Genomic DNA, 57,068 nt, shown 5'->3' on the forward strand with positions numbered 1-57,068 from the left:
GGCCGTGTCCTTGGCCGTGTCCTTGGCCGTGTCCTTGGCCGTGTCCTTGGCCGTGTCACGGCCGCCGGACCGGTCCCGGCGGTTGCCGCCGCCCCCGTTGCCGCCGCGGCGCCGCTCGTCGACGGGTTCGGTGTGCACGACCAGGCCGCGCCCGCGGCAGTGCTCGCACGGCTCGGAGAAGACCTCGAGCAGGCCCTGGCCGACCCGCTTGCGGGTCATCTGCACCAGGCCGAGCGAGGTCACCTCGGCGACCTGGTGCTTGGTGCGGTCGCGGCCCAGGCACTCGGTGAGCCGGCGCAGGACCAGGTCGCGGTTGCTCTCCAGCACCATGTCGATGAAGTCGATGACGATGATGCCGCCGATGTCGCGCAGCCGGAGCTGGCGGACGATCTCCTCGGCCGCCTCCATGTTGTTGCGGGTCACCGTCTGCTCGAGGTTGCCGCCGGCGCCGACGAACTTGCCGGTGTTGACGTCGACGACCGTCATGGCCTCGGTGCGGTCGATGACCAGCGAGCCGCCGGAGGGCAGCCACACCTTGCGGTCGAGGGCCTTGGCCAGCTGCTCGTCGATCCGCTTGGCGGAGAAGACGTCGCCCTCGCCGGTGTAGCGGGTCAGCCGGCCCGACAGCTCCGGGGAGACGTGCGCGACGTAGGCCTCGACGGTGTCCCAGGCCTCGTCGCCCTGGACGACGAGCTCCTTGAAGTCCTCGTTGAAGACGTCGCGGATGACCCGGATGGCCAGGTCGGGCTCGCCGTAGAGGAGCGTCGGACCGCCGCCGGAGGAGTTCTGGGCGGCCTCGACCTTCTTCTGGATGACCTCCCACTGCGCGGTCAGCCGGTTGACGTCGCGGGTCAGCTCCTCCTCCGAGGCGCCCTCCGCGGCGGTCCGGATGATCACGCCGGCGTCCTCGGGGACGATCCGCTTGAGGAGGTCCTTGAGCCGGTTGCGCTCGGTGTCGGGCAGCTTGCGGCTGATGCCGGTCATCGACCCGCCGGGCACGAAGACCAGGAAGCGGCCGGGCAGGTTGATCTGCTGGGTGAGCCGGGCGCCCTTGTGGCCGATCGGGTCCTTGGTCACCTGGACGACGACCTTGTCGCCGGTCTTGAGGGCCTGCTCGATCGAGCGCTGCTTGCCGCTCAACCCGGCGGCGTCCCAGTTCACCTCGCCGGCGTAGAGGACGGCGTTGCGGCCCTTGCCGATGTCGATGAACGCCGCCTCCATGCTGGGCAGCACGTTCTGGACCCGGCCGAGGTAGACGTTGCCGGCGAAGGACGTCGCCTGCGCCTGGGTGACGTAGTGCTCGACGAGCACGTCGTCCTCCAGGACGGCGATCTGCGTGCGCTCGCCGCGCTGCCGGATCACCATCGCCCGGTCGACCGACTCGCGCCGGGCGAGGAACTCCGACTCGGTGAGGATCGGCGTCCGCCGGCGGCCGCTGTCGCGCCCGTCGCGCCGGCGCTGCCGCTTGGCCTCGAGCCGGGTCGACCCGGTCACCCCGCGGACGTCGTCGTCGCTGGTCAACCGGCCGCCGCGACCGGCCCGCTCCGGGCGCTCCTCGTCCTCGGCCTCCTCGGCTCGGTCGGCGCGGTCCTCGGCGCCGCCCCGACGCCGGCGCCGCCGACGACGCCGGGTGCCCGAGGGCGCGCCCTCGTCCTCGTCGGTGTCGGCGCCCTCCTCGGCGTCGGCGCCGGACTCGTCCTCGCCGGTGTCGAGGTCGGTCTCGTTCTCGCCGGTGTCGGTCTCCTCGTCGCCGGTGTCGGCGTCGGTGTCGGCGTCGGTGTCCGCCCGGCCGCGGCCCCGGCCCCTGCGCCCGCGCCGTCGGCGCCGGCTGCCCGAGGGCTCCTCGTCGCGGTCCTCGGTGTCGGCGTCGCTGTCCTCGGTGTCGGCGTCGCGGTCTTCGGTGTCGGTCGCCTCCGCGGTGCCGGCGTCCACCTCGTCCGCGACGCCGGTGTCCGCCTCGTCCGCGGTGCTGTCCTCGCCGGCACCGGTGTCCTCGCCGCCGGCCCGGCCGCCGGCCCGGCGACGGCGGCCGCGCCGCGGTCGGGGCTCCTCGTCCTCCGGCCGTTCGGCGGCGCCTTCGGTGGCCCCGGTGTCGGGGGTCTCCGCGTCGGGTGACTCGGCGGCGGCGCGGCGGCCGCGCCGACGCGGTGCCGGCGGGGCCTCGGTGGCGGTGGGAGCCATGAAACTGACGAAGGCAGCCGCCGGGGGCGGGGCCACCACCGGCTCGGCGGCGTCCGGCTCGGCGGCGTCCGGCTCGGCGGCGGCTGCGGGCCGGGTGGCCCGCCGGCGGGGACGGGCGACGACGGCGGTCGGCTCCGGGGAGCTGAACTGCGCGCCGAAGCGCGGCAGCGCGGGTTCCGGTTCCGGCTCGGCCGGCGCGACGGCGGCCGCCGTCCCTGCGTCGGCCCCGGCGCCTTCGGCCTCCTCCGTCTCGACCTCGTCGTCCTCGGCCTCGTCGTCCTCGGCCCCGTCGTCCTCGGCCTCGTCGTCCTCGGCCCCGTCGTCCTCGGTCTGCGCGGCGGCGGGCAGCCGATCCGCGGCGCCTGGCTCGCCGGGCTGCTGACCCGCGGCGTCCGCCCCGGCGGCCGGTTGCGACGGGTCGCCCTCGGTGGGCGGCTGCGGCAGGTCGCCACCGGCGCCCTGCCCGCGGTCGGCCGGTTCCCCGGGGCCGTCGGTCGGCCCGGGCCCGACGGGCGCGGTGTCCTGCTGGGTGGCGTCCGCCTCGGCGGCGGCGGTTCCGGTATCGGCGTCGGTGCTGTCGTTGTCAGCCACGAGGGCTCCTCCTCGGGCGCTCCCGGGCGCCGATCACGAGGACTGGCGGCCGCGCAGGAACGCGGGTCTGGCCGGACGGGCCGCCGCACGGGTGCGGCGGTCGGCCCGTCCTGCGAAGTCTGTGGTCGGCCACCGGGCGACGGGGGCCGCGTCCGGTGGCCGGTGGTGCGGTGCACCCGGTCGAGCTGGGTGCGGTGCTGCTGTGCGTGTGGTGCTGGTGGTCTGGGTCGCCCCGGCGGACCCGGGACGGTGCGGCGCGTCTGGCAGCCGTGCCGCGCGACGGCGTCAGGCCACCGGCTCCGCCGGTCGGGCCGCCGCGTGCTCCCCCTGGCAGCGGGTGCGCGCCGCACGGTCGGGACCGAGCGGATCGGCCACGGCTCCGGTGTCGTCGAGCCGGCCCTGCGCCGCACGCACGGCCCGGGGGGGCAACGGCGGGCGCAGGTCGGCGACGGCAGCCAGCGCGGCCAACACGTCGTCGGGTCGAACGGCGGGCGTCACCTGCCGGACGACCATGTGCAGTATGGCACAACCTGCCTCATCGACCGCCGAGGCGCTGGTCACGGGCGCCCGCGCGTCGACGTCGCGCAGCCCGTTCTTCGTGCGCTTGGCGACGGTCACCACGCCGCTGGCGAGGAACTTCTCGACAGCCGGCTGCAGCTCGGCCAGGGCCACCCCGGGCAGCTCGACCCGCCAGACGGCGGCGTCGATCCGGTCGGCCAGCGCGCCGGTGCCCTCGGCCGCCTCGACGCACTCGAGGACGGCGACGTCCGGCGGCAGCGCGGCGTCCAGCCTCGCGCGCACCTCCTCGGGGTCGCGGCGCTCGGCGAGGCCGAGCTCCACGTACTCGGCCTCGCTGGCCGCGCCGGTGGGGGCGGCGCCGAGGTAGGAGATCTTCGGGTGCGGCGTGAAGCCGGCGGAGAAGGCCATCGGCACCTGCGCGCGGCGCAGCGCCCGCTCCAGCGCCCGGGCCAGGTCGCGGTGCGAGGCGAAGCGCAGCCGGCCGCGCTTGGCGTAGCGGAGGCGCAGCTTCTGCACCGTCGGCGGCGGGGGTGGTCCCTCGGGTTGACGGGCCATCAGACCGGGGTGAGCGGGAGGAGGCTGCGGCCGGTGGGACCGATCTGGATCTCGGTGCCCATGGTCGGGCAGACGCCGCAGTCGTAGCAGGGCGTCCACCGGCAGTCGGCGACCTCCTCCTCCGCGAGCGCCTCCTGCCAGTCCTCCCAGAGCCACTCCTTGTCCAGGCCGGAGTCCAGGTGGTCCCAGGGCAGGATCTCGTGCTCGGTGCGCTCGCGGGTGGTGAACCAGTCGAGGTCGACGCCGAAGCGGGCGAGCTCCTCGGTGGCGGCCGTCGTCCACCGCTGGTAGGAGAAGTGCTCGCTCCAGCCGTCGAACCGCCCGCCGTCGCGCCACACCCGCTCGATCACCCGGCCGACCCGGCGGTCGCCGCGGGAGAGCAGGCCCTCGACGATGCCGGGCTGGCCGTCGTGGTACCGCAGCCCGATCGAGCGGCCGACCCGCCTGTCGCTGTTGATGGCCTGCCGGAGGAGCTTGAGCCGGGCGTCGATGGTCTCGGCGCTGGCCTGCCCGGCCCACTGGAAGGGAGTGTGCGGCTTGGGCACGAACCCGCCGATCGAGACGGTGCAGCGGATGTCGCGGCGGCCGCTGGCCTCCCGCCCGGCGCGGATGACCTCGACCGCGAGGTCGGCGATCTCCAGCACGTCCTCGTCGGTCTCGGTGGGCAGGCCGCACATGAAGTAGAGCTTCACCTGCTGCCAGCCGTTGGCGTAGGCCGTGGTGACGGTGCGGACCAGGTCCTCCTTGGAGACCGTCTTGTTGATCACCCGCCGGATCCGTTCGCTGCCGCCCTCGGGAGCGAAGGTCAGCCCGGAGCGCCGGCCGTTGCGGGACAGCTCGTCGGCCAGCGTGACGTTGAACGCGTCGACCCGGGTGCTCGGCAGCGACAGGCCCGTGTTGGTGCCCTCGTACCGGTCGGCCAGCTCCTTGGCGATCTGCCCGATCTCGGAGTGGTCGGCGCTGGACAGCGACAGCAGGCCGACCTCCTCGTACCCGGTGGCCTTGAGCCCCCGGTCGACCATCGAGCCGATGCCCTGGAGGGTGCGCTCGCGCACCGGCCGGGTGATCATGCCGGCCTGGCAGAACCGGCAGCCCCGGGTGCAGCCGCGGAAGATCTCCACGCTCATCCGCTCGTGCACGCTCTCGGCCATGGGCACCAGCGGCTGCTTCGGGTAGGGCCACTCGTCCAGGTCCATCACGGTGCGCTTCGCCACCCGCGCCGGGACGTCGTCCCGGTTGGGGGTGACGGCGGCGATGGCGCCGTCCGGACCGTAGGCGACGTCGAAGAAGCGCGGCACGTAGACGCCCTCGACCCGGGCCAGCCGGGCGAGCAGCTCCACCCGGCCGCCGGGCCGGTCCTGCTCCTTCCAGGCCTTCACGACGTCGGTGACGTCGCCGACCACCTGCTCGCCGTCGCCGAGGACGGCGCAGTCGACGAAGTCGGCGACGGGTTCGGGGTTGAAGGCGGCGTGCCCGCCCGCGACCACGACGGGGTGCGTCTCGTCGCGGTCGACCGCGTGCAGGGGCACCCCGGCCAGGTCGAGCGCCTCGAGCAGGTTGGTGTAGCCGAGCTCGGTGGCGAAGCTGACGCCGAGCACGTCGAAGTCGCCGACGGCGCGGTGCGCGTCGACGGTGAACTGCGGCACGCCGTGCTCGCGCATCAGCGCGGCGAGGTCCGGCCAGACGGCGTAGGTGCGTTCGGCCAGGGCATCGGGGCGCTCGTTGAGCACCTCGTAGAGGATCATCAGGCCCTGGTTGGGCAAGCCCACCTCGTAGGCGTCGGGGTACATCAGCGCCCAGCGGACGGCGACGTCGTCCCAGCCCTTGACCTGGGAGTTCAGCTCCCCGCCGACGTACTGGACCGGCTTCTGCACCTGCGCCAGCAGCGGCTCCAGCCGGGGGTAGAGGGACTCGCCCGTGGACGTGCGCGGCTTCCTCGTCATGACCCGTCCAGGGTAGCCGCCGCCGTCCCCCCGCCCCGCCCCTCCAAGGCATTGGAAGCTTTGCCCCCGATGTTCGCCCCCTCGACAGGGGGCAAAGCTTCCAATGCCCGGGTCAGCCCAGGTCGGGGAAGAACAGTGCGATCTCGCGCTTGGCGGACTCGGGCGAGTCGGAGCCGTGCACGATGTTGTTCTGCACCTCGAGGGCGAAGTCGCCGCGGATGGTGCCGGGCGTGGCCTTGACCGGGTCGGTGGCGCCGGCCAGCGCGCGGAACGCCTCGATCGCGCGCGGCCCCTCCGCCACCAGCGCGAGCAGCGGGCCGCCGGTGATGAACTCGACCAGCGGGGCGAAGAACGGCTTCTCGCGGTGCTCGGCGTAGTGCTGCTCGGCCGTCTCGCGGCTCAGGGTGCGCAGCTCGGCGGCGACCAGCCGCAGGCCCTTGGCCTCCAGCCGGGAGACGACCTCCCCGACCAGGCCGCGGGTGACGCCGTCGGGCTTGACGAGGACCAGGGTGCGCTCGGGCGCGGGTGCGGACACGAGCCGGAAGCCTACGGGGCGCCGCGGGTCAACTTGAGTTGACACGACAACGCCTGTCAACTTATGTTGACGTTGTGACCGCCACGCCACCCCGGGACGCCGTCGCGGCGGCCGCCGCCGACGACCCGGCCACGGGCCTGCGGGCGATCCGCGCGCTCCGCGAGCTGGCCGACCGGCTCGAGGCCCTGCAGGTCGACCGCGCCCGGCGACAGGGCTGGTCGTGGCAGCAGATCGCCGACTCGCTGGGGGTCACCCGGCAGGCGGTGCACAAGAAGCACGCCGGCACCCGGCTGGGCCGGCCGCGAAGGGAGCGCTGAGGTGTTCGAACGGTTCACCCGGGACGCCCGGGACGTCGTCGTCCGGGCGCAGGAGGAGGCGCGCGACCTGCGCGCCGACCGGATCGAGCCGCTGCACCTGCTGGTCGCCGTCGCCGCGGTCGACGGGCCGGGGCGGGCGGCGCTGGCCGCGGCGGGCGTGGACGCCGAGCGGCTCCGCCCGGCCGCCGCCGGTGCCGCCGGTGATCCGCTGGACGCCCAGGCCCTCGCGGCGCTCGGCGTGGACCTCGACTCGGTGCGCACCGTGGCGGAGGAGGTGTTCGGCCCCGGCGCGCTGGACCCCGCCCCGAGCGGTGGGCACCTGCCGTTCGCCGACGGCAGCAAGCGGGCGCTGGAGGAGTCGCTGCGCTACGTGCTGGACCGGCGGCCGCGCCGCCGCCGGCGCGCGATCGACAGCGCGTGCGTGCTGGTCGGCGTCCTCGCGGTGGACGACCCGGTGGTCGAGCGAGTGCTGCGCTCGCTGGGTGCCGACGCCGCGGACGTCCGCGACCGCGCCCGGGAGCAGCCCGGGGCGGCCTGAAGCTCCGGCCCGGATGCTCCCCGGAGCGCCGGCGTCGGTCGGGCGGCGTCAGTCGCCCGGCTCGGCCGGGGGCGGCGCCGCGGCGGGGTCGCCGAAGCTGCTGCCGAGCAGCTCCTTGCGCACCTGCAAGAGGTAGAGCCAGATCAGCACGAACACGCCGCCGACGATCCACATGACGCCGGACAGCAGGCCGGTGAGCAGCAGCGGCACCTGGAGCGCCGTCCCGACCAGGAGCCCCCGCGGACGGCGCTGCACCCCGCCTGCCAGCACCAGCACCACGGCCAGCAGGAGCAGGAAGGTCAGCCGCGTGCCGGTCAGGCCCGGGCCGCTCTGCGCGATGCCCCGCGGCACGAACAGCACGGCGATCCCCTCGAGCAGCAGCACCGCCGCCGCGACGCCGCGCAGCGCCCGCGTGGCCCGCTCCGGATCGGGCGCCGTCATGCCCGCGGCCCGGCGAGCAGGGTGCGGGCCTCCCCCGCCGTGATCACGCTGCCGATCACCAGCACACCGGAGCCACCCAGGGCGTCGTCCGGGCCGGCCTCGGCCAGCTCGACCGCCGACTCCAGCGCCTCGGGCAGCAGCGGCGACACGCTCACGCGGTCGGCACCGAAGACGTCGACGGCGAGCGCGCCCAGCTCGTCGGCCGGCATCGCCCGGGCCGAGCTGTTCTGCGTGACGACGAGCTCGGCGCAGACGTCCTCGAGCGCGGTGAGCATGCCGGTCACGTCCTTGCCGCGCACGCAGCCGACCACGCCGACCAGCCGGGTGAAGTCGAACGACTCGCGGATCGCGTCGACGGTCGCCGCGACGCCGGCCGGGTTGTGCGCGGCGTCGACCAGCACGGTCGGGCTGGTCCGCACCCGCTCCAGCCGGCCCGGCGAGCGGACGCCGGCGAACGCCTGGCGCACCGTCTCCTGGTCGATGGGCCCGGTGGCCGCGCCGGCGCCGAGGAAGGCCTCCACCGCGGCCAGCGCCACCGCGGCGTTCTGCGCCTGGTGCGCGCCGAACAGCGGCAGGTAGACCTCCTCGTACTCGCCGCCCAGGCCCTGCAGGCGCACCTGCTGCCCGCCGACGGCGACCGTGCGCTCCAGCACGCCGAACTCGTTGCCCTCGCGGGCGACGACGGCCTCCACCTCGACCGCCCGGCGGACCAGCGTGTCGAGGGCGGCCGGCTGCTGGTGGGCGAGCACGGCGATGGCGCCGTCCTTGATGATCCCGGCCTTCTCGCCGGCGATCGTGCCGACGTCCGGGCCGAGGTACTCGGCGTGGTCGAGGTCGACCGGGGTGACGACGGCGACGCGCGCGTCGGCCACGTTGGTGGCGTCCCAGGTGCCGCCCATGCCGACCTCGACGACGGCGACGTCGACCGGCGCGTCGGCGAACAGCGCGTAGGCCATGCCGACCACGACCTCGAAGAACGACATGGGGACGTCGGACGCCGCGTCGACCATCTGCACGTACGGCGCGACGTCGTCGTAGGTCTCGACGAAGCGCACGGCGTCGACCGGCTCGCCGTCGAGCACGATCCGCTCGCGCATGCTCTGCAGGTGCGGGCTGGTGAACCGGCCGACCCGCAGGCCGAAGCCGCGCAGCAGCTCGTCGACCATCCGGGCGGTCGTGGTCTTGCCGTTGGTGCCGGCGACCTGGATCACCGGCATCGCGCGGTGCGGCGAGCCGAGCAGGTCGACCAGGGCGGAGATCCGGGTCAGCGACGGCTCCAGCCGGTTCTCCGGCCAGCGGGCGAGCAGCGCCTTCTCGACGCGGGCGAGTTCGGCGTCCTCGGGGCCGTGCGGGCTGCTGCTCACCCCTCCCAGGATGCCAGCCGTCGGCGTCCGCTCGGTGTCCGCGCGGTGACCGCCGACCGCGGACGCACCCCCGCCCCGTGCTCGCGGCGGGCGGGCCCACGGGGGTCCGGCGAGGTCGTCGAGCGCCCTGTGCTGTGGGTGCGAGGGGCACGCAGAGCACGGGGACGCGGGAGGAGGACCGCTCCGGCCGACCCGCGCCGGCCCGGCCGGACCGACACGGTCAGCCGTGCACCGGGCCGGCGCGGGCGCGGCCGGAGCCGCGTTGCCCGGCCTTCCTAGGATGCGGGGCATGGTTGCCGACACCTCCCGCCCGGACAGCACCACCCCGGGAGCCGTGCTCGGCGTACCCGAGAAGCCCTCGCTGGACGGGCTGGAGGAGCGGTGGATCGCGGCGTGGGCGTCATCCGACGTCTACGCCTTCGACCGCGCCGCGGCGCTGTCGGTACCGCGCGAGCAGATCTGGGCGATCGACACCCCGCCGCCGACGGCCAGCGGGTCACTCCACGTCGGGCACGTGTTCAGCTACACGCACACCGACATCGTCGCCCGCTACCAGCGGATGCGCGGCCGCCACGTCTACTACCCGATGGGCTGGGACGACAACGGCCTGCCCACCGAGCGGCGGGTGCAGAACTACTACGGCGTGCGGTGCGACCCGTCGCTGCACCACGACCCGTCCTTCGCGCCGCCGGAGAAGCCCGGCAAGGAGCAGGTGCCGGTCTCGCGGCGCAACTTCGTCGAGCTGTGCATGCAGCTGACCGAGGAGGACGAGAAGGCCTTCGAGCAGCTGTGGCGCCGCGTCGGCCTGTCGGTGGACTGGACCAACGTCTACCGCACGATCTCCGAGTCGTCCCGGGCCACGGCGCAGCGCGCCTTCCTGCGCAACCTCGCCCGCGGCGAGGCGTACGCGCAGGAGGCGCCGACGCTGTGGGACGTCACCTTCCGGACGGCGGTGGCGCAGGCCGAGCTCGAGGACCGCGAGCGGCCCGGCGCCTACCACCGGGTCGCCTTCCACGCGCCGCACGGCCCGGTCTTCATCGAGACCACCCGGCCCGAGCTGGTCCCCGCCTGCGTCGCGCTGGTCGCGCACCCCGACGACGAGCGGTACCAGGGGCTGTTCGGCACGACGGTGCGGACGCCGGTGTTCGGCGTCGAGGTGCCGGTGGTCGCGCACCGCCTCGCCGAGCCGGACAAGGGCTCGGGCATCGCGATGATCTGCACCTTCGGCGACCTCAACGACGTCACCTGGTGGCGCGAGCTGCAGCTGCCGACCCGGGCGGTCGTCGGCTGGGACGGCCGGCTGCTCGCCGACCCGCCACCGGGCGTGCCCGCCGGGCCGTACGCCGAGCTGGCCGGGAAGACCGTGTTCAGCGCCCAGCAGCGGATGGTCGAGCTGCTGCGGGAGTCCGGCGACCTGGACGGCGAGCCGAAGCCGATCACCCACCCGGTGAAGTTCTTCGAGAAGGGCGACCGGCCGCTGGAGATCGTCACCACGCGGCAGTGGTACATCCGCAACGGCGGCCGGGACGCCTCGCTGAACGCCGAGCTGATCGCGCGCGGGCGGGAGATCCAGTGGGTGCCCGAGCACATGCGGTACCGCTACGAGAACTGGGTCGAGGGGCTGAACGGCGACTGGCTGATCAGCCGTCAGCGGTTCTTCGGCGTGCCGTTCCCGGTCTGGTACCGGCTCGACGAGGCCGGTGAGCCGGTCCACGACGACCCGATCCTGGCGGCCGAGGACGCGCTGCCGGTCGACCCGTCGTCCGACGCGCCACCCGGGTACGACGAGTCGCAGCGCGGCGAGCCGGGCGGCTTCATCGGCGACCCCGACGTGATGGACACCTGGGCGACGTCGTCGCTGTCGCCCCAGGTCGCCTCGGGCTGGGACACCGATCCGGAGCTGTTCGCGCACGTCTTCCCGATGGACCAGCGTCCGCAGGCGCACGACATCATCCGGACCTGGCTGTTCTCCACCGTCGTCCGCTCGCACTTCGAGCACGGCACGGTGCCCTGGACGCACGCGACCATCTCCGGCTTCGTGGTCGACCCCGACCGCAAGAAGATGTCGAAGTCCAAGGGCAACGTGGTCACGCCGATCGACGTGCTGGAGCGGTACGGCACCGACGCGGTGCGCTGGCGCGCGGCCGGGGCGCGGCCGGGTGCGGACTCGCCGTTCGACGAGGCGCAGATGAAGGTCGGCCGGCGGCTGGCCATCAAGATCCTCAACGTCGGCAAGTTCGTGCTGGGGCTCGGGGCGACGGCGGGGCTGTCGGGCGACCAGGTGACCGAGCCGATGGACCGCGGCCTGCTCGCCGCGCTGGCCGCCGTCGTCGACGAGGCGACCGCGGCGATGGAGGCGTTCAACTACACCCGCGCGCTGGAGGTCACCGAGGCCTTCTTCTGGTCCTTCTGCGACGACTACGTGGAGCTGGTGAAGTCGCGGGCCTACGGCTCCGGGCCGGCCGCGGAGTCGGCGCGGGCGGCGCTGGCGCTGGCGCTGTCGGTGCAGCTGCGGCTGTTCGCGCCGGTGCTGCCGTTCGTCACCGAGGAGGTCTGGTCGTGGTGGCAGACCGGCTCGGTGCACCGCGCGCCGTGGCCCACCGCGACCGAGCTGCCGACCGGCGGCGACCCCGCGGTGGTCGGCGTGGTCGCCTCCGCGCTCGCGGGTGTGCGCAAGGCCAAGTCCGACGCCAAGGTCTCCATGCGGGCCGACGTCGCGTCCGCGGTGGTGCGGGCGCCCGCCGAGCAGGTGGCCGCGATGGAGGCCGGCCGGAGCGACCTGGTCGACGCCGGCCGGATCGCCTCGCTGACCCTCGAGCAGGGCGAGCAGCCCGACGTGACCGTCGACGTCGTCCTCGCCCCACCCGCCGACGCCTGATCGGTGCGGGGCCGGGTTGCGCCGCGACGGTGTGCGCCGCTGTGCAGTTCCACCGCCTCGAACTGCGCATCAGCGCACGACGTCGCCCCGGAGCAGCCTGCGGCGAGACGCGGCCACGGCGATGATCTCCGCCTGGCAGTGCTCCGTCGCCTGCATGATCCGGCGGTAGCCGAAGCGCAGCGTCTGCCAGCCGACGGTGGCCAGCAGCGCGTCACGGCGGATGTCGCGTTCACGCTGCGTCTGCGAGCCGTGCCACGCCGCGCCGTCCAGCTCGACGGCGAGCATCGCCTCCTCGCACGCGGCGTCGAGGAAGAAGACCTCGCCGCGCACGACGACGCGGCGCTGCCGGACGAACCCCGGCATCCCCTGCCCGCGCAGCAGGCGCAGGCAGCCCCAGATCTCCAGCTCGCTCTGGCAGCCGTCGGCGAGCAGGTCGACCAGCGAAACGAGCGCGGCCCGACCGCGCAAACGAGTGCTGCGCTGCAACTCGTAGCCCAGCTCCCGCGGCGAGCACAACCGGCGGCGCACAGCCGTGATGGCCGCCGCTCGGACGTCACCCGGAGTGGAACCGCCCCGCAGCCCCCAGCTCTCCACGACGGCCCGCTCGACCGAAACCACGGGAAGTCCGTCGACCCGACGCCGGTCGTCCCACGCGCCCGACGCCCGGTGCACGACCACGCGATCCGAGCCGCGGGCGCTGCCGTTCTCGTCGACGGTGACGTGCACCGGTCCGGACGGGTGCGGCGCGAGGTTCCAGAGCGCGAGGGCGGTGGCGTGGCTGAGCACGGCCTTCCTCCCGGCGACGGCGGCCGCTGCCCGGACCCGCCAGTCCGACGCCGCCCCCGGCGCCGCGTAGACACCGGGACGGAGCCGCACCAGCCGGCCGGCGCTCAGCCAGCGCTGCAGGGTGCGCCGGCTGATGCGGGTCAGCAGCTCGGACGCCGTCGTCCACCCGTCGGGGCCGACCACCTCGTCGACGTCGAAGACCACGGGAGCACGGTGGCCGGTGGCAGCACCCGCGCGGAACGGCTGGCGGCGATCTGTGGACGGCGGCGTCCGTCATCATCGGGCGCGGTTGTGCACTTCCAGGGCCTGGATGTGCACAACCGCGCACGGTGTCGGCGACGTCGGCGGGACTGGCGGCCGTAGACGCGGACGAGCCCGCCCCGGGGATCGGGACGGGCTCGCCGGTGCGGCTGCGGACGCGCCTACGCGGACTTCTCGCGGCGCTCGCGGGTGGGCTTGCGCGGCACGATCGTCGGGTTGACGTGCTCCAGGACGACCTCCTTGGTGATGACCACGGAGGCGACGTCGTCGCGGCTGGGGACGTCGTACATCACCGACTGCAGCACCTCCTCCATGATCGCCCGGAGCCCGCGGGCGCCGGTGCCCCGGAGGATGGCCTGGTCGGCGATGGCCTCGAGCGCGTCGTCGGTGAACTCGAGGTCGACGCCGTCGAGCTCGAACAGCCGCCGGTACTGCCGCACCAGGGCGTTCTTCGGCTCGGTGAGGATGTTGATCAGTGCCTCGCGGTCCAGCTTCTGCACGCTGGTGATCACCGGGAGCCGGCCGATGAACTCGGGGATCATGCCGAACTTCAGCAGGTCCTCGGGCATGACCTCGGCGAAGGCGTTGGACTCGTCGATCTCCTTCTTGCTGCGGATCTCCGAGCCGAAGCCGATGCCCTGCTTGCCAGCCCGCGCCTCGATGATCTTCTCCAGCCCGGCGAAGGCGCCGCCCACGATGAACAGCACGTTCGTCGTGTCGATCTGGATGAACTCCTGGTGCGGGTGCTTGCGGCCGCCCTGCGGGGGCACCGACGCCGTCGTCCCCTCGAGGATCTTCAGCAGCGCCTGCTGGACGCCCTCGCCGGAGACGTCACGGGTGATCGACGGGTTCTCGCTCTTGCGCGCGATCTTGTCGACCTCGTCGATGTAGATGATGCCGGTCTCGGCGCGCTTGACGTCGTAGTCGGCGGCCTGGATCAGCTTGAGCAGGATGTTCTCGACGTCCTCACCGACGTAGCCGGCCTCGGTCAGCGCGGTCGCGTCGGCGATGGCGAACGGCACGTTGAGCATCCGGGCGAGGGTCTGCGCCAGGTGGGTCTTGCCGCAGCCGGTCGGACCCATCAGCAGGATGTTCGACTTGGCCAGCTCGACGGACTCGTCGCGCGACCGCTCACTGCCGGCCTGGACGCGCTTGTAGTGGTTGTAGACGGCGACCGAGAGGGTGCGCTTGGCCTGCTCCTGCCCGATGACGTACTGCTCGAGGAAGTCGTGGATCTCCTTGGGCTTGGGCAGCTCGTCGAACTTCAGGTCCGACGACTCCGACAGCTCCTCCTCGATGATCTCGTTGCAGAGATCGATGCACTCGTCGCAGATGTAGACCCCGGGGCCCGCGATGAGCTTCTTGACCTGCTTCTGGCTCTTGCCGCAGAACGAGCACTTGAGCAGGTCGCCGCTCTCACCGATACGTGCCACCTGTTGACCTCCACCTCGGGATCGGGCCTGGGAAGTTGGCCCCGCGTGCATGTCGTGCTGCCGTGCCCTCGTGCACCCCGCAGTGCCCGCGAGGCTCTCCTCCCGGCGCCACCGGCCGGGGATCGGGCGCTCGCCGACCGTACCGGGCGCCACCGACCGGTGGGGGCAATGACTCACCCGGTCCGACGGTGGCATCACATCCGTCGCCTGTGCTCCGCCTGCCCCTCGAACGGTACGGGCCGAGAGCGCGACACGCGCGGTCTCGGCCCGTCCCGTTGCGCGTCAGCGCACCGGCAGCGCGTTCAGCTTCCGGCTCTGGATCACCTGGTCGACCAGGCCGTACTCCTTGGCCTCCTCGGCGGTGAGGATCTTGTCGCGGTCGATGTCCTTGCGGACCTGCTCGATGTCCTTGCCGGAGTGCCGGGCCAGGATCTCCTCCATCTGGATGCGCACCCGCTGGATCTCCGCGGCGTGGATCTCCAGGTCGGACACCTGACCGCCGGACTCGCCCGAGGGCTGGTGGATGAGCACCCGGGAGTAGGGCAGGGCGAGCCGCTTGCCGGGCGTGCCGGCCGCGAGCAGGACGGCGGCCGCCGAGGCGGCCTGGCCCATGCACACGGTCTGGATGTCGGGCCGGACGAACATCATCGTGTCGTAGATGGCCATGAGCGACGTGAACGAGCCACCGGGCGAGTTGATGTAGATCGTGATGTCGCGGTCGGGATCGGCCGACTCCAGCGTGATCAGCTGGGCCATGACGTCGTTGGCCGACGCGTCGTCGATCTGCACCCCGAGGAAGATGATCCGCTCCTCGAAGAGCTTGTTGTACGGGTTGGACTCCTTCATGCCGTAGCTCGTGCGCTCCACGAAGGAGGGCAGGATGTAGCGGCTGGAGGGCATCTGGAAGGTCATCGGTCTCTCCTCCGGGCCGTCAGTTGTCGTTGACCGGGTTGGCGCTGTCGGTCATGGCCGCGCGGCTGACGACGTGGTCGACGAAGCCGTACTCCAGGGCCTCCTGCGCGGAGAACCAGCGGTCGCGATCGGAGTCCTGCTCGATCTGCTCGACGCTCTGTCCGGTGTGGAACGACTGCAGCTCGTTGAGCTCCCGCTTGAGGCGGCGGAACAGGTCGGCCTGGATGGCGATGTCGGCCGCGGTGCCGCCGACGCCCGCCGACGGCTGGTGCATCATGATCCGCGCGTGCGGCAGGGCGTAACGCTTGCCCTTGGCGCCGGCGGTGAGCAGGAACTGGCCCATCGAGGCGGCCAGGCCCATCCCGTAGGTGGCGACGTCGCACTCGATGAACTGCATCGTGTCGTAGATGGCCATGCCGGCGCTGACCGAGCCACCCGGGCTGTTGATGTACAGGTGGATGTCGCGCTTGGGGTCCTCGGCCGACAGCAGCAGCATCTGCGCGGCGAGCTGGTTGGCGATCACGTCGTCGACCTGGCTGCCCAGGAAGATGATGCGCTCGCGGAGCAGGCGCTCGTAGACCGAGTCGTTGAGGTTCATCCCCCCGGCGTTGCCGCGCAGCAGCGGCGCGCTCGCCAGGTTCGGGTGGGTGGTGCTCACGGGTGCGATGACCTCCGTTGGACTGTCGTGCTGCGGGTCTCGGTGGGCGGATGGCTCGGTGGTGCGGGCCCGGGAACGACCCCTCGGAGGGCCGGGACCCTCCGGCGAACGCCTGAGTCCTGTCGACCCTAACGCGCACCTCCGACGGCGCAGTCCCGGCGCCGGCGGTGTTCGCCGACGGCGCAGCGGGCGGCCCGCGCACGGCTCGGGAACGGGTCGGGGACGGCTCGGGGACGGCTCGGGGACGACGTCGCCGGCGGCTCCGGCGGTCGGCTCGCGACGGGTCGCCCGGGGCCCGGATGCGACGACGCCGCCCACCCGGGGTCGGGCACGGCGGCGTCGTCGGGGTCGTGCTGGAGTCAGGAGCGGACGTCGTCCCCGGCCTCGTCGGCGGCTGCGGAGGCGTCCGCACCGGCGGCCTTCTCCTGGGCCGGGGCCTTCTTCGCGGCGGCCTTCTTCGCCGGAGCCGCGGCGGCGGGAGCGTCGTCGGCGGCGGTCTCGTCAGCGGCGGTGTCGTCGGCGGTGTCGTCGGCGGCGGCGGCGTCCGCACCGGTGTCGTCCGCACCGGTCTGGACGGCGGGACCGAGGTCGGCCTCGGCGGCGACCCCGCCGGCCTCGGCCAGCGGCTCCTCCCCCAGCTCCTCGGTCGCCACGGCCGTGCCCTCGGCGGAGGCCGCGGCCGGCGCCTGCGCCGTGCGCGGGCGCAGCGCCTCGAGGTCGACCGTGGCGCCGGACTCGGTGGTGATCGTCGTCTGCTCGAGCAGCTGGGCCAGGGCCTTGGTGCGGCGCACGTCGGCGACGAACTCGGCGATGTTGCCGCTCTGCTGCAGCTGCTGGGCGTACTGCTCGGGGCTGATCCGGTTGCGCTGCGCCTGGGCGATGATCTGCGCGGAGAGGTCGTCGTTGTCGACGGTCACCTCGCGGGCGTCGGCGACGGCGTCGAGGACGAACTGCGTGCGGACGGCCTTCTCGACGTTCGCGCGCTGGTCGGCGTCGTAGGCCTCGCGGCTCTCCGCCCCCGACATCTCGAGGAACTGCTCCCAGCTCATGCCGGCCTGCTGCAGCTCGGTCTCGAAGGCGCGGTTGCGCCACTCGATCTCGCGCTCGACCAGGTTCTCCGGGACGGGCACGTCGACGGCCTCGATGAGGTGGTCGACGAGCTTGTCGCGGGCCTGGGCGCCCTGCTGCATGGTCTTGGCCCGGGCCAGCCGGGTGCGGACGTCGTCGCGCAGCTCGGCCAGGGTGTCGAACTCGCTCGCGGTGGAGGCGAACTCGTCGTCCAGCTCGGGCAGCTCCTTGGCCTTGACCGAGCGGACGGTGACGCTGACCTCGGCCGTCTCGCCGGCGTGCTCGCCCGACAGCAGCGCGGTGGTGAAGGTGGCGCTCTCGTCGGCCGACAGCCCGCGGACGGCGTCGTCCAGTCCCTCCATGAGCTGGCCGGAGCCGACCTCGTAGGACATGCCGCTGGTGGTGCCGTCCTCGAGCACCTCGTCGCCCAGCTTGGCCTCGAGGTCGATGGACACGAAGTCGCCGTCCTCGGCCGGGCGGTCGACGCCGGTGAGCATCCCGAAGCGCTCGCGCATCACGGAGATCTGCTGGTCGATCTCGTCGTCGGAGACCTCGACGTCGTCGACGGTGACCTGGAGGTCGTCGAGCGCGGGCAGCTCGATCCGAGGGGCGACGTCGACCTCGGCGGTGAAGGCGAGGGTGTCGTTGTCGTCGAGCCGGGTCACCTCGATCTGCGGCTGGCCGAGCACGCGGACCTGGTTCTCGCGGACGACGGTCGAGTAGACCTCGGGGACGGCGTGCTGCACGACCTGCTCGAGGATGACCGGGCGGCCGATGCGCTGGTCGAGCACGCGGTTGGGCACCTTGCCGGGACGGAAGCCGGGCACGCGGACCTGCCGGCCGAGCTCCTTGTAGACCTCGCCGAAGGCGTGGTCCAGATCCCCCCACGGCACCTCGATGGCCATCTTGACCCGCGTGGGGCCGACTTCCTCGATGGTGCTCTTCACAGCGCAGTGCCTCTCTGGGGTGGGACGTCGGGGGATGGCGCCGGGCAGGGTCAACGGCGCCGGATCGCCCCGAGTCTACGGACGCCGCGGCGACCCCCGCCGGTGGCGCCGGACGCCGGCGGGGGTCGGTCGGGGTGGCGGGATTTGAACCCACGGCCCCCCGCTCCCAAAGCGGGTGCGCTACCAAGCTGCGCCACACCCCGTGGCCTGCGCGAGTCTAGGCCCCGCGCCACCGGGCGCCGCGACGCCGAGGGAGGCCCGAGGGACGGGCACCGAGCCGGCCCGCGATCCGCCGGCCCCGCAGACCTCACCGTGCCTCGAGGCGGCGGGTGACCGACGGCCGGAAGGCCAGCACCACCACGGCTACGGCCGGCCCGGCGAAGAGGAGGACGGGGAGCAGGACCTGCTCGCCCCCCGCGCCGAGGGCGCCGCTGGCACCCAGCCAGAGCCACCACCCGGCGATGCCGACGACCAGGCCCGCGGCCACCACGAGGACGCGGCGGTCGAGGCCGTGGAACAGCAGCACCGCGCCGACGACCAGCGGTACGGGGCAGGCGAGCTCCCAGAGCACGATGACGACGCCCAGGTCGTACAGCTCGTCGCCCATGGCGGCGAAGCTGCTGGTCGCCAGGGCGGTGAACAGGGCGCCCGCCGTCGTGAGCGCGGCGAGCGACCCGGCGAGGACGCAGGCCGCCACTGCCGGGCGCGGCAGGGGGATGTCGTCCGCGTGCGGTACGGGGACGTCGTCCCGGCGCGATGCGGGAGCCTCCGGGACGTCGTCCGGGACGTCGTCCGGGACGTCGGCCGGCTCCGCGTCCCGGCTCGTCCGGTCGTACCACCGCCGGACCGGCTCGCTCGCGGTCAGGAACAGCCCGACGGTCGGCGCCACGGCGAAGGAGAGAAGAGCGGCCCCCGCGATCGCCGCGTCCTTCGCCCATCCGTCGCCGTGCAGGAGGACCAACGCGACCGTGTGGACGGCGGCCACGCCCAGCTGCATGCCGAACGCCGCCACCAGGGCTCGCCACGCCAGGCGGGTCCGGCTCCCCAGCGCCACGAGTGCGAGGGCCACGGTGAGGAGGGACAGTGCCGGTCCCGCGGTGTCGAGGTGTCGTCCGGCTTTCGCGACATCGACGAGAAGGTTGCTTGAGAGGACGTCGAGCACGCCCTGGCCGACGAGGAGTGTCACGGCGGCGACCACTTCCCGCGGCCGGCGCGGCCCGCCCGGGACGACCCGCCCGCGGGCCCTGTCCGGACTCGGGACGGCGGGCATGTGGCGGAGTGTCCACCGGCCGCCGGAGCGCGTGAAGGCCCACGCGAGCGGGGCGGGGCAGCGACGCCGCACCGTCGACCGGGCGGCTACCCTGGGCTGGCACCTCCGCGGGTGTAGCTCAATGGCAGAGCCCCAGCCTTCCAAGCTGGCCATGCCGGTTCGATCCCGGTCACCCGCTCCACGTACTGACCAGCTCGCATGTCCTTCTGTCGAGCTCAGCACGGTGTCGGCGCCGCTTTCATGCCTCAGTCGTGCCGCCCCCTGTTGACCGCTGACCACCGGGTTTGACCCGTGCTTAAGGCACGGATAAGGCACGAACCAGTGAAACGGCCGTGGAAAGGGCCGAGTCGTGTCAGGCTGACCGCGGTGTCCGGCCGCCACGTGCCGGGGCCCCCGTCGGCGCGGTCGAGGACCCACCGTCCGTCGCGCGTACGCGGCCCGACGGGCACCCGGGCTCGGCGCCCACTGAAGCCGACAAGCTGTCCCCTGGCAGCGAAGGCAGCCCAGAGATGCCCTGTTAGGTCGGATTGCTCAGTGCCGACCAGTCCAGAGCCTCAAGGGCGGCTCTAAGGAGGCTTGGAGGTGGCTCGTGCTTGATAATCGGGGGCGACCGCTTCAGGTTAGCTCCAGGAGGCACGGAGGGTGCTCGGAGGAAGCTAAGCACCTGAAGGAGGTCATGCCCGACCTCACGTTCCGCGACCTGACCACGATGCAGGCGCAGGCGCTGCTCGCCGCGCACGAGGACATCGTGAACCCCGTCGCGGAGGTCACCTCGACGCCGGAGGAGATCATGGCCTCAATGACCCAGTTGCGAAGCGACTCGGCGGTGATGCCCAGCGCCGTGCAACGGAGCGGCGAGGTGGTGGCGTATCGGTAGCTGGGGGCAACTCCGACGCTGGTGTAGCCCCTTGACCGCTCGGGTTGTCTAGCAGCTGCTGGCCCTCACGGGCGCCATCAGGCCACGACCGTGCTCCCGGCCAGCCCCTCACCAGATTTTCCGTCGCCTAACGACCACTGATCCTGATCGGACTTGCTGGTCTAGCGAGGGATGAACTTCGACGCCACAAGACGCACGTCACGCAAGGGATCATGCTCCCGACAGACCACGATCAAGTTGGCCGGGTTCGGAGCGCCGTGGATGTTTCGTGGCGCAACGGTAAGCTCATCAGAGGAGGTTCGGGCGGCGCAGCCGCTCGGGTCTTCGCACCGCCCCCGCATCGCTAGAAACCGCACCACCCAAAACGGCTGGGGCACGCTGACCGGTCCGAGCGTCGGGTGTTTACGTACACGAGGGGCTCCCTCAGCGTCATATATGAGAGCACGGTTCGACTTCACGCGATTACACCATCCGCAGGCCAGCCGCAGATTATGTAAGAGGCTGGATCCGCCGGAGGAGTGTGCAACCACATGCTCCACTTCGATCCGAAGGTCGAGCAGCTTGACGCCGCGAGACGTGTAGAAGTCGACAAACGGCGGAGTCCGCGGCTCCGCATCGCTCTCCTCACCCAGAAACGCCGCGCGAGCCCAGTCACTGAACTCGGCGCCACACACCCAGCACCGCGGGTAGAGCTCCCAGAGGAAGAGGCGAGTCTCCCGATCGGCGACGACGCGTCGCCCCACCTCGAGTCGACCGATCTTTCGCCAGAGCAGCTTCGTCAACCGACTTGCGAGTTGTGTTCGCTCGTCGGCGGGCAACAGACCTGCATCGGACGCCAGAGCGTCACTAACGCGCTTGTAGAGGTGCGCATACTGCTGCGTACCCTCCAGGTAGGGCAAGGGATCAGCGAGCCCTTCGAGGAACCAACGGGCCCAGAGGTGATTTATGTCACCGCGCAGCAGCCAATTGGTCAGCCCACCCAAGCTTGCTGGTGCAACTTTCGCAGCAATATCTCGGACACCATCCTCGTCCCATACCGCTGCGTCGACCTCGAACGCCTGTTGAATGAAGTCGCCGAGCGCGCGGTCCACGGGGTCCTTAACCCGCCTTCTGGTGCCGGAACGTGCGAAGATCAGGCAGCTGCTGAGGATCCTTTCGGTACTGCACCCACAAATAGGCCCATTGTGCCCGCGTGCCAGGAGCATCCTTTTTGACTCCTGCGAGCTTCCAGTCGCGCGAGAAGTATGTCGTCTTCACATCCTCAAGCCACTCGTCGACCCACTTCGCGACATCCTCGATGTCATCAATACGTCGCTTAGTATCGGTCATGTACTGAAAGAAATCGGCCGCCAGTATAGTAAGGCTGATTTTGTTGAAGAGGTTGGAGGACCTGGGTGACCCCCAGTAGTTTCCCGCATCTTTGTCGTTGGTAGTAGCCAATCGATCGCGCACGGCTGTCCAGAAGGTGATGAAGACCTCACGCCAAGGCCCGTCTTGGCGACTCCAGTACTCGAACTTAGATTGATCGACAGGGGCACCAGCAACGATCTCGGACTCTTCGAGCTGACTCCGACGCCATTTGTCGGCGTAATCGTTTTTTTCGCCAAACAGTCGACCGCCCTTCAGTTCGCGAAAAATTCTAACGAGCGAGCCCAGCACGTTCCACTGGAGCAAGTCTGGACGTCCCTCGTTGGCGAGGCCCTTCTCAACAAGATCTTTGAAGGGACTGTCGGGGTGCCGCGTTAGGTATGCAATAGCCTGGGAATCTTCTAGCGGAATCCCTGCCGCCTCAAGCCGCTCGGAGACTTGTTCGAGTTCTTCCGCCGAGAGACTAGTTGCGACGATTGTGCCCAGCAGGGCAGGTTTAATCGGCGTGGCCTTCTGGTTGACCACGACGAATTGAAACACATGCTCAGCAGGAGAAGGCTCCATCAAAATCGAGACTGGCAACAAACGCGCTTCCCGTCGCCGCAGTTCGTCAACGACCTCGTCGACATCCCGTCCAGCATCGATGGCGGCCTCAACCTCGGGCTGCAACGCCTCCGAGTTCGCTGCCTGCTCGGCCGCCAGGATCGCGCCGCGAAGTCGGTGTTGGCCGTCTACGACCACGATCGGCTGGAGGTAGGAGATCATTGCCTCCTTCGAAAAGCCGAGAAAGCTGTCGTCGTCGAAACCAGCACTCGACTCCTCCAAAAGCTGTATGCGTGCTGCTACTTCCTCCCAGAAGTCTGCAATATGCGTTTCCCCTGAGAAGAGCACCGACGTCGCGGGCTGCTCGGAGTCGCCGCCCTCTGAGGGCTCGCCAGGAACCGCCGCGGCCGCTTCGTCGTCAGGCTCATCGCCTGCAGTCGGTCCGGCCATTTCAGCGTGATTGAAGTTGGCGCGCTCTTTAAGCCGCGCAAGCTTCGCGTCATCGATCTTCATACTCGCGAGGTCGGGCAATCGATGCTCAAGAGAGGTTCGCACTCGCCGTAGTAGTTCAACGAGTGGAAGCACCTTCAGATCTTCCCAATCGACGGTGAGCGACCCGATTGAGGTGTTAGCGTCGTCGCCCGTCGTCTCGAATGTCACACGGCTAGGGTCTCGGCTCGCACAAAGCAGCGGGTTCTGGATGACGTTGTTTCCATTACTGAAGAATGCTGCAAGCTCATGGAGCCGCTTGGGGCTCTCCTCGCGTTGGAATCCGATCGCTTCAGTGTTCGACCCGAGGCGCTCTCGTTGGGGCACGCCCGACCACTCGTCGATGTCGGTGGCCGGCGCGGCGAAGAGTACGAGATCGCCCGACTCAGCGGTCTGCCGAAGTCGGACGGCACTGTACGTTCGCTTGGGCATCGGCTCCCCCTGATCATCTGCACAGCCGGCATAGGCGTCCCTTGGAACGGGCCGATCCTATGTAGGCGCGGGATGGAGCTCGCAGATAGGCCCCGGGTCGGCGCGCCGGGTCGCTGCAAAGTGTGAGGCGAGCGCCTGGACTGGCGGTCGCGGGCTGCGCGGTGATCTGTTGGTGCCTGACGCCAGCCATCACCCAGAGGCCCGTGCCCGCAAGCTGAGCCTCCCTGTCCCATCCTGTTCGACGCGGTCAGCCGGTGGAGGTGCCTGCAGAACTTCTCGGGTCGTTGGAACGCGTCCGGAGAGCACCGCCTCGGCGCGCGCCGCTGCCGGTCCGGAATCCTATGACCACCAGCGCGGACACGCCGGCGGGGATGAGCGGCGCCTCGGGGACGTGCTTGCAGACCCACTTCCGCACCGCGGGAGCGACGTATGAGGCCGTCGTAGGGCCCTAGAAGCGGCCGCCCGGATACAGAAGCAGACCCCTGTGGCTGGTGAGCCGTGGGAGCCGTGCTGAGCATGTCTCGTTCCGGCGAAGTCCGCCTGTGCTTGCCGACTTGGACTGACACGCCGATGCACAGCCGTGTCGATTGAGCCGATGTGAGTCAAGCTCATCGGGGATCAGAGGCATCACCCTTCGTGGTGGATCACTGACCCATCACTACGCCAGCCGGTGGATGATGCCAACGATCAACTGCGTGGCCGCATCATTGCGCCGCCCGCCGCGGGACTGGGTCTCGGCCGCCGCGAAAGGGCTGATCTCGGAGGGGAGCAACTGCCCGCGTGACTGGGGACACTGCCTTCGGCGACGTGCGACCGCACACCTGGCTCGACGCCTTTCCCTGGGTCAAGGGGGCTGCCGACGGGGCGGAGTGCCCGTGGTGGGACGAACCCATCGACGCCCCCGGTGTCGCTGTCCGGCAACAGCGCGTCGCGCAGATCGCTGAGTTGGCGATGGCACGGCTCAGCCAGTGGACGATCGGTCAGATCTTCCCCGGGTTGTCGCCAGAGACCGAATTGCTGCAGCTTCGGCTGCCGGTGCGCGCCCGCAATGCGCTGGGCCGGTACGGCTGCCTGAGCGGGGCCGACCTCATGGGCGTCACCCTGCGCGCGGTGATGGAGTGGCAACAGGTCGGCGTCGGGACCGTTGATGCGATTCTCCAGGCTCTCGCGGATGTCTCGACGTCGCTGCCCACGCCCCGGGTCAGCGCCCTCTGGTATGCCGGGGACGCGCTGACGGCGCCGGAGGAGCGCGCGGCGCATCAGCCGGACTGGCTGGCGGCTTTCGTCGAGGACCTCGATCGCCTCGCCACCTGGTACGCCACGATCGGGCAGCCTCAGCGACCGCTGCTGGAGGCAACCCTCGCCCCTGGGACGCCGGACGAGGTCGTCAAAGCCCGGCAGCGCCTTGATTCCCTGTGCGCGAGCGACGTCCTCGCCGAGGATGCCGCAGAGGCGGATGTCGCTGCTCGCTTCGATGAGGCGCTGGCGACCCTCGATCCGCGAGCGGTCCAAGTCTTGGCCAATCGCCTGTTCGCCGATGACGCTCGCACGCTGGACGAAATCGGGCGCGACCACGGTGTAACCCGCGAACGCATTCGACAGATCGAGGGCAAGGCGCGCGGCGCGCTGCTCGGTTTGGTCGGTGACGGCGGACAGCTCGCCATGGTCGCCGAAGCCGCCCGGACCCTGATTGGCACCATCCGACCGCTGGACGATCTGCTGGCTCTCATGCCCGCCCTCGGGAAGACGGTTGCGTCGGTTGGCCAGCCGGCGTGGCGGGTCCTCGATCGCCTCGAGGACGCCTACGAGATCGAGGATGGCTGGTGTGTCGTGCCGACCGTCACCGCGGCGCGGACCATCACGCAAACCCAACTCCAGGAACGGGTTGACCGCTACGGCGTCGCCCGGATCGACAACCTCAGTCTCGTCGAAAGCAGCCAACCCGAGCGTCTGACCGGACTGACGGCGGCCTGGCTGACGCACTGTGGCTACGTCGTCGACGGCGACTTTGTCCTCACCCGGACGCAATCGGTGCAGGACTACGGCGCGGCGGTGCTGTCGATCGTGGGCTCGCCGCTCGGCGCCCAGGAGATCGTCGACCGCTTCGTGATCGAGCGCAGCGCCGCCTCACTGCGCAACGCCATTAGCGGCGATGACCGCTTCGAGCGCGTCGATCGGGACCGCTGGGCGCTCCGGGAATGGGGCATGGATGCCTACGCCGGTGTCCGATCCCTAATCCGGGAGCAGGTGGCGCGCAGCGGCGGACGCGTGCAGCTCGAAGACCTAATCGAGCACATCACTGCCCGTTATACCGTCACCGCCAGCAGCGTCGTGGCGTACGCCAGCTCGCCGCCGTTCCAGTGCAAGGGGGGCGTGGTCACTCTCGCGAGCGACGACCGAGAGGTGCGAAAGACGCCCGAGCAGACCCGCCGCCTCTTTCGGCATCCGGACGCCTGGGCTTACCGGGTGCGCATTACCGCCGACCACCTGAGAGGCAGCGGCTCAGCAGCACCGGTGGCCATCGCGAGCCTCCTCGACCTGCAGTTTGGACAGACGCGCCAGCTCTCCTCGCCACTGGGTCCGCAGGCGGTCGCGTGGACCGCCATCCAGCCGTCGTTCGGCACCATCCGCCGCTTCCTGTTGGCCGGCGACATCGCCGTCGATACCGAGGCGTTCCTGGTGATCCATGACGACGGCACGTTCTCCTTCGAGCCGGCCCGTGACATGACCGGCAACCCGCTCCTCGATGCACTGAGCTTGATCGGCGCGCCGGTGACCGCCGACCGCAACGAAGCCCGCAGCTTGCTCGCTGCAGCCGTCGGGCTCTCAGCAGCCACGCCCGTTACGAGCATGATCGGCAGCTACCGCGAACGCGGCGACAGCGACGTCGCGGATCTCCTGACGAGCGTCCGCGAATCCCTGGAGACGGGCCACACTCCGCCGTCTCCCACACACCGAGCCGCCGTCGACGACATTCTGGACCTGCTGTGAGCACGTCTCCCCGCGGCCTGCGGTCCCTTTCCCTACATGACCGCTATCGCAGCGATCAGGAAGACGTCGTCGCCACCTTCTACGTGCCGGCCTTCACCGTCGCGTCCAGCTACAGCCGCGCGGTGGGCTACTTCACCTCCAGCAGTCTCGCCCTCTATGCCCGCGGCATCGAGACGTTCGCTGCGCGGGGCGGCACGATGCGGGTGGTCGCCTCTCCGCATCTCAGCGAAGACGACATCGTGGACATCGAACGGGGCTACGACGTCCGCGCGGTCATCGAACGGGCGACCATGCGCGAGCTGGATTTCGAGGAGCAGGAACCGGTCCTCGATGGACTCGGCATGCTGGGCCGCCTGATCGCCGAGGGCCAACTCGACATCAAGCTGGCATTCGTCGAGCAAGCTGGGCGCGTTGGCATCTACCACGAGAAGATCGGCGTCTTTCGCGACGACTTCGGCGACCTCGTGGGCTTCACGGGCAGCAGTAACGAGACCTACGGCGGTCTCATGGCCAACTTCGAATCTGTCGAGGTCTACCGCGGCTGGGTGGCAGGGGACGGCGCGCGGGCGCTCCGGCTCGAGCGTGACTTCCAGGCGCTCTGGGCCAACCAGACGCCGAACCTCGCGGTTGAGCGCTTTCCGGATATTGCCCGCGAGCGGCTCATCAAGCTCGGCAGCGAGCGACCGAATCGCCCGGTGCCAGGCCGCGATGACGCGCTGACGCCTGCCCCGCCCACCGTTTCCGAGCCGATGCGGCTGCGCATCCCCAGCTGGCTGGACGTCCGCGGCTACCAGCGGCAGGCGGTCGAGTCGTGGCTTCGTCAACAAGGCCGCGGCATCCTCAAGATGGCCACCGGCACCGGGAAAACGAAGACGGCCATGATCGCCGCCACCCAGCTCGGCAACGTCCTGGGGCAGCGCGAGCAACCCCTTGTCGTGCTCATCCTGGCCCCGCTGCAGCACCTGGTCGACCAGTGGATCACCGAGGTAGGCGACTTCGGCGTGCGCCCGATCGCCATCTACGAGGCGAGCCAGAAGTGGATGCGCGCCGTCGAAGACCAACTGGCCGAAGCCCGTCTCGGCCAGCGCCCGGTGGTGGTCATGGTCGCCACCAACAAGTCGTTCGCCGGTGACAGGTTTCAGGCGGTGCTGTCCCGCATCACGCAGCCGCTGCTGGTCATAGCCGACGAGGCGCACAACCTCGGCTCGTCGACCTATCGCACGGCACTTCCCCCGGGCGCCACCTACCGCCTGGCCCTCTCGGCGACACCGGAGCGTTGGTTCGACGATGCGGGCACCGACGCGCTCATCGACTACTTCGGTCCGATCGTCTTCGAGCTCGGTCTCGCCAAGGCGATCGAGATGGGGGCGCTGTGCCGCTACACCTACCTCCCGCGGCTCGTGGAATTGAACGACCAAGAGACCAATCTGTACGTCGAGCTGACGACGCAAATCGCCAAGCGCATCGCTGCGGGCGACAGCGTGCAGGACGCCGACCCTGACTCCCCCATCGGCTTCCTGCTGCGGCAGCGCGCCGGCGTCATGGGACATGCCGAGGGCAAGGTGGCGGCGCTCCAAGCGGACCTGAGCGCACGCCGAGACTCCTGGTTCCAGCTCGTCTATTGCGCCGAGGGCCGGCGACCGACGGAGCCGGGTGACCCGCCGGGGCCTAACCAGCTCAACGACGTCATGCAGCTGGTGGGCCACCGGCTGCAGCTACCGGCCCACTCCTACGTCGACGGCGTCTCGCGGCCACAGCGCAGGGTAGTGCTGCGCCGTTTCAGCAGGGGCGACGATCTACGGGTACTGGTCGCCATGCGCTGTCTCGATGAGGGCGTCGACATCCCCGATGCCCGCATCGGTTACCTGCTAGCCAGCAGCAGCAATCCTCGCCAGTTCATCCAGCGGCGCGGACGCCTGCTGCGTCGTGCCCCCGGCAAGGAGCAGGCCGAGATCCTGGATTACCTCGCGGTGCCGCCGGCTGGGGCACCAGTCAACTTCGATGTCGAGCGAGCCCTATTGGCGCGTGAGCTGCAGCGGGCCCACGAGTTCGGCACGTTGTCGGAGAACTATGCGAGCACGCTCCAGGTGCTCCGGCCGCTGAAGGAGCGGTACCAGCTCCTGGACATGTAGCAGCGGCACCCCTACGGAACATCCACGGCAAGGGAGACATCGGTGACCGATGACGGTCGCACGGAGAAGCAGGTGCTTGAGGAGCTTGGCGACGAGGAGCGCGCCCTGCTCAAGCGCGTCCTGGAGATCGAGCGAGCCAAGCTCCACTTGAGCGCCTACGACGCCACGGACGACTTGCTCGCCGCGGTCAAGGAGATTATTCCGTGAGGCTGCAGTCCATCACGCTGACGAACTTCCGCCAGTTCGAGGGCGTACAGACGTTCGACTTGACCTCCGACGCCATCCGCCCCGTGTCGTTGCTCTTCGGCGCGAACGGAGCCGGCAAGACCACCTTCCTGAATGCCTTCACGTGGGCGCTCCACGGTGCGATGTCAGAGGATGTGGAACAGCAGGAGCGCATGGTGAGCGACAGCGTGTGGCGCGCGCTGCCGATCGGCCAGTCCGTCGAGGTCGCTGTCGAACTCCGGTTCGACCACGAGGGCCGCGACTACCGACTGCTGCGCCAGGCCAGCGTGCACAAGCAGTCCGACCACCAGACGCGCCCGTCACCCGAACTGCAGCTGTGGATGACCGCTGCCGATGGTTCGTCGGAGGTCGTGCGCGCGCCGCAAGAGACCGTCTACAGCATCTTGCCCCGTGGAGTGAGCCGCTTCTTCTTCTTCAACGGCGAGCGGATCGAGAACCTGGTCAAGAGAGGCGCCTACGCCGAGGTCCAACAGGACATCAAGGTGCTGCTGGACCTCGAGCAGGTCGAGCGCGCGCTCGCGCACCTGCCGAAGGTGGATCGCAAGCTCACCGCGGAGCTCAAGAAGCACGGCGGAGACAAAGCCACTGAGATCCAGGAGGCCATCGACGCCCTACGCGAGCGGGAAACCACCGATCGCGACCAGCTGAAACTGCTGGAAGGCGACCTGGCGGCGCTCACCGAGGAACGTGACGCGGTGCTCGACGTGCTGCGGCAGCACAACGAGACGCGGCCCATCCAGGAGCGTCGCGACGCGGTCGCCCGCGACCTGGAAGACGCCAAGGCGGCCCTTGCAACCGCCCAAGCCGAGCGGCAGCACCTCATCGCCACGCGCGGATTCCTGGCCTTCACCGAGTCACTCGGCGACACGACCCAGGCGATGGCCGAGAGCTTGTACGAGAAGGGGAAATTGCCGTCCCCACTGAAGCGGGAGTTCGTCGACAAGCTGCTGAAGAACGGAGCCTGCATCTGCGGCACGCCGCTGACCGAGCACTCCGAGCCGTGGCTGCACGTGAAGGACTGGCGCCAGAAGGCCGGCCTGCAAGCGGTCGAGACGGCGTGGCAGCAGCTGAGCGGCCAGATCGGCCCGCTGGCAACAGCCCGCGTCGACCTGCGGGAGAGTCTGTCGTCGCTCATGACGCGCATCAACGCGCAGCGCGACCGGGTCGACCGGCTCATCGAGGAGCAGTCGGAGCTCGACGGCAAACTGCGCGACAGCCGGCGGGAGGACGTGCAGGCGCTTGAGAGCAAGCGGATCGACCTGGACACGCAGCTCGGCATCAAGCAGCAGCGCATCGGCTCGGTGCGGTCTGAGCTGGATCGCCTGGGGAGAGACATCGAGCAGAAGACCAAAGAGCGCCGCACCGCGGAGGTGACGGACGAGCTGGCCGCCAAGGCCCGAGCCCGCTCGGACCTGGTGCAGTCGGTGAAGAAGGCCCTAGAGGAGATCCTCGCCATCCGCGAGGAGGACATGCGTCGTCGGCTCGACGCCGAGCTCAAGACCGTGTTTCGGAGCATCACCCACCAGAACCACGTCCCGTCGCTCAATCGGGGCTTCGAGCTGACGCTCCACAAGGACGTCGACGGCGTGCAGCTCCAGGTGCCGAAGTCAACCGGTGAGAACCAGATCTTGAGCCTGAGCTTCGTGGCCGCGGTGTCCAAGTTGGCGCGCGAGATCCGCAAGGAGCGCCGGGCCGAAGGAGAGGCGCCGCCCGACGCGGGCATCTATCCGATCGTCATGGACGCCGCGTTCGGCTCGCTCGACCAGGACTACCAGCAGGCCGTCTCGCGCGCCCTGGCGCAGATGGCACCGCAGTTGGTCGTCCTGGTCAGCAAGAGCCAGGGACTCGGCAGGGTCGTCACCGAGCTGATGCCCTACGTCAGCCACCTGGGGGTCATCGAGACCCACACCACGGCCGCCGGCGATGTCGCGGACGACATCGAGATCGAGGGCGTCGCCCACCCCTACATCAGGCCAGCGAGCACCGACCATTCCGAGCTGAAGGTGATCAAGTGACGACAGCCGCCGTCGACGTTCGGATCCGCCGTCCACAGCAGCACGAAGCCCTGTTACTTGAGCTGCAGACCGAGTCCCGGTTTCCGTACTTCCGCGACGTACTGCTGTTCGCGGCGGCACTCGGCTTCCGAAACGAACGCCGTGTGCCGTTCACGGCCGCGTCGGGTGACCCCATTCGTTACGACACCCTGACGGCGCCGATGTTCAGCGAGGCGCTCGTCAACATGATCGCGGCCAACGTGGTGACTGACGATCCCGAGGTCATGGACGCCAGCCGCATCGAGGAGCGGGTCAAGATCTTCGAGGAGTACGCCAACGGCGGGCTGGAGTACCTCCAGGAGCAGGTCAACTTCCGGCACCAGCCGGCAGCCCTCGTCGTCGACGCCCTCGTAACGGAGGCCCTGTCCGAGAGCGGAGCCGCCAAGCCGGTCTCGGTGGAGGAGCTGCTCAGTGGGGCGAGCTGGGGGTAGCGGGCCGGCGCACCAGCCGGTGGCCCTGCACGGTAACCCCGGCCTGCGCCAGCACCGCCTCCCAGCCGGCCCGTGTGCCGATGCGGCTGGGATCTGCGTAGAGACCCTTCCGGTGCTCCGCCTTGGTCAAGCGGGCGTACATCTCCCGCCGCGGATCATCCGGTCCGACGAACTCCTCCTTGCGATGCAGCAGCGGCGGGTTGTCGACCTGGCGGTAGTCGCGCCAGTCGACTGTTAGCTTTCGGAGATTGACCGTGACCGCGCTGGCCAGGGTCGGGTGTGCCTGGCGCTCGAACGTCGGATACGAGAGGTAGGACACCTGAGGCTGGGTGACTGAGAGCTTCACCAGATTGGCGTTCTCGACGGTCCCCGCCAACACGCGTGCACACCCTTCGTAGACCTGCAGCACCGGGGGCAGGTGGCCTATCGCGCTGCGGTGAACGTAGACCGCGCTTGGCGTCTGCTTACCCACCGAGGCGCTGCGCGCCGACACGAGCACGATGGCCGGGTCACCACAGGACAGCAGCAGCCGGTCCGCCTGCACGCAGGCCGCCTGGTAAGTCCCGAAGAGGCTCCGGATGTCCGTGGCCAGGCTGGCCGGCAGCTGGCTGTAACTGGGCCGTCGGCCGAAGCGCGACAGGGCGATGTAGATCAACAGCTCCGAGCGGCGCTGGATGGTGATCTGCTGCCAGAGGTCGGTATCGGTTACCTGCTGCAGCAGCCGGACCGCCCGGCCGATGCTGCCGAAGACCGTCGTGAGATCCCCTTCAGCCGCCTGGCTTAGCTCGCCCGGACGCGGCGGCCGAGCGTGCGCGGTCATGAAATCCAGCAGCGGCTCCAGCCGCTCGCGGTTGGATTCGTAGATGGCCTGCGGCTCGATGCGGACGCGCGGTCGGTAGGTGTGCACCCGGCGGGCCAGGAAGTCTTGGGCGGTGGATGGCTCCCGGAACAGATAGAGGATGCCGGGCGCCGCGGCAACCGGTGGAACGCCGAGGGTCTGTTCGATCCAGGTGGCCAGCTCTGCCTGTTCGTAGAACTTCTGGAAGGTGCCGGTCCGGGTGAGCAGACCATCGCCGAAGGGCCGGCCGACGAGGTCGCGGGCGTCCCACACGAGGCGCGCGCTGACAACGAGCAGCCGGTTGGCCAACCCCCAGGCTTGGCGAAGGCAGGCGGCGCGTTCGGATTGGTCCTCGATGACGTTGACGACGTAGCCGAGATTGACGACGTCGGCGGCGGCCCGGGGCCCATCGGGCTGGTGAACCGGATCCCAACCCGCAGCCGGAATGCCGAGTGCTTTGGCATGGCGCACGTCGTCGCCGCGGCCGCTGCCGTAGTCCAGCAGCGTCTGGGATGGGTTGAGCAAGTTGTCGGCCAGGGCGGTCGCGAGCGGCCGGGACAGGTGGGTGCGGACCAGCGCTGTCCGGTGGCGCGCGACCGCCGAGATCATGCGGCGGCCACCCCCTCCAGTGCCAAGCTGGCCAGGCCTGCCACATCCGTTACCCGAGGATCGCCGAAGAGGTAGCCGATGCCGCGGTGCAGGTGGAGCCGGAACTGCTGCGCCAGCGTCTCCTCGTCCAGTGCCAGGCCATCCTGGTGGCAGCGGGAGCGCAGCAAGGCCCAGAGCGCGTCGCCGTAGTCGCCGGCGAAGACGCGCCAGGTCATCTCGACGTTGCTGTCGAGGCTGAGTTTGACGGCGGGAGGCGGCGCTGGCTCGGCCAGCGAGCGGCAGAACGCCCAGCGACAGAGGACGTTCCAGTGCATGATGCCCGTCCGGCGCTTGAGCGTGATGAGCTGGTCGCGCGCCGCCTGGGACAGCCGGATGTGTTCAAGGGGCATGCGGACTCACTCCCAGAAGTAGCCGGGCACGACGGCGGTGGCGTTGGCCTTCGGATCGAAGGCCAGTTGGTAGCTGCGGCCGACGTGCTGAGCCAGCCGGCGGTGGGCAGCATCGACGATCTCTGTGTCGGTCGACAGAAGAATCACCTGGTGGCTGGCGTGCGGAAAGTAGCGCTCAAGCAAGTGCGCTCGGTGTTCCCCGTCCAGCCGACCGAGCGGCGTGTCGATGACCACCGGCAGTGGCTGGCCGGCAGCACGGGCGAGTCCCCAGAGCAGAGCGACGGCCAGCAGCTGGCGCTCCCCGGCCGACAGAGCGCCAGCCGGCAAGGCCTGCGCGTCCGGTCCGGTCAGTTGCACCGCGTAGGTCTGTGGATCGATGGACACATCGGTGATGAGGTTCGATTTGCGGAGCAGCCGGTTCAGGGCCTCGAGAACCAGAGTGGCGATGCCGTCAAGATGGCGGCGAACGGCGGCTTCGCGCAACTGCTCGAGGGTGGCCTGGACGCGGTCGACGTGGTCGAGGAGTCGGCGACCGTCGTCGGCCACCAGACCAGCTTCAGTCCATTTGGTCCAGGCCGTTTCATACGCGGCATTAGCCCGGGCCCGATTCTGGCGCAGAGCCGTCAACTGCTCTTCCAGTTGCGTGAGCTTGGCGTCGAGCCGCAGTGCCTCGGTCGCGGCGGCATCGCGCTCGGCGAGCAGCGGCGCCAGTGAGGCAGCGTCCGGGATGGCGACGACGACGCGCTCAGCCTGGTCGAGGTCGGCTCGCACCTCCGCCCGGCGGTGGACGAGCTGGGCGAGCCGCCGCTGCGCCGCTGGCAGGGTCGTGCCGGCCAGCTGCTCGATGACGACTGCATTACTCAGGCCCGTGATGATCGGCACGTCAGTGGCGCGGGCCCGCGCCTCACGATCGGCGGCCAGCCGCTGCTCCACCGTCCGGAGCGCCTTGGCCGTCAGCTTGTCCGCAGTTAGCTGCGCCAGGAGCGCCGAGTCACGCTCGTCCAGGGCCGCCGCGACGATCCGCTGGCGGGCAGCTGACGCCTCTGCCCCGGCCTGCCGGGCGACCCGCCCCAGCAGGGCGGTGACCTGCAGCAAGGGCGCGGCCTCGGCCAGTTCTTGGCGCAGTTCCTCCTCGTAGGCGGCCAGCTGGCCTTTCAGCAAGCTTGCCCGAGCCTCCGCGACCTCCCGCTGGTCGAGCAGCTCACCGCCCGACGCCCGGTAGCGCTCGGTCAGCTCGAACTCCTGCTTGTCGGCCCATTCCTTCTCCACCCGGGCCGCAGCCACGGCGGCAGACGCAGCCTCCTCGGCTTGCCGGGCAGCCGTCACGCCCAGCCGATGCTCATCGACCGCTTGACGGAGCTCGACGGGAACTTGTTGAGCGCGGTGGCGGCGCTTCAGCACGGCGAGGTCGGTGTTCAGCCGGTCCACCAGATCGAGCCCGAGCAGCGCGGCCAGGGCCGAGGCCAGCACCTGGCGCGACCGCTCCAAGTCGGCCAGTGCCTCGATCTGCTCGCCGTCAAAGAAGAACAACCCGGCGATGCCCCGCGGCAGAAACGTCTCGACGTAGTCGCTCCAGGTCGCCGTCAGGGCACTGTCGTGACGGCCGTCGACCGACACCAGCAGGATCTCGCGGAGCGACTTGCCGGTGCTCTTCCAGCTGCGACGGATGCGGTAGTGGCGTTCCCGGCCCTGCTGGTAGGCGTGGAAGGCCAGTTCGATGGCGGCGCCTTCGCTTTCGGGTACGCCGCGGTGAATCAGGCCGCGCAGGTAGTTCTCGTAGCTGCCCGAGTGCCGTCCAGAGACCGGCGCCAATGGCCCGTACAGGGCGACGTGGATGGCTTCCAAGATGGTCGTCTTGCCGGCCCCATTCAGGCCGCCGATCAGCACGATCGGCTTGCGCGGCGACGGGGGTGTCAGCTCAATGGCGTGACGGCCGGCGAAGGTGCCGACGTTGTGCAGGACAAGTTCGTCGAGGATCACGGCGCAACCCGCTGTCCGACCTCACGCACGAGGCCGTCGGCCAGGTCCAGCGGATCCGGCTCGGCGGCATCCGCCTCGTCCACCGGACGGGCAGCCACCTCTTGCCGCTGCAGCGCCCGGAGGACGGCATCAGCTTCGTCGTCGTAGAAGCCGCGGCGCAGCGCCTTCTCGATGGCATCGAAGAGGCCGGAGCGACGTGCCTGTGCCCGGTGGCGCTGCTCGATATCGAGCAGCTCGCGCACCAGCTCAAAGTGCAGGCGGTCCTCCCCCACTACGTCACCGAGCAGCTCGACCATGGCGGGGCCCAGCGGAAGGTGCTCATCAAGCGGGCGGCCGGGGTAGGGCGTGCTGGTGGCCTGCTGGTAGATGCCGGGCAGGTGGTCCTCGAACTCGTGCTTCTCGACAACCCAGAGACGACGGATCTCCTCCAGTTCGGCGAGGGTGATGAGCTCCAGCTGCCGGACGTAGTCGGGGCCGTTGGCCCGGATCCAGGTCTGGGCCTCGAGCAGCCGCCGCAGCCAGCGCTCACGCGACGCCTGGGTGTAGGGCCCGGGGATCAGCCGGTTGTCTTTGCCGAAGACCTGCACCGAACCGTTCATCCGCCGAAAGTCACGCAGGTGGCGGTCGTCGGCGACATCAAGCTCGTTGCGCAGCTCCAGGAGTGGCAGCATCCACTCCTTTTCTTCGTCGTTCTGAATCATGGCGGCCATCGACTTGTCCTGGTCGACCAGCGTGCACGTCCAGCAACCGAAGCGGCTGTCGCCGCAGCTCGGCGTGCTGGCGTCGACCACCAGCGGGCACTCACCATCAGCCGAGGCGCCCTGATACATGGTCAGCAACTCCTTGTTGGAGTAGCCCCAGGGGTTCTTGACCTGCATCAGGAAGGTCCAGACGTCGTCGTTCGACCAGTCCTCGACGGGCGAGTAGACGAGGCAGTTCGGCAGCGAGTCATTCGGGCTCAGCAGGTCACGCACCCGGCGCTCCTCGAGGGCCGTCATACGGTGCGACCGGCCGGCCGACTCGGCCTTGCGGGTGCCAAGCACCAGGATGGCCTCACCGTGAGCCTGAACCATCTCGCGGATGAAGGTGTTCGACGGCTTGATCTTCAGCCGCTCGGTGCACCAGCGGAACTTCGGCCGCGGCGCCGGATAGCCCCGGCCGATCAGGTTGACCCAGAAGGTATCGGCCACCGCCGGCGTCAGGCGGTGCGGCGTCAGCGGCAGACTGGCGCTCCGGGCGGCTTCAGCCATGACGTCGAGCGAGTGCGTCACCCAGGCGGCCACCACCGGGTTCTCGACCAACGTGTCGGTTGAGATGACGTGAACCGGCTTGTGGCGCTGCTCGGCCGGCAGCCGTTCCAGCGCCAGCCAGACCAGCTGCAGCACCGCCGTCGAGTCCTTACCGCCGGAGTACCCGACCACCCACGGAACGCTGTCGGCGAGGTAGAGCTGCTGCGTCTGCCCCACCAGGGCGTCCACGGTGGCGGCGAAGCCGGACCCGTCAAAGGCGGAGCGGGGCCGGATGGGCAGGCTGCGCGTCATGCGTCTCCTCGTCGAAAGGTGTCGTCGATCTGCTGCTCATCGGGCGGCAGCGGAAGACCAAGGGCGTTGCGGATGGCCGCCGTCGTCAGGAGCACGTTGGCGCGGCTCTTCGAGACCTTGCCGCCGAGGACGGCGCGCCCCTCCCAGGCGGCACTCCCCCGGTGCCAGTCAAGCTGCCGCAGGCCCTTCAGGGTCTTCTGCCAGCTGGCCCGATTCGTACTCGCCCGCAGCAGACTGTTGCCGATGATGCCGAGAGCGTGCAGAACGATGCCGTGGCTGTGGATGAAGTCGCGCCGGATCTCACCGGCGCTCAGCTCGCGCCGCCGGACCATCGCCCATTCCGGGAACTGCTCGGCGACCACCTCCCAGTAGGTCGTCGCGAGGTCGACCCGCCGCTCAAGCGAATCGGGCTCGATGTCCTCAAGCAGCGCGCGGTTGGCGTTGTAGAAAGCCGACAGAGTGAACAGCTTGCGCGATCGAGTCGACAGGTTGCTGGTCTCCGTCTCGGTCAGGTCGTTGTACAAGTCCGATCGGAATACGACCAGCCGTGAGATGGCCGACATCTCGTCCCGCTGGTCGTAGAGCACACCGATCGACTTGGCTGGACGGATGGCATAGCGGTTGAGGTCAGCGAACATCTGCTGGGAGCGTTCCAGCCCAATGTCCAGAAACATGACGATGGCGATGCTCTCGTCCCCCAGCTCCGGATTCTCGGCCAGCGCCTGCTGAATGCCAGCGCGGCGGTGCTGCCCGTCGTTGATGACGAACTTGGCTTCCATCGGGATGGTCAGGGTGCCGAGCCGCTCGCCGCCGCGGCCGTCGGCGTCGAAGGCCTCGAAGCGAACGTCCGCATTGACCGACGCGGTGAGGGCTGAGAACACGTAGCTGGTCGGGTTGTCCAGGATGTAGCGGGCGATCTCCGGGACGCGCGCCTTGTTGAGGGTGCGCTGCGCGCGCAGCTCCGGCGTCAGCTCCTCCTCGTCGAAGACGAACAGCCTGGGAATGAGGCGCAACGGGCACATCGTGACGTAGTACTCGCGGCCGGCCTGGATGCCCCGGATCGCCGGGAAGACGTACTCGAAGGCGGACGCCCGCGACCTGGCGGGGGCCGCGGAACTCACACGTGGTGCGGCCATGCCCGTCTGTCTACCCTTCAGATGTACGGAGCGCAACATCCGTACAGAAGCCCTGGCGTGTCCTAACTTCCGTCGTCACCCTGCCGTACCGTGCGACCCATGAGGACGGTAGAGGCGAGCACTGACAGGACCGCGCACCGGCTCGCGGCCGGCGACCACGGCCGTCCCGTCTACCTCGACTGCAACGCCACCACGCCGATCGAGCCCGCGGTTCTGGCCGAGGTGATGCACTACCTGAGCGAGGAGTACGGCAACGCCGGCAGCCGGACGCACACCTACGGTCAGACCGCGAAGGAGCGCGTCCAGCAGGCTCGAACGGAAGTGGCGGCGGTTGTCGGCGCTCAGCCCGAAGAAGTGATCTTCACGAGCGGCGCCACAGAGAGCAACAACCTGGCCATCCTGGGGCTGGCAGCGCACGGCGAGCGCACCGGGCGCCGGCACATCATAAGCACGCAGATCGAGCACAAGGCCGTCTTGGAGCCGCTCGAGGCGCTCGGCGCCCGCGGCTTTGACATCACCCTGCTCCCACCCATCGCTGGCGGATGGGTGGAAGCCGAGGCCGTCCGAGCCGCCCTGCGACCGGACACGCTTCTGGTATCCGTTATGGCCGCGAACAACGAGACCGGCGTCATTCAGCCGATCGACGAGATCGCCTCGACGCTCGATGGCCACGGGGCCTTCTTCCACGTCGACGCGGCGCAGACGTTCGGCAAGGTGATCGAACCGCTGCACAGCCGCCGCATCGATCTCATCTCCGCATCCGGCCACAAGCTCTACGCCCCCAAGGGCGTAGGCGCCCTCGTCGCCCGCCGGCGCGGGTTCACGCGGCCACCCCTGACGCCCTTGATGCACGGCGGTGGCCAAGAGCGGGGGCTGCGACCTGGCACGTTGCCGGTAGCGCTAATCGCCGGCTTGGGGACCGCCGCTCGACTGGCCCTGCAGCAACATGAGCAGCGCACGGCGCACAACGAGGCCCTCAAACGAGAGGCCGTCGAGGCGCTCGGGTCACTCGGCGCGTCCTTCAACGGCGACCCTGACCGGACCTTGCCTAACGCCATCAATTTCTCGATGCCTGAGATTGACTCGGAAGCAGCCATCGTTGCCTTGAGGGACATCGTGGCTCTTTCGAACGGCTCTGCGTGCACCGCTCAGACCTACAAGCCGAGCCATGTACTGATGGCCGCCGGATATTCCGACGAACGCGTGTCGGGTGCAATCCGCCTGTCCTGGTGTCACCTTACGGAAGAAGTCCCTTGGCCAAGGATTGCTGAGCGCCTACGCCACTTGGCCGTGTGATTCGAGCTGAGTCTGGGAGGATAAGGATGGCCTCGGCAATGAGAGCCTCCATCAGGTTCACCACGGACACTGGGCTTGCCGGTTGTCATCTGGCTGAGCTCGGTGACTGCTCAGCCAGTCGCTGACTCTCACTCGGTTCGCAGAGGAGACGAGGGCCAATTCATGCCTGACCAACCGGTCGCCCACCGGTCATTACACTGGGGCTTCGAGGCCTACCTGACACCATCTGACCTTGATTTCGAGCACGTGCTGCAGCACGGCATGGTGGCCCTGGACACTAACGTCCTGCTGGACTTCTACCGCTATGCCCGGGTCACGCGGGGGGACCTCGCAGCCCTCCTCAGACGGCTTGAGGACCGTCTATTCATCCCGCACCAAGCGGCCGTCGAGTTCTGGCGCAACCGCGAGGCAACCTTGAAGGAGTACCAGGCTTCCTCCTCACGGGTGCTGGAACGGCTCGCAACACTGGACAGCCAAGGTCGCCAGGCTCTCGGGGAGTGGGCCAATGTCGTCGCCCTCCCTTCGACCGATAGACGCCAGGTGCTGGAGGCGTGGGCGAAAGCCTTTGCCCGGATAATCGCCCAGGTTGAGCGCCTCGGCGAGGAGTACAGATCAGCCACGTCGACCGACACAAACAAGGACGAGGTCCTGCAGCAACTGTCCGAGTTGCTTGAAGGACGCATGGGTGCCGCGCCACAACAGGATGAGGCGGTCGCCGATCGACGAGAAGGACAGCGGCGACTGGAGCAGCAAATTCCGCCAGGCTTCGGAGACAAGAGCAAGTCTCAGGAGTACGCCGTCGGTGACTACTTGCTTTGGATCCAAGTCCTGCGCGAGGCCAAAACGCGCCAGGCGGACATCTTGCTCGTCACAAGGGACACCACGAAGGCCGACTGGTGGCGCAAGGTGGATGGTGCACCGGACCTGCCGCGGCTAGAGCTCCAGGATGAGGCCCGCGCGCTCACGGGCCAGCGCCTGTTCATGCTGACCCCTTCCGTCTTCCTCAGGCTCGGGGCACACGTGTTCGGCCTGCGGGTCCGTGAGGAATCGATCACCGACGTCAGGCGCGTGGGGCGGCGCACTGGCGTCGGCAGCGACCAGGGCAAGCGGCCGATTGACAAGCTCGGCGGCGGCATCGAGGGGGAAAGCTTTCTCTCGATTATCCTCCGCATGACCGGACTGGCAGCGGACGGCGACCTGACCTACGACCAGCTCATCTCCGCGTATCGGGCGGCCTTTCCGCGCATCACGATCGAGCGAGAGGCCAGGCGCCGCGTTGGCAACCTCTTCACCCTGGGCCTCCTTGAGATGGAGAACGAAAAAGCCGTCACAACAGCGGCGGGACAGGAGCTGCTTGCCACAGGCCACCTCGGGCTCCTGCAGCGTCTCTTCCTGGAGCGGGTGCTGGGGGCCGAAGAGGTTCGTCAGGTGGCCGTCAGCACCCCCTCGGCGGCAGAGCAGCTTAGGGACGATCCCCCGTCGGGGATGACCGCGACCCAAGCACTACTCATCTTTCGCTGGCTCACCGAGCTGGGCCTTGTCAAGGTGGGCGAGGAAGCGCCGTCGGAACAGGCGCTCGAGGTGCCCGAGACCTAGGGGTAGCAGTCCACTTTCAGCTTCTGGGCGCTACGGAAGGAGTGCCAGTCCGATCGACTTCGCCAGACGACCCCAGCGCTGATCCGTGGCGGTCAGTGCCGCGTCCTATCCGCTGGAAGCCCAGCGCCATCGTCGCCCTATCCGACTGTTGTCCACGTGAACGAGTACGTAGCGCTCCAGCGACCCACGGCCGCAACCCGCACTGCGAACGCCCACTCCAAGGCAGCCACGTTCGTCCGGATCTTCAAGATCACGAGCCATCACACGTCTTGCATTTCGGGCGGCTGGTCCGTGGCGGTCCGCTGGCAGGTGACGGGCGTCCAAGCCTAGGTGAGGCCTGAGGTTCGTGAGCGAAGCCTTGGTCTTCGCGCGGGGATCTGCGTCATGTCCCCGTCTACACGACCGACGAGGGGCCCTGGTCGACACTCTCGCGCCACCGGGCTACTGGAGAAGTGCGGCAGCCGTAGTGGAGACCACCTTCCTACGGTCCGCGGCCGTGATGACGCTGCACAAGTTGACTGCCGGGGACGGCTACACGTACCTGACGCGGCAGGTGGCAGCGTTCGACGCGACGGAGCGGGGTCACGCCGGCCTGGGTGACTACTACTCCCAGCGCGGCGAGTCCCCGGGGATGTGGACCGGCAACGGCCTGGCCGGGCTCAGCGGAATGAGCGCCGGTCAGCCCGTCGCCGAAGAGCAGATGAAGGCGCTCTTCGGCGAGGGGCGACATCCCGACGCCGATCGGCTCGCGAAAGAAGCCCTGGCTCGGGGACAGACGCCGCAGGAGGCGCGCGCGGCAGGAGCCCTGGGGCGGGCCTTCTACGTCTTCGCTCCTCAAGTCGACGGCTTCCGAGCCCGCTGCGCAGAGGAGCTTGCCGTCTTCAATACTGGCCGCGGACAGCCGGCCATAGCCCCGGTCCCGGACGGCGACCGCGCGCGGATCCGCAGCGACCTCGCCCGGGCCATGTTCGCCGAGGCCTACGGCCGTGCACCGCAAGATGCCCGCGAGTTGTCGGGGTTCCTCGCCCGGGTCTCACGGCCGGCGACGACGGCGGTGGCCGGCTACGACCTCACCTTCTCCCCCGTCAAATCCGTATCGGCGTTGTGGGCACTGGCCCCGCGGGCGGTGGCCGAGCAGATCGAGGCCGCCCACGCCACCGCGGTCGCCGACGCCCTGGCCTGGCTGGAGGAGAACGCGTGCTTCACCCGGCTGGGCACCGACGGAGTACGGCAAGTGGAGACCACCGGGCTCATCGCCCCGGTGTTCACCCACCGTGACTCCCGCACCGGCGATCCCGATCTGCACAGCCACGTGGCGGTGAGCAACAAGGTGCAGACCCGCCGCGACGGGCACTGGCGGGCGCTGGACGGGCGGGTGCTGCACAAGGCCGCCGTCACCGCCTCCGAGCGCTACGACACCCGGCTGGAGGCACACCTGGTCTTTCGCCTGGGTGTCCGGTTCGCCGACCGCCCTGGCGCCACCCCGGGACGGCGGACGGTGCGGGAGATCGCCGGTATGGACGAACGTCTGCTGAGCGCCTGGTCGTCGCGGCGTCGGGACATCGAGGGCCGCCGCGCGGTGTTGGCCGGCGACTTCCAGCGCGACCACGGCCGGCCGCCGACGGCGGTGGAGGCCATCGCACTGGCGCAGCAGGCGACGTTGGAGACCCGCGGCCCCAAGCACGAGCCGCGCTCCCTCGCCGAGCAGCGGGCCACCTGGCGGCAGGAGGCCGCCGCCGTCCTCGGCGGCCCCGACCGCATCACCCGGATGCTCGGCCGCGTACTGGGCGCTCGCGGGTCCCCGCACCCCGGGGTCGGTGAGGCCTGGGTCCGGTCGGCCGCCGTCCGTGTGCTGGACACCGTCTCCGCTGCGCGGGCCACCTGGCAGGTCTGGCACGTGCGCGCCGAGGCCGAGCGGGTGGTGCGGGCCGTCGCCCTGGCACCGGACGACGTCGACGGCGCGGTCACCCGGGTCACCGAGGAGGCGCTCTCCCCCGGCCTGTCGCTCCCGCTCGGTGACCTCGATCCGGTGGTCGAGCCACCGGAGCTGCGCCGCTCGGACGGGGCCAGCGTCTACACCGTCGCCGGGGCCCAGCTCTACACCAGCCAGGCGGTGCTGGACGCAGAGGCACTGCTCCTGGGCGCCGCCGGCCGCAGCGACGGACGACGTGCCGATCCGGCCACCGTGGAGCTGGCGCTGCTGGAAGCCACCGCCAACGGCGCCGAGCTCAATCCCGGCCAGGCGCAGTTGGTGCGCGAGCTGGCCGTCAGCGGCGCCCGGGTGCAGCTGGCCCTCGCCCCGGCCGGAGCCGGCAAGACGACCGCGCTGGCGACGCTGGCTCGCGCCTGGACCGCCGGCGGTGGCACGGTGCTCGGCCTGGCACCCTCCGCCGTGGCCACCGCCGGGCTGCGCGACTCCCTGAGATCTCCGTGCGACACGCTGGCCAAGCTCATCTGGTGCCTCGACGTCGGACAGGCACCCGACTGGTTGGCCGCAATCGGGCCAACCACGCTGGTGGTCGTTGACGAGGCCGGCATGGCCGGCACTCGGGAGCTGGCGCGCGCCGTCGAGTACGTCCTGGGGCGGGGCGGATCGGTGCGGCTGGTCGGCGATCACCAGCAGCTGACCTCGGTCGCCGCCGGCGGTGTGCTGGCCGAGATTGCCGCCACCCATGGCGCGGTCACCCTCACCCAGTTGGTGCGCTTCACCGACCCGGCCGAGGCCGCGGCCACCGTCGCCGTCCGGGACGGCGACACCCTCGGGCTGGGCTTCTACCTCGACTCCGGCCGGGTGCACATCGGGGACCTGGCCGCCTGCGCCGAGCAGGCCTACGCCGCCTGGGCCGCCGACTCCGCGCACGGCGTGGACGCGTTGCTGCTGGCCGCCACCCGGGACCTGGTCACACAGCTGAACCAGCGGGCGCGGGCTGACCGGCTGGCAGGCGCCCCCTCCTCCCCGGGTGCAGAGGTCGAGCTGGCCGACGGCACCTGCGCCGGGGCCGGGGACCCGGTCATCACCCGCGCCAACAACCGGCGGCTGCCGATCACCGCCACCGAGTGGGTGAAGAACGGTGACCGCTTCACCGTCCAGGCCGTCGGCCGGGACGGCGCCCTCGACGTCGTCCACACCGGCACCGGACGGCGGATCACCTTGCCGGCGGGCTACGTCGCTGAGCACGTGCAGCTCGGCTACGCGACCACGGTGCACGGCGCCCAGGGCACCACCGCCGACGTCTGCCACACCGTGCTCACCGGCGGCGAGTCCCGGCAGCTGCTCTACGTCGCCCTCTCCCGCGGGCGCGCAAGCAACCACCTGTACCTGGCCACCGTCGGCGACGGCGATCCGCACAGCATCGTCACCCCCGCCGCCGTGTTCCCGCCCACCGCCACCGACCTGCTGGCCGGCATGCTGGGCCGCGACGGCGCCCAGACCTCCGCGGCCGGCGCCCGTCGGGCGCTGGCCGACCCGGCCGGCCAGCTGCACGCCGCTGCCACCAGGTACGCCGACGCGCTGCGCGTCGCCGCCGACCACCGCCTGGATGCCGCGACTGCAGAAGCACTGGAGAACGCCGCCGAGCAGCTGCACGCCGGGCTGACCGACGCGCCGGCGTGGCCGGCGCTGCGCGGACACCTGGCGCTGCTCGCGCTCACCGGCGCCGACCCAGTCGCCGTCCTGAGGACGACGGCCGAGGCGCGGGAACTGGAGACCGCGAACGACCCCGCTGCCGTCCTCGACCACCGGCTGCCCGTGTCCGCTCTGGTCGGCCCGCTGCCGTGGCTGCCCGGCATTCCGGCCGCCCTGGCCGACGATCCGCGGTGGGGGCCCTACCTGACCGCTCGCGCCGACCACGTCACCGCCTGCGCGGCTCGGGTCGCCTCCACCGCGACCGAGATGACCACTGCCACTGCGCCGGTCTGGGCCCAGCGCCTGCTGGGCCCGGACCACGAGTCACTGCGAGCCGACCTCGCCGTCTGGCGCGCAGCACTCGCCGTTCCCGACAGCGACCGGCGCCCCACCGGACCGCCCCGGCAACCGTCTGCAGAACGCCGATCCCAGACGCAACTGGACGGAGCGTCGACCGCCGCCGCTCCCGCCCGGGACAGCTCGGTGTGGGCGGCGCTGGCCGACGGCATCGACCCCCGCATCCGCCGCGACGACCACTGGCCGGTTCTCGCCGACCGGCTGGCCGCCGCCGACCGCGCCGGACTCGATGCCGCCGGCATGCTCGCCGCCGTCGCCGCCCAGCGTCCCCTGCCCGACGACCTGCCCGCCGCGGCCCTGTGGTGGCGGCTGGCCCCCCATGTCGCCCCGGCCACCGTTCCCGCGGCGCCGGGCGCGGCCGGACCGCGCCCCGACTGGTGCGCCACCCTGCTCGGCCAACTGCCCGACGAGCAGGCCCGGCGTGTGCTGACCGCCCCCGCGTGGCCGGCGCTGGTCGCCGCGGTCACCACCGGCATCCGCACCGGCTGGTCCCCCGCCGACCTGCTCACCGCCGCATTCGCCTGGCTGCCACCCGCGGTGACCGGCGACGCGACCGGGCTGGCCGAGGCGCTGGCTTTCCGGATCGCCGCCCTCACCGATCCAGCCCCCGTGCACCACGACGAACCGCTCCAGGCCGATCTGCAGCCACCCGACGACGCGCACCTGCTGCCGCCCGTGCCCGCCCCTACCGCCGCCACCGACCCGGCGGACGTGCCGCCCGGCGACGAGGACGCGCCGTTCGACCCCGACTACGACACCCCTCCCTCGGCGTCGCCGCCGCGGTATCGCACGCCGGACCCGTTCCCCGTCAGCGACGCGGTCGAGGCCGCCGACGACGCGGACTACCTGCTCGAGCAGCATTTCTGGGCCACCGCCGTCGTCGGCCGCTACCGGCTCATCGAGCTCAACACCCAGGCCGCAGCCTTCTTCACCGACCACTACTTCGACGCCTGGGCCCCGGACTACCTGCGCGACCGGCTGGGCACCGACCTCACCGCCGATCCCCGCTTCACCCCCGGCCAAGCCCCCGCCGGCTGGACCACCCTCGCCGACCACCTGCGCCGCCGTGGCGCCACCGACGAAGAGCTACTCGCCGCCGGCCTCGCGCAACGCGCCCGAACTGGCGCGCTGATCGACCGGTTCCGCGACCGGCTCACCTTTCCCATCCACGACCACGACGGCGCCATCGTCGGCTTCATCGCTCGCCGCAACCCCACCGCGTCCGGCGACGGCCGCGCCGGACCCAAGTACCTCAACACCCCGGGCACCGACCTGTACCGCAAGGGCGATCACCTGTTCGGCCTTTACGAGACCCGAGGCCCGCTCGCTGGCGGAGCCATCCCCGCTCTCGTCGAGGGACCGTTGGACGCGATCGCCCTCACCCTGGCCGGCGCCGGGCGGACCATCGGTGTTGCGACCCTCGGCACCGCCCTCACCGACCGGCAGGCCGACCTCCTCGGCCGCTACATCGGCACCGACGGTGCCGGCATCCTGGTAGCCACCGACAACGACCTGGCCGGTCAGCAGGCCGCCGAGCGCATCTACTGGCAGCTCACCGCCCGTGGCGACGCCCCGCGCCGCCTCGCCCTACCCGACGGGCTCGATCCCGCCGACCTCGTCCAGCGTGGCGGCACCACCGCGCTGCGGACGGCCATCGACTCCTCATGCAGCCTCGCCGACATGCTGCTCGACGCCCGCGTCACCCCGGCTTCACGCGAGAGGAACGACTCGGACATCCACGCGGCCATGCACGAGGCCGGCGCGATCATCGCCGCCTTGCCACCCAGCCGGTGGCTGGCGCATATCGACCGGATCACCGAGGCACTTGGCGTGCCACCCGGCACCGTCCACAGGTCCGTGCTCGACGCCGACTCGAACACCTCGGCGCCTCTCAGGAGCACGGCTGGCCCCCGACGGGCGTCCCTCCCGACGCCCCCGAATGAGAATCCGCTACGGACGGCTAGTACGGGACTGGCGCCGCGAGGCAACTCGCCCGACATGAGTCCTTCCCGGTAACCGTTCCTCATTCGGGATCCGCGGAGCGCAGCCCGCACCATGAAGCTATAGATGCTGTCGTGACCGACGCCACCTCCGGCGACGGTGTCGCACGCTAGTGGCAGCCCTGGGTCACAACTCCGATCTGCCTACCGGACGCCTTGATGCCGATGAGCGGTCGGGGCGCTCCGCCCAGACTGTCGGCGGTCCATGGGAGCATCCGGAAGAAGTCAGCTAGGAGTCAACGGGCAGGAGCGTGCTACATGGCCAAGAAGGTCTTTCTGAGCTTCCACTACGACGGTGACGTGACCCGGTGTCAGCGCATCCGAAACATCGGCGCCATCGAGGAGGATCGCGAGGAGGTCAACGCCCAGCGTTGGGAAACCATCAAGGCGGGCGGCGATCAGGCGGTCAAGAACTGGATCGCGAAGGAGATGGCGGGCAAGGACGCCGTCGTCGTGCTGGTCGGCGGCGAGACGGCCTCCCGCAAGTGGGTCAGGTATGAGATCGAGAAGGCTTGGCAGGACAAGAGGCGTCTCGTTGGCATCCGTGTACACGGGATGCTTGACCTGAACGGCAACAAGGGTTTCTACGGCGAGAACCCCTTCGACAAAGTTTTCGACGCTGATGGCATGGCGCTCAGCCGCCACGTCACCCTCCACAATCCTAGCGGTATCGACAGTAAGGCTGTGTACGCCACCATCCGGGACAGTTTCGAGTCTTGGGTGAACGGCGCCGTCAAGCGCGCCTGATGAATCCCATACGCGAGCCGGACTGCGCCTTCTGCGACATCATCGCGGGGGACGCACCGGCTCGCATCGTCTCCCGGCGACTCGGTGTCACTGTGTTCCTGCCGGACGAACCGGCAACGCGGGGGCACGTCTTGGTGGTCCCAGACGATCACGCCGCCGACATATGGGCTCTATCTCAGGGAACAGCCCGAAATCTCGCCTCGGAGGTGCTGCGCGTCGCTGCCGCGGCGCGCGACGCCATGCGGCCCGAGGGGCTCAACGTGATCCAGTCGAACGGCCGGGCGGCCACTCAGACGGTCAACCATCTGCACGTCCACGTCGTGCCTCGATGGGCGAGCGACGCCGTGGAGGACTTTTGGCCGTCGCCGAACCCCAAATGGTCGACAGCAGACTTGGACGCGATGCGGTCCAGTCTTGAAGCCGCTGTGGCGACGTCCAAGCCTGCCGGATACGACATGGCCAGCGAGCAGGACCGAGAAGACCGACGAAAGCACCTTGACCTGATCTCGGGAGCCATTGGGCGGATGGCGGGGTCGTCGGCCGCGGCGAAGGGTTGGTCGGTCACGCTCGCTGGCGCAGCATTCGGAGTAGCCCTAGTGCGCGAAAGTTGGCCATTCATCGCGCTCGGCATTCTGACACTTATAGCGTTTGGAGCCCTTGATGCCCGGTACCTCAACGCCGAGCGTCGGGCCAGAAATGTCTACGACTCGGTTGCCGACGACAACTCGGTTGTTCCGTTGTCGATGAAGGGCTTAGCGACTCAGGCTCGCCCCCCTCGCTGGTGGTGGCCGAATCATTTCCGCAGTTGGTCTGTCTGGCTGTTCTATGGTCCGCTCGCGGTCGTCGGAGGCGCGCTCTTGGTCATCGCCCTATTCGCGGGCCCGGCGGAGAAGCCTGCGGGTTCGGAAACGCCCGGAAACACGCCCAGCCAGCAGCCGTAGCGCTCGGCAGAGAAGGTTGTCGCGATTAGGCAGTCGGTGTGCCCGCACCTAGCGTCGTGCGTCATTCCGTCGCCGTCGCTGCCGGAGCGCCCGCTCATGCCGCCATCGGCGCGTTCCCGTCGCCGGATCGGTTATCGGGACGGTGGGATCTGTCGCGACGCGCGGAGCAGCCGGATCCCCTGGCTGTCGCGGTCGACGGCGTGAGCACGACTGAGCACGCGCTCGGCGTTGCCCGGCACCTTCGCTCCCCGGTCGCGCCGGTCGGTTGGGGGCCGTTGCGCCACTGGCTCTGTCCCGGCCGCGCGGTGCAGCGCATCGGCCAGTCCTGTCGACAGATCAGCGGCCCGACCGACGACCTGCCGAAGACCGCCGAGGTCGGCGCCGCTGGTCCGCACGTGTCGTCCTGCGATCACCGCCTGGATGCGGTCCACGGGCATGGCTTCCATGGGGGGCAGGTCTCGGGCGTTCACGAACAGCTGGCCGGTGCGGGACCAGCGCTCGACCGCCATCGTGAGGCGGTAGGCGAGGACCGGCATGTGGCTTGCGACCTGCTGTACCGCAGCTGCCACGTCCGCGGACGTCCTCTGGCCGTGCTGCTCCCCCAATTCGGCGGGCACACCGACCGCGTTGCGCAGGACGCGGACGAGCGCCTGCGACGACGCGACGACGCCTCCGCGATCGCCTGGGGCTCCTCGACGTCCGTCGTGGAAGACCATGCTGGCGCGACCGGCAAGTTGCCAGGCGAGCCCGGAGACCAGCAGCGGTCCGGCGTCCTTCCCGGTCATGCCCGCCGCGACGGCGGCGTAGCGACTGGTGAGCTCGGCGGCAGCGACGGCGGCCCGGAAGTCCCGCAGTGTCAGGTCGTCGGCTTGCCGTGCGCGGTCGAGCGCAGCCAGGAGACCTGCGGCGGCGCCCAGGACGGTCACCTCTCCGGACGGCGGGCCTGCCGGGGGAACCAGACGCTCGAGCACCACGGAGGCCGCGGCGGTCGGCGGATCGGCCTGCGCGTCACGCTCGATCGTGGCGGCCAACTGGCGGACGACGTCCAGCTCCGGAGCTGCCGCCTCCGGCAGCAGCCGGCGACCGAGCCCTGCGCAGTGGTCGGCGACCTCGGCCACTTCGACGGTGACCGCCCAGCGGTGGGAGCGACCCATGAAGGACCGGTCGCGGCCGATGAGGTCGGCGGCGGCGCCGGCGAGGTCGGTGAGCGGCCCGCCGATGTGGGGCCACAGCCGGCCGGCGGTGGCGACAGCGGCTGCGAGTGCGGAGGCGTTGCGCTGCCGGTGGCTGTCGCCAGGGGTGAGCCCGTCCTCGGCCAGTCCGGACAGCGCCCGACCCAGGTGGGCCAGTGCTCCGCTGACGTCCTCGATGGTCGCCGCCGCGGGGCGGGAACCGGCTCGGTCGGTGAGGTCGTCGAGCAGCTGCCGCAGCGTCGTGACCACCGCTCAGCCCAGCCGTCGCAGGGCACGGCGGGCGGCGCGCGCGGCGTCGAGCACCGGTGTGCTGGCGAAAGTGCCCTCGTCGAGAAGGCCAAGTGCGCCCATCGCTGCGCGGATGCTGGCGACGGGATCGCCATCGATCAGCGGGACCGGTTCGGTGCGTCCGCCGGCGAGCTCGAGGAGTTCTGCAGCGTAGAGGCACTCCAGGGCGATGTCGGCAGGCACCTGCTCCCGGTCGGCGCCCACGGCGTCGAGCAGGGAGGCGGCATAGCCGAGTAGGTCGCTGACCGTGTCGACGGTCATGAGGCACGTCCTTTCCTCACGGGTTCGTTCTGTCGACGCTTGCGTCGCCGCGGCCGGCGGCGGGGGTGTCGCGGGACATCTGTGGAGGACCGACCGGGCTGTGCGCGTCCGAGGAACGCTGGTCGGTGGCGCCGCGCGCCGGCAGGGCGGCGGCGCCGTCGTCGAGCAGCCGCCAGTGCAGCTCGCGAGCCGGGTGCCGGGCGGGCAGCGGAGCGGCGGCGGCCAACGCAGGCAGCCGGGCAGCGACGTCGTAGCCGGCGGCCGCGGCGCGGGCGAGCGCGGCCGCCAGCGGCAGCCAGTCCGGGCCGTCAACGAGGCGGGCGTCGATGCGGGCCACGAGCTGCCGCCAGGCCGGGTCGGTGGCTGCGTCCTCGTCGCCGTGCTCGGGTTCGCTCTCCAGGTCGGCGGCGATCTGCAGGATGCGCGTGGCGATCGCGCGGCGGCCCTCGGCGGTCGCGGCGTCGCACCAGGCGGCCAGCAGGTCGGGGGTGTGCCGGACCATCCAGGCGCGGCTGATCCGCACGCCGGCGAGCAGCGACACCCACTCGCCGCGGTCGGACGGGAAGGCGTTGTGCATCACTGGCCTCCTGCCGCTTCGGCGGTGTGGCCGGTCGGGGTGGCGCCGAGGTCGCCGTCGAACGTCGCTCGACGCACCGCGGTCGCCTGCGGGCTCTTGTATTCGGCGGCCCATGAGCGGGCCGGCCAGTCGGTGTGCCGGCCGGGTGGACATCCGATGCCCAGCCGCTCGGCCAGGCGGGCGTGGAAGGCGGGCAGCGCGTAGCGGTGCCACTCCTCCAGCGCGTGCGGAGCCGGCGCGTCGGCGGCCGTCGCCCGCAGGCAGGCAAGGACCGCGAGTTCGTGCACGAGGTGGGGATGGGCGGGCCAGCAGGAGGGGATGGCCTGGGTGGTCTGCCAGGCGTAGCCGTGGTTGAGCCAGGCGGCGACGTCGTCCAGCCACGGCCACAGCCGGGCGCGCAGATGAGCCGAGCAGGTGGCCGGGTCCCAGGGCCGGTCGAGCAGCCGCAGGCCGGCGGGGTCGAGGCCGGCGTCCTCGGCCTGCCGGAGCTGCTCGAAGGCCCGGCGGATCTCCCGCGGCGGCGGCGGGAACGGCAGGGCCACGTGGGAGGCGCTCATCGAAGGCCCCGCTCGGCTGGGGTGAGACCCGCGCGGGCGGCCGCGGCGTGCGCACGACCGGTGCGCTCGGCCACGCTGGCGGTGTGCTCGCGGGCGGCGGCGACGCGGTCCCGGGCGGCGGCCTGCGCGGCCAGCAGCTGCGCGCCGCGGCGTCCGGTGAGGCAGCGGGTCAGCCCGGCGATCAGCGGTGGGGCGTTCTCCGCGACCACAAGGGCCCGGCCGGGCGGCAGCTGGCGGATCTCTTCCGGCCGCAGCACGGGCACGGTTTCGCCGTGGGTGGATCGTGACCAGCCGGTGCCCCGGTAGCTGTAGGACGTGCGCCGGACCCGGGTGCTGCCCAGCAGCTCGGAGAGTTGGCGGTAGAAGTCGCCGTCCTTGCCGCCGCCGAAAGCGACGAGCACGTTGGTGAGCCCGAACAGGGCGCGGGCCTCGTCCTCGCCGTAGATGAGCACCAGCTGCCGCCACGTCTGCGCGGCGTAGAGGAAGCTGACCCCGAGGGCTCGGTCGTTGGCCATCCGGGTGCGCAGGGTGGGCAGCGGCGCGGTGGAGGGCAGCTCGTCCAGGCAGGCCAGCAGCGGCGGGCACAGCCGCCCGGTCGGGGCGTCGCCTGCCAGTTGCAGGGCGGTGTCGAGGACGTGCTCGGCCAGAGCGGTCATCAGCGGGGCCGCCGAGGCGTAGGGATCCTCGCGGCCGAGCAGGTAGACGGTGCCGCCGGCGGCCAGCAGCGCGGCGATGTCGGTGGCCGGCCGACCGGGCCCGGGAGTGCACCGGCGGCGGATGGCCGCCTGGAAGAACAGGGTCAGCGCCTGCTGCACCGTGGTGGCGGTGTTTCCGGCGGTGCGCGGGTCGCCGTGCAGGGCGCCGTGCAGCAGACCGTCCCAGAAGGGCGCGGCGTGCGGATGAGCGCGCAGGACGTCGGCCGGCTGGGTCGCCGCCTGGGGGTGGGCGGCCCACTCCAGGACGTCCTCGATGGTTCGGCCGGTCAGCGCGGCGGCGTGCAGGTAGCCCTGGAGCACCTTGGCGGCTTCGAAGGCGTAGAAGCGGGCCGCCGAGTCGGTGGTCCCGCCGGTGACCGCACCGGGGACGGTGCCGGCGGTGAAGGCCTTGGCGCGGCGCTCGGCCGTCATGGGATCCACGCAGCCGGCGACGGGGTCCCACACCAGCTCCGGCAGTCCAGGAACCGCGCCGAAGGGGTCGAGCACGGCGACCGGGCGGTCGCCGGCGGCGCGGGCGTCGAGGGTGAGCAGCAGGTCCTCGGCCTTGGTCAGGGTGACCAGCGCCGCGCCGGGCGCGTCGAGCAGGGCAGGGGCGAGCAGGTCGAGGGTCTTGCCGGACCCCTGCGGGCCGTAGACGCCGGTCGTGCGGTCGAAGGGCACCCACAGCTGCCCGGCGGCGGGGACGGCGGCGTGGCCCAGCCGCCATCCCACGTCCGTGGTCATGACTCGGCGAGGCCCACGCCGACGAGCCGAGGCCAGGTCGGGACGGACGACGGGTCCGACCCGGCGCAGCCGGCCGCTGCCGAGCACGGCGCCGACCTGGCTGCGGGTGGCCATGCCCGACCGCCGGGTGAACCATCGGTCCCCGGCCCAGGCCGCTCCCCCGCTGCCGGCCAGGAAGAGTGCGAGGCACCCGGCGATGGCGGTGTACACAGCCGCGGGCGGCGGTAGCGCCGCCGTCTGCGCGGCGTCCAGGCCCGCGGTGCGGTCGCCCGTGAATAGGCCGCCGACGGCGGCGACCAGGGCGGCCGACCCGTCCGGCCACACCCAGCCGCCGCCGGCCAGCAACGCCGCGGCGGCGCGGCCCGCTGGTAGCAGCAGCGCGGCGGACACCAGCCACACCAGGGCGGCGGCCGTCGGGATCTCCCAGCCGGCAGGGCCGACGTCCTGGTGGAACCGGGCGGCGCTCACTGCCGCCGTCCTGTCGGCGTTCCGTTCATGGCCCCTCCTTCGTTGGTTCGCGGGCGTGGGTGGCTCATCCGGGGTCGGAGGCGTGCAGGTCGACGCCGCGGTCGGCCAGCCAGGGCACCGGGTCGACCGGCGCGCCGTCGATGCGGACCTCGAGGTGCAGGTGGACACCGGTGCTGTTGCCGGTCGAGCCCTGGAAGCCGACCAGCGTTCCGGCGGCGACGTGCTGGCCGGCGGTGACCGTGGACGCGGAGAGGTGCCCGTAGCGGGTGATCACCCCGCCGCCGTGGTCGAGCTCGACCAGGTTGCCGTAGCCGGCCAGGCTCAGGCCGCCGTCGCGGTCGCAGTAGTCGCTGGTGCACTGGGCTCGAAGCACGGTGCCGTCGGCGGCGGCGTAGACGGGCGTGTTGCGGGGGCCGGCGATGTCCACGCCGGCGTGCAGCATTCCCCAGCGGGACCCGTAGCCGGATGTGACGGTGCCGGCGGTGGGCCGGATCCACGCTCCGGCGGCCACCGGCAGTCCCGGGCAGACGGCGGGCGCCGCGCCGGCGGGGGCGGCCGCTGCGGCCTGGGCGGTCGGCCACAGCATGGCGGTCAGTTCCCGGGCCAGCGGCGCCCAGCGGGCGTAGGCGCCGCCGGCGGCGGAGACCTGCACGGCCTGGGCCGCCTGCGTGAGCGGGATGGTCTGCCAGTTGGGCACCTCGACCAGCCGGGCGTAGAAGGCCTCCGCGGCGTAGACGGGGTCCATGAGCTCGGCGACGGTGCCCCAGCCGGCCATCCAGCGCTGCTGGAAGGTGTTGACGCTGTCGTGGTCGGAGCCGAGCCCGTCGTGCGGGTAATGCAGGCTGGTCGCGGTCACTGCGGCCTGCTCGCCGGTGAGTTCGGGGCTGCTGCCGTCGTTGGCCAGCATCCGAATGCGGGATTCCTGGTAGGCCGTGGCCAGCGCCACCGTGGCCGCGTACGCATGGAGCCCGCGCGTCGCGGCGACGTCGGCGATGGTCTGCGCGTGGCCCATCTGGACGGCGTCCAGCTCGATGCCGGCGACGGTGGCGCCGGTGCCGCCGATCGAGCAGGCCGACGACGCAGTCGACGTCGACGCCTCGTGAGCACCGATTACCGCGAGCGGGATCAGCAGCAGCGTGAGCCCCGCGAACACCGGGAGGGCGCAAGGAGCGGCGGCCCGCCACAGCCACGCCCGCGCGTACGACTCCACCGCCCGCGCCGCCGTCCCGCTCACGTCGGGCCTCCGGCGGCGAGCGCCTCGTTGGTGTAGGTCAGCCGCAGCTCCGGCCCGGTGAGGACGGTCTGCACCTTGAACGCCCGGTCCCCGACCAGCCACAGCGCCCGGCCCTTGCCGGCGACCGCCCAGCCGGTGACCAGCCGCTGGGCGGCCGGCGCCAGGCCGAGCAGGCTGCCCAGCTCGTCGCCGACGGCCTGGTCCTGGCCGTGCAGCACCTTGACGTCGCACAGGTGCAGCAGGTCGCGGGCGATGGCGACCGCCTGGGACGCGGCGTCGCCGGCGGTGAGCATGTCCGACGGCTTGTGGGCCAGCAGGACCTGCACGTCGGCGTCGCGGCGGGACAGCCGCAGGTTGGCATCCAGGCTCTTCATCGCCTCGGCGCCCAGGCGCATCTGCCGCCACGTCTCGTCGCGGACGACGATCCGCAGATCACCGGGGTCGGCGATCTCCCGCATCGCCTGACCCCAGGAGTTCAGGCAGGTCAGCGCGATGCCGACGGCCTGGTCACCGAGCGGCTCGAGGCGGGACAGCGACAGGGACTGGATCGGGGCGCGCCAGTCGACCTCGATCGACGTGTGGTCGTCGAACAGCCCGGCCAGGGAGCCCTTGACCAGGGAGCCCAGCGCGTCGCGCAGCGTTCGGGTCGCGTCGAGGAAGTGCCGCCGGTCGGCGTAGCGGCAGCCGCTGACCAGCTCCGGCGGAGGCTCGTCCAAGGTCTGCCAGAGCTGCGGGATGGTCGGCTCGGTCAGCCGGGTGGCTGCGCTGCGGTACCCGGTGAGCAGGCGCAGCGCCGCACCGACGGCGGTCTCCTCCACCGGGCCGAACGGCACCGCCTGGGAGGCGACCAGCCCACGGAGCAGCACGAGCCACCGGGCGAACACGAGCGCCTCGCGGCGGCGGGCCTCGGCGGCGCCGAGTCGCTCCCAACCGTGCCCGAGCGGACCGAAGGCCAGCGGGTTGACGCGGGCGGGAAGGCCGTGGCCGATGACGAACGGCTCGACGCCGAGCGCGCGGCACAGCGGCTCGTACTCGTCCTTGGTGTCGCCGAGGACCAGGGTGCGGTAGCCGTAGGCGAGCATGCGCAGCGCGAAGGCCTTGACCGTGGCCGACTTGCCGCGGCCGGGCTTGCCGAAGACGACGACGTTCGGGTTGGTGACCGGGATGTCGTCGTCGGTGACCCACCCGACGGGGTCGCAGTAGAACGCGCCGCCCGACAGCAGGTCCAGTCCCATCTGCGCGCCGGTGGGTGGCAGACCGGAGGTGGCGATCAGCGGCCACACCACCGGCGTCTGCTCCGAGGTCATCCGCCACACCGACAGCGGGGCGAGCGCCGCCGCCCGGCCCCGGCCGCGACCGCGACTTCCGCGGCCGGGCACCAACTGGGTGAACGGGCCCCGTTCACGCGGTGCTGCATCCGCGGGAGGCAGCGGAGGCAGCCGGTGGCCGAAGTCGTCGAGCAGGACGGCGACGTCCCGACCCCGGCGAGTCCCGCGGCCGCTCACCGCCGGCTCCGGCGGTTGGGCAGTCCGACGCCGAGGGGAACGGCGGCGGCGGCGAAACCGGAGTCCTGCGCCAGGTCCAGCCGCAGCGGCACGTAGCCGGCCGCGCGGATGGACGCATCCAACCGCCGACCGTGCTCGGCCACCGGCCACGTCGCGGGGACCGTGACGCAGGCGGCGACGGCGGGGCGGACCAGGGCCCGCCCCGCCGCGAGCTTCTCGTCCGCCGCGCCGATCCGCTCGGTGTCGCGCCGCTGCCGGGCCCGCTGCCGGAAGCCCATCCGGGCGCGCAGCTCGTTGCCGGTGGTGGCACTCATCTCCTCCCGGCCGACCAGGCGGGTGGCCCGGTCCAGCGGCATCGGGGCCAGGAAGACGGTCAGGCAGCGCCGCTCCCCCGCCACCGTCGGCACCAGCACCGGGGCCAGCGCGCCGAGCACCGCTCCCGAGTCGGGAAGCAGGACGGTGTCGGTGACCGACGCCCACGCGTCGTGCGCGTAGTGCCGTACCTCGGCCCGGGCCTGGCTGGGGCCGGCGGCAGCCATCGGCACCCCGGTCGCCAGCTCGGCGCCGTCGGCGGCGGCCAGGTCGGCGGCGATGAGCTGGCCGCGCTCACCCGGGGCGAAGCCGGTGCGGACCGCGGCGGCGAGGGCAGCGGAGTCCAGCCAGGTGACCGCGGTGCAGCCGACCGCTCCGCGAAGCGCCGCCTCCACCTCGGCCATCACCCCGTGCAGGACCCGGGCGCGGCCGTCCACACCCCCGCCGGACTCCCGCGCGGCGCGGCTCATCCGCGCCTCGCCGACGACGACGGTGATGAAGGCCTCGGTGCGCACCGCGGCCGGGGTGAGGGTGGCCCCGAGGAGCGCGTTGATCCGGGTGGCCAGGGGTGCGGCGTCCGCGCGGGTGTGGGCTCGTTCCCACGCGGCGCGCTCGGTGCCGTCGTCGGGCACGGTACGTACCTGCAGGGCCAGGACGTCGACCAGCTCGGTGCGGGCAGCGAGTTCGCACAGCTCGGCCAGGCCGGCGCCCATCCGGTTGCGCTCGTCCGGTTCGGCCAGGCCGATCCCGGGATGGGCGATCGACGCGACGGCCGCCCAGGTCCGGGCCGCGCAGTTCTGCACGATCACCGGGCGGGTGAACAGCTGACCGAAGGGCGGCCCGTCGTGGGTGCGGATGCCGGCCAGGACGCCCGGCAGATCCGCCTCGGCCAGGTTCTCGGCCGTCCCTGACGCGGCCCGGGAGCCGAACACCGTCCATCCCATGAGTGCTCCGATCGCGTGCAGGAGCAGATCGACCAGCCAGCGGCCGGCCGAGCGCCCTCGGACCGGCACCAGCAGCACCGCGGCCAGCAGCGCCCACACCGTCAGCCACAGGACGAACAGGCCCCAGGCCTGGGCGTTGAGGGCGAGCAGCGCCGGAACCCCGGCGAGGGTGACCAGGGCCAGTTGGGCGCCGGTCATCCCGAGGAACCAGCCCGAGACGTCCCTGGCGTAGTCGCCGTATCGGGCCGCGCTCACCGCGCACCGCCGTCGCCAGGCCCGTCGTCGGTCCGCGGCATCCGCGGGGCCGGCGGATCGACCTCGCCCGGTTCGCCGGGCCCGGCGCCGTCGACGTGCTGCGCCGGCCAGGCCACGGCAACCGGGCCGTCGCCTCCGTCGGTCCCGTGCAGCTCGGACGTCGAGCCGCTGAGCGAGCGGGAGCCGTCCTCCCGGCCGGGCGGCCGCCCGAGCCGGGACG

41 protein-coding genes, 2 tRNA genes and 1 pseudogene are annotated in these 57,068 nt (G+C 71.0%); 15 read left to right on the forward strand and 29 right to left on the reverse strand.

Annotated features, from left to right (window positions below):
* From OF117_RS20050 to ndk, 4 genes are all read right to left on the reverse strand, one after another.
* Nucleotides 1–2,772: ribonuclease E/G (locus OF117_RS20050; RefSeq protein WP_263554621.1), on the reverse strand; the 2,772-nt coding region annotated here is incomplete at its 3' end.
* 285 nt (nucleotides 2,773–3,057) lie between these two features.
* Entirely contained in the window at nucleotides 3,058–3,846 is a 789-nt protein-coding gene (locus tag OF117_RS20055; protein WP_263554622.1) for a TIGR03936 family radical SAM-associated protein, read from the reverse strand.
* Nucleotides 3,846–5,789, reverse strand: coding sequence for a TIGR03960 family B12-binding radical SAM protein (locus OF117_RS20060; protein WP_263554623.1), 1,944 nt, complete (start codon nucleotides 5,787–5,789; stop codon nucleotides 3,846–3,848). The genes OF117_RS20055 and OF117_RS20060 overlap by 1 nt, the downstream gene beginning before the upstream one ends.
* A 112-nt stretch (nucleotides 5,790–5,901) precedes the next feature.
* Complete coding sequence (ndk, locus tag OF117_RS20065) at nucleotides 5,902–6,324, reverse strand: nucleoside-diphosphate kinase (protein ID WP_263554624.1); 423 nt, start codon at nucleotides 6,322–6,324, stop codon at nucleotides 5,902–5,904.
* A 74-nt stretch (nucleotides 6,325–6,398) separates the two neighbouring features.
* Between ndk and OF117_RS20070 the strand changes: the two genes are divergently transcribed.
* Together OF117_RS20070 and OF117_RS20075 are read left to right on the forward strand one after the other, a co-directional pair.
* Nucleotides 6,399–6,641, forward strand: coding sequence for an RNA polymerase subunit sigma-70 (locus tag OF117_RS20070; RefSeq protein WP_263554625.1), 243 nt, complete (start codon nucleotides 6,399–6,401; stop codon nucleotides 6,639–6,641).
* A gap of 1 nt (nucleotide 6,642) precedes the next feature.
* Nucleotides 6,643–7,179, forward strand: coding sequence for a Clp protease N-terminal domain-containing protein (locus OF117_RS20075; RefSeq protein ID WP_263554626.1), 537 nt, complete (start codon nucleotides 6,643–6,645; stop codon nucleotides 7,177–7,179).
* Between the two features lie 48 nt (nucleotides 7,180–7,227).
* Here the strand turns inward: OF117_RS20075 and OF117_RS20080 are convergent, their stop codons facing one another.
* Both OF117_RS20080 and OF117_RS20085 read right to left on the reverse strand, forming a co-directional pair.
* Complete coding sequence (locus OF117_RS20080) at nucleotides 7,228–7,620, reverse strand: DUF4233 domain-containing protein (protein WP_263554627.1); 393 nt, start codon at nucleotides 7,618–7,620, stop codon at nucleotides 7,228–7,230.
* On the reverse strand, nucleotides 7,617–8,984 hold the full coding sequence (locus OF117_RS20085) for a bifunctional folylpolyglutamate synthase/dihydrofolate synthase (protein WP_263554628.1): 1,368 nt from the start codon (nucleotides 8,982–8,984) through the stop codon (nucleotides 7,617–7,619). Before OF117_RS20085 ends, OF117_RS20080 begins: the two co-directional genes overlap by 4 nt.
* Nucleotides 8,985–9,273: 289 nt before the next feature.
* Here OF117_RS20085 and valS point away from each other — a divergent pair, with 289 nt between their 5' ends.
* A complete protein-coding gene (gene valS / locus OF117_RS20090; RefSeq protein ID WP_263554629.1) occupies nucleotides 9,274–11,862 on the forward strand; it encodes a valine--tRNA ligase in 2,589 nt (862 codons plus the stop codon).
* 69 nt (nucleotides 11,863–11,931) lie between these two features.
* Here the strand turns inward: valS and OF117_RS20095 are convergent, their stop codons facing one another.
* From OF117_RS20095 to OF117_RS20125, 7 genes are all read right to left on the reverse strand, one after another.
* Nucleotides 11,932–12,852, reverse strand: coding sequence for a type IV toxin-antitoxin system AbiEi family antitoxin domain-containing protein (locus OF117_RS20095; protein WP_263554630.1), 921 nt, complete (start codon nucleotides 12,850–12,852; stop codon nucleotides 11,932–11,934).
* A 218-nt stretch (nucleotides 12,853–13,070) separates the two neighbouring features.
* The gene (clpX, locus tag OF117_RS20100; protein ID WP_263554631.1) at nucleotides 13,071–14,342 is read right to left on the reverse strand and encodes an ATP-dependent Clp protease ATP-binding subunit ClpX; all 1,272 of its coding nucleotides are present in this window, start codon (nucleotides 14,340–14,342) and stop codon (nucleotides 13,071–13,073) included.
* Between the two features lie 282 nt (nucleotides 14,343–14,624).
* Nucleotides 14,625–15,254 carry an ATP-dependent Clp protease proteolytic subunit gene (locus OF117_RS20105; protein WP_263554632.1) on the reverse strand — a complete coding sequence of 210 codons (630 nt, stop codon included), beginning with the start codon at nucleotides 15,252–15,254 and terminating at the stop codon, nucleotides 14,625–14,627.
* A 19-nt stretch (nucleotides 15,255–15,273) separates the two neighbouring features.
* On the reverse strand, nucleotides 15,274–15,912 hold the full coding sequence (locus OF117_RS20110; RefSeq protein ID WP_411969471.1) for an ATP-dependent Clp protease proteolytic subunit: 639 nt from the start codon (nucleotides 15,910–15,912) through the stop codon (nucleotides 15,274–15,276).
* Nucleotides 15,913–16,271: 359 nt separating this feature from the next.
* Nucleotides 16,272–17,927 carry a trigger factor gene (gene tig, locus OF117_RS20115; RefSeq protein WP_263554633.1) on the reverse strand — a complete coding sequence of 552 codons (1,656 nt, stop codon included), beginning with the start codon at nucleotides 17,925–17,927 and terminating at the stop codon, nucleotides 16,272–16,274.
* A 129-nt stretch (nucleotides 17,928–18,056) separates the two neighbouring features.
* Nucleotides 18,057–18,130, reverse strand: a tRNA-Pro gene (locus OF117_RS20120).
* Between the two features lie 104 nt (nucleotides 18,131–18,234).
* Nucleotides 18,235–19,113 carry a hypothetical protein gene (locus tag OF117_RS20125; protein WP_263554634.1) on the reverse strand — a complete coding sequence of 293 codons (879 nt, stop codon included), beginning with the start codon at nucleotides 19,111–19,113 and terminating at the stop codon, nucleotides 18,235–18,237.
* Between the two features lie 191 nt (nucleotides 19,114–19,304).
* Between OF117_RS20125 and OF117_RS20130 the strand changes: the two genes are divergently transcribed.
* Nucleotides 19,305–19,378 (forward strand) — tRNA-Gly (locus OF117_RS20130).
* A 495-nt stretch (nucleotides 19,379–19,873) separates the two neighbouring features.
* Nucleotides 19,874–20,074, forward strand: a complete 201-nt coding sequence (locus OF117_RS20135; RefSeq protein WP_263554635.1) for a hypothetical protein — start codon at nucleotides 19,874–19,876, stop codon at nucleotides 20,072–20,074.
* Nucleotides 20,075–20,235: 161 nt separating this feature from the next.
* Here the strand turns inward: OF117_RS20135 and OF117_RS20140 are convergent, their stop codons facing one another.
* Nucleotides 20,236–21,165, reverse strand: a complete 930-nt coding sequence (locus tag OF117_RS20140; protein ID WP_263554636.1) for an HNH endonuclease — start codon at nucleotides 21,163–21,165, stop codon at nucleotides 20,236–20,238.
* 7 nt (nucleotides 21,166–21,172) lie between these two features.
* Nucleotides 21,173–22,906 (reverse strand): hypothetical protein, encoded by a 1,734-nt coding sequence (locus tag OF117_RS20145; protein ID WP_263554637.1) that lies wholly within the window; start codon nucleotides 22,904–22,906, stop codon nucleotides 21,173–21,175.
* 807 nt (nucleotides 22,907–23,713) lie between these two features.
* Here OF117_RS20145 and OF117_RS20150 point away from each other — a divergent pair.
* Genes OF117_RS20150 through OF117_RS20170 form a run of 5 tightly spaced genes read left to right on the forward strand, consistent with a single transcriptional unit; the run spans nucleotide 23,714 to nucleotide 30,760 of the window.
* Nucleotides 23,714–25,897, forward strand: coding sequence for a sigma factor-like helix-turn-helix DNA-binding protein (locus tag OF117_RS20150; protein WP_263554638.1), 2,184 nt, complete (start codon nucleotides 23,714–23,716; stop codon nucleotides 25,895–25,897).
* Nucleotides 25,894–28,029, forward strand: a complete 2,136-nt coding sequence (locus OF117_RS20155) for a DEAD/DEAH box helicase family protein (RefSeq protein WP_263554639.1) — start codon at nucleotides 25,894–25,896, stop codon at nucleotides 28,027–28,029. Before OF117_RS20150 ends, OF117_RS20155 begins: the two co-directional genes overlap by 4 nt.
* A 42-nt stretch (nucleotides 28,030–28,071) precedes the next feature.
* Nucleotides 28,072–28,236 carry a hypothetical protein gene (locus tag OF117_RS20160; protein WP_263554640.1) on the forward strand — a complete coding sequence of 55 codons (165 nt, stop codon included), beginning with the start codon at nucleotides 28,072–28,074 and terminating at the stop codon, nucleotides 28,234–28,236.
* Nucleotides 28,233–30,290: an AAA family ATPase gene (locus OF117_RS20165; RefSeq protein WP_263554641.1), complete on the forward strand. Its 2,058-nt coding sequence runs from the start codon at nucleotides 28,233–28,235 to the stop codon at nucleotides 30,288–30,290. The genes OF117_RS20160 and OF117_RS20165 overlap by 4 nt, the downstream gene beginning before the upstream one ends.
* Complete coding sequence (locus OF117_RS20170) at nucleotides 30,287–30,760, forward strand: DNA phosphorothioation-associated protein 4 (protein ID WP_263554642.1); 474 nt, start codon at nucleotides 30,287–30,289, stop codon at nucleotides 30,758–30,760. The genes OF117_RS20165 and OF117_RS20170 overlap by 4 nt, the downstream gene beginning before the upstream one ends.
* On the opposite strand, the gene OF117_RS20175 is transcribed toward OF117_RS20170, so the two are convergent.
* The 5 genes from OF117_RS20175 to dndB are packed head-to-tail and all read right to left on the reverse strand — an operon-like array spanning nucleotide 30,738 to nucleotide 37,253.
* The gene (locus OF117_RS20175; RefSeq protein ID WP_263554643.1) at nucleotides 30,738–32,207 is read right to left on the reverse strand and encodes a DNA phosphorothioation-associated putative methyltransferase; all 1,470 of its coding nucleotides are present in this window, start codon (nucleotides 32,205–32,207) and stop codon (nucleotides 30,738–30,740) included. The two genes, OF117_RS20170 and OF117_RS20175, sit on opposite strands and share 23 nt — an antisense overlap.
* Nucleotides 32,204–32,596 (reverse strand): DNA sulfur modification protein DndE, encoded by a 393-nt coding sequence (gene dndE, locus OF117_RS20180; RefSeq protein WP_263554644.1) that lies wholly within the window; start codon nucleotides 32,594–32,596, stop codon nucleotides 32,204–32,206. Before dndE ends, OF117_RS20175 begins: the two co-directional genes overlap by 4 nt.
* A 6-nt stretch (nucleotides 32,597–32,602) precedes the next feature.
* Nucleotides 32,603–34,576 carry a DNA sulfur modification protein DndD gene (gene dndD / locus OF117_RS20185; RefSeq protein WP_263554645.1) on the reverse strand — a complete coding sequence of 658 codons (1,974 nt, stop codon included), beginning with the start codon at nucleotides 34,574–34,576 and terminating at the stop codon, nucleotides 32,603–32,605.
* Complete coding sequence (gene dndC / locus OF117_RS20190) at nucleotides 34,573–36,117, reverse strand: DNA phosphorothioation system sulfurtransferase DndC (protein WP_263554646.1); 1,545 nt, start codon at nucleotides 36,115–36,117, stop codon at nucleotides 34,573–34,575. Before dndC ends, dndD begins: the two co-directional genes overlap by 4 nt.
* Nucleotides 36,114–37,253 carry a DNA sulfur modification protein DndB gene (gene dndB / locus OF117_RS20195; protein ID WP_263554647.1) on the reverse strand — a complete coding sequence of 380 codons (1,140 nt, stop codon included), beginning with the start codon at nucleotides 37,251–37,253 and terminating at the stop codon, nucleotides 36,114–36,116. The genes dndC and dndB overlap by 4 nt, the downstream gene beginning before the upstream one ends.
* A gap of 99 nt (nucleotides 37,254–37,352) precedes the next feature.
* On the opposite strand from dndB, the gene dndA reads away from it, so the two are divergent.
* The 5 genes from dndA (at nucleotide 37,353) to OF117_RS20220 (ending at nucleotide 47,815) form a co-directional block, all read left to right on the forward strand.
* Nucleotides 37,353–38,549 (forward strand): cysteine desulfurase DndA, encoded by a 1,197-nt coding sequence (gene dndA / locus OF117_RS20200; RefSeq protein ID WP_263554648.1) that lies wholly within the window; start codon nucleotides 37,353–37,355, stop codon nucleotides 38,547–38,549.
* A 162-nt stretch (nucleotides 38,550–38,711) separates the two neighbouring features.
* On the forward strand, nucleotides 38,712–40,145 hold the full coding sequence (locus OF117_RS20205) for a PIN-like domain-containing protein (RefSeq protein ID WP_263554649.1): 1,434 nt from the start codon (nucleotides 38,712–38,714) through the stop codon (nucleotides 40,143–40,145).
* A 499-nt stretch (nucleotides 40,146–40,644) separates the two neighbouring features.
* Nucleotides 40,645–46,143, forward strand: coding sequence for a MobF family relaxase (mobF, locus tag OF117_RS20210; protein WP_263554660.1), 5,499 nt, complete (start codon nucleotides 40,645–40,647; stop codon nucleotides 46,141–46,143).
* Between the two features lie 242 nt (nucleotides 46,144–46,385).
* On the forward strand, nucleotides 46,386–46,874 hold the full coding sequence (locus OF117_RS20215) for a TIR domain-containing protein (RefSeq protein ID WP_263554650.1): 489 nt from the start codon (nucleotides 46,386–46,388) through the stop codon (nucleotides 46,872–46,874).
* Nucleotides 46,844–47,815, forward strand: a complete 972-nt coding sequence (locus tag OF117_RS20220) for an HIT family protein (RefSeq protein WP_263554651.1) — start codon at nucleotides 46,844–46,846, stop codon at nucleotides 47,813–47,815. The genes OF117_RS20215 and OF117_RS20220 overlap by 31 nt, the downstream gene beginning before the upstream one ends.
* Nucleotides 47,816–47,946: 131 nt before the next feature.
* On the opposite strand, the gene OF117_RS20225 is transcribed toward OF117_RS20220, so the two are convergent.
* The 9 genes and pseudogenes from OF117_RS20225 to OF117_RS20265 form a co-directional block, all read right to left on the reverse strand.
* The gene (locus tag OF117_RS20225; protein ID WP_263554652.1) at nucleotides 47,947–49,257 is read right to left on the reverse strand and encodes a hypothetical protein; all 1,311 of its coding nucleotides are present in this window, start codon (nucleotides 49,255–49,257) and stop codon (nucleotides 47,947–47,949) included.
* Nucleotides 49,258–49,260: 3 nt separating this feature from the next.
* Nucleotides 49,261–49,557 (reverse strand): hypothetical protein, encoded by a 297-nt coding sequence (locus OF117_RS20230; RefSeq protein ID WP_263554653.1) that lies wholly within the window; start codon nucleotides 49,555–49,557, stop codon nucleotides 49,261–49,263.
* 16 nt (nucleotides 49,558–49,573) lie between these two features.
* The gene (locus tag OF117_RS20235) at nucleotides 49,574–50,134 is read right to left on the reverse strand and encodes a hypothetical protein (RefSeq protein WP_263554654.1); all 561 of its coding nucleotides are present in this window, start codon (nucleotides 50,132–50,134) and stop codon (nucleotides 49,574–49,576) included.
* Nucleotides 50,134–50,691 (reverse strand): hypothetical protein, encoded by a 558-nt coding sequence (locus OF117_RS20240; protein ID WP_263554655.1) that lies wholly within the window; start codon nucleotides 50,689–50,691, stop codon nucleotides 50,134–50,136. Before OF117_RS20240 ends, OF117_RS20235 begins: the two co-directional genes overlap by 1 nt.
* Nucleotides 50,688–52,598, reverse strand: coding sequence for a type IV secretory system conjugative DNA transfer family protein (locus tag OF117_RS20245; RefSeq protein ID WP_263554656.1), 1,911 nt, complete (start codon nucleotides 52,596–52,598; stop codon nucleotides 50,688–50,690). Before OF117_RS20245 ends, OF117_RS20240 begins: the two co-directional genes overlap by 4 nt.
* A 64-nt stretch (nucleotides 52,599–52,662) precedes the next feature.
* Nucleotides 52,663–53,832 (reverse strand): M23 family metallopeptidase, encoded by a 1,170-nt coding sequence (locus tag OF117_RS20250; RefSeq protein ID WP_263554657.1) that lies wholly within the window; start codon nucleotides 53,830–53,832, stop codon nucleotides 52,663–52,665.
* Nucleotides 53,829–55,337, reverse strand: coding sequence for an ATP-binding protein (locus OF117_RS20255; protein ID WP_263554658.1), 1,509 nt, complete (start codon nucleotides 55,335–55,337; stop codon nucleotides 53,829–53,831). Before OF117_RS20255 ends, OF117_RS20250 begins: the two co-directional genes overlap by 4 nt.
* The gene (locus OF117_RS20260) at nucleotides 55,334–56,848 is read right to left on the reverse strand and encodes an SCO6880 family protein (RefSeq protein WP_318014275.1); all 1,515 of its coding nucleotides are present in this window, start codon (nucleotides 56,846–56,848) and stop codon (nucleotides 55,334–55,336) included. The genes OF117_RS20255 and OF117_RS20260 overlap by 4 nt, the downstream gene beginning before the upstream one ends.
* Nucleotides 56,845–57,068 (reverse strand): annotated as a pseudogene (locus OF117_RS20265) (hypothetical protein); the annotation flags it as partial. The gene OF117_RS20260 and the pseudogene OF117_RS20265, both read right to left, overlap by 4 nt.

Origin of the sequence: Geodermatophilus sp. YIM 151500, assembly GCF_025716945.1 — a bacterium.
Taxonomy (GTDB): Bacteria; Actinomycetota; Actinomycetes; order Mycobacteriales; family Geodermatophilaceae; genus YIM-151500.

Excerpts from the sequence above, each read along its gene's own strand:
- OF117_RS20055 (WP_263554622.1), bottom strand. The coding sequence starts at position 3,846 with ATGGCCCGTCAACCCGAGGGACCACCCCCGCCGCCGACGGTGCAGAAG.
- OF117_RS20060 (WP_263554623.1), bottom strand. The coding sequence starts at position 5,789 with ATGACGAGGAAGCCGCGCACGTCCACGGGCGAGTCCCTCTACCCCCGG.
- OF117_RS20080 (WP_263554627.1), bottom strand. The coding sequence starts at position 7,620 with ATGACGGCGCCCGATCCGGAGCGGGCCACGCGGGCGCTGCGCGGCGTC.
- valS (WP_263554629.1), top strand. The coding sequence starts at position 9,274 with ATGGTTGCCGACACCTCCCGCCCGGACAGCACCACCCCGGGAGCCGTG.
- OF117_RS20105 (WP_263554632.1), bottom strand. The coding sequence starts at position 15,254 with ATGACCTTCCAGATGCCCTCCAGCCGCTACATCCTGCCCTCCTTCGTG.
- OF117_RS20135 (WP_263554635.1), top strand. The coding sequence starts at position 19,874 with ATGCCCGACCTCACGTTCCGCGACCTGACCACGATGCAGGCGCAGGCG.
- OF117_RS20145 (WP_263554637.1), bottom strand. The coding sequence starts at position 22,906 with ATGCCCAAGCGAACGTACAGTGCCGTCCGACTTCGGCAGACCGCTGAG.
- OF117_RS20175 (WP_263554643.1), bottom strand. The coding sequence starts at position 32,207 with ATGATCTCGGCGGTCGCGCGCCACCGGACAGCGCTGGTCCGCACCCAC.
- dndE (WP_263554644.1), bottom strand. The coding sequence starts at position 32,596 with ATGCCCCTTGAACACATCCGGCTGTCCCAGGCGGCGCGCGACCAGCTC.
- dndC (WP_263554646.1), bottom strand. The coding sequence starts at position 36,117 with ATGACGCGCAGCCTGCCCATCCGGCCCCGCTCCGCCTTTGACGGGTCC.
- dndB (WP_263554647.1), bottom strand. The coding sequence starts at position 37,253 with ATGGCCGCACCACGTGTGAGTTCCGCGGCCCCCGCCAGGTCGCGGGCG.
- dndA (WP_263554648.1), top strand. The coding sequence starts at position 37,353 with ATGAGGACGGTAGAGGCGAGCACTGACAGGACCGCGCACCGGCTCGCG.
- OF117_RS20205 (WP_263554649.1), top strand. The coding sequence starts at position 38,712 with ATGCCTGACCAACCGGTCGCCCACCGGTCATTACACTGGGGCTTCGAG.
- mobF (WP_263554660.1), top strand. The coding sequence starts at position 40,645 with ATGACGCTGCACAAGTTGACTGCCGGGGACGGCTACACGTACCTGACG.
- OF117_RS20215 (WP_263554650.1), top strand. The coding sequence starts at position 46,386 with ATGGCCAAGAAGGTCTTTCTGAGCTTCCACTACGACGGTGACGTGACC.
- OF117_RS20230 (WP_263554653.1), bottom strand. The coding sequence starts at position 49,557 with ATGACCGTCGACACGGTCAGCGACCTACTCGGCTATGCCGCCTCCCTG.
- OF117_RS20235 (WP_263554654.1), bottom strand. The coding sequence starts at position 50,134 with ATGCACAACGCCTTCCCGTCCGACCGCGGCGAGTGGGTGTCGCTGCTC.
- OF117_RS20240 (WP_263554655.1), bottom strand. The coding sequence starts at position 50,691 with ATGAGCGCCTCCCACGTGGCCCTGCCGTTCCCGCCGCCGCCGCGGGAG.